This is a genomic window from Photobacterium marinum (assembly GCF_000331515.1).
Lineage (GTDB): Bacteria > Pseudomonadota > Gammaproteobacteria > Enterobacterales > Vibrionaceae > Photobacterium > Photobacterium marinum.
In genome coordinates this window covers 288,357-346,027 of record NZ_AMZO01000002.1, presented here as the reverse complement: position 1 = coordinate 346,027, position 57,671 = coordinate 288,357, and the positions used below count along the sequence as shown (strand labels likewise).

47 protein-coding genes (2 of these 47 cut by a window edge) are annotated in these 57,671 nt (G+C 47.6%); 16 read left to right on the top strand and 31 right to left on the bottom strand.

What is annotated here, in order from left to right; translation table 11 throughout:
* On the top strand, window positions 1–1,030 hold the 3' portion of the coding sequence (locus tag C942_RS02875; protein ID WP_007462214.1) for a leucine-rich repeat-containing protein kinase family protein. It extends 212 nt beyond the left edge of the window; the window shows 1,030 of its 1,242 coding nt (coding positions 213–1,242); its start codon lies off the left edge, out of view; its stop codon occupies window positions 1,028–1,030.
* A gap of 199 nt (window positions 1,031–1,229) precedes the next feature.
* Here the strand turns inward: C942_RS02875 and C942_RS02870 are convergent, their stop codons facing one another.
* Entirely contained in the window at window positions 1,230–2,585 is a 1,356-nt protein-coding gene (locus tag C942_RS02870) for an MFS transporter (protein ID WP_007462212.1), read from the bottom strand.
* 547 nt (window positions 2,586–3,132) lie between these two features.
* Here C942_RS02870 and C942_RS02865 point away from each other — a divergent pair.
* Window positions 3,133–4,323, top strand: coding sequence for an amino acid aminotransferase (locus C942_RS02865; RefSeq protein WP_007462211.1), 1,191 nt, complete (start codon window positions 3,133–3,135; stop codon window positions 4,321–4,323).
* 214 nt (window positions 4,324–4,537) lie between these two features.
* On the opposite strand, the gene C942_RS02860 is transcribed toward C942_RS02865, so the two are convergent.
* Together C942_RS02860 and C942_RS02855 are read right to left on the bottom strand one after the other, a co-directional pair.
* The gene (locus C942_RS02860) at window positions 4,538–4,843 is read right to left on the bottom strand and encodes a hypothetical protein (RefSeq protein WP_036798425.1); all 306 of its coding nucleotides are present in this window, start codon (window positions 4,841–4,843) and stop codon (window positions 4,538–4,540) included.
* A 350-nt stretch (window positions 4,844–5,193) separates the two neighbouring features.
* Window positions 5,194–5,604: a hypothetical protein gene (locus C942_RS02855; protein ID WP_007462204.1), complete on the bottom strand. Its 411-nt coding sequence runs from the start codon at window positions 5,602–5,604 to the stop codon at window positions 5,194–5,196.
* A gap of 454 nt (window positions 5,605–6,058) precedes the next feature.
* Between C942_RS02855 and C942_RS02850 the strand changes: the two genes are divergently transcribed.
* Window positions 6,059–6,721: a DUF2982 domain-containing protein gene (locus tag C942_RS02850; RefSeq protein WP_051035698.1), complete on the top strand. Its 663-nt coding sequence runs from the start codon at window positions 6,059–6,061 to the stop codon at window positions 6,719–6,721.
* A gap of 57 nt (window positions 6,722–6,778) precedes the next feature.
* Here C942_RS02850 and uhpC read toward each other — a convergent pair whose 3' ends face one another.
* The 7 genes from uhpC to C942_RS02815 form a co-directional block, all read right to left on the bottom strand.
* The gene (gene uhpC, locus C942_RS02845; protein WP_007462200.1) at window positions 6,779–8,122 is read right to left on the bottom strand and encodes an MFS transporter; all 1,344 of its coding nucleotides are present in this window, start codon (window positions 8,120–8,122) and stop codon (window positions 6,779–6,781) included.
* A 30-nt stretch (window positions 8,123–8,152) separates the two neighbouring features.
* Window positions 8,153–9,664: a signal transduction histidine-protein kinase/phosphatase UhpB gene (uhpB, locus tag C942_RS02840; RefSeq protein WP_007462198.1), complete on the bottom strand. Its 1,512-nt coding sequence runs from the start codon at window positions 9,662–9,664 to the stop codon at window positions 8,153–8,155.
* Window positions 9,664–10,272 carry a transcriptional regulator UhpA gene (gene uhpA / locus C942_RS02835; protein WP_007462197.1) on the bottom strand — a complete coding sequence of 203 codons (609 nt, stop codon included), beginning with the start codon at window positions 10,270–10,272 and terminating at the stop codon, window positions 9,664–9,666. The genes uhpB and uhpA overlap by 1 nt, the downstream gene beginning before the upstream one ends.
* 263 nt (window positions 10,273–10,535) lie before the next feature.
* Window positions 10,536–11,942 carry a hexose-6-phosphate:phosphate antiporter gene (gene uhpT / locus C942_RS02830; protein WP_007462195.1) on the bottom strand — a complete coding sequence of 469 codons (1,407 nt, stop codon included), beginning with the start codon at window positions 11,940–11,942 and terminating at the stop codon, window positions 10,536–10,538.
* A gap of 440 nt (window positions 11,943–12,382) precedes the next feature.
* The gene (locus C942_RS02825; protein ID WP_007462193.1) at window positions 12,383–13,036 is read right to left on the bottom strand and encodes an MBL fold metallo-hydrolase; all 654 of its coding nucleotides are present in this window, start codon (window positions 13,034–13,036) and stop codon (window positions 12,383–12,385) included.
* Window positions 13,037–13,271: 235 nt separating this feature from the next.
* Window positions 13,272–13,823 carry a YcbK family protein gene (locus C942_RS02820; RefSeq protein ID WP_007462191.1) on the bottom strand — a complete coding sequence of 184 codons (552 nt, stop codon included), beginning with the start codon at window positions 13,821–13,823 and terminating at the stop codon, window positions 13,272–13,274.
* Window positions 13,824–13,976: 153 nt separating this feature from the next.
* Window positions 13,977–15,668 carry a L,D-transpeptidase family protein gene (locus C942_RS02815; protein ID WP_007462188.1) on the bottom strand — a complete coding sequence of 564 codons (1,692 nt, stop codon included), beginning with the start codon at window positions 15,666–15,668 and terminating at the stop codon, window positions 13,977–13,979.
* Between the two features lie 433 nt (window positions 15,669–16,101).
* On the opposite strand from C942_RS02815, the gene C942_RS02810 reads away from it, so the two are divergent.
* Together C942_RS02810 and C942_RS02805 are read left to right on the top strand one after the other, a co-directional pair.
* A complete protein-coding gene (locus C942_RS02810) occupies window positions 16,102–16,578 on the top strand; it encodes a MarR family winged helix-turn-helix transcriptional regulator (protein ID WP_007462184.1) in 477 nt (158 codons plus the stop codon).
* Between the two features lie 132 nt (window positions 16,579–16,710).
* Window positions 16,711–17,556 (top strand): LysR family transcriptional regulator, encoded by an 846-nt coding sequence (locus tag C942_RS02805; protein ID WP_007462182.1) that lies wholly within the window; start codon window positions 16,711–16,713, stop codon window positions 17,554–17,556.
* Here the strand turns inward: C942_RS02805 and C942_RS02800 are convergent.
* Window positions 17,516–18,286 carry a TSUP family transporter gene (locus C942_RS02800; protein WP_007462180.1) on the bottom strand — a complete coding sequence of 257 codons (771 nt, stop codon included), beginning with the start codon at window positions 18,284–18,286 and terminating at the stop codon, window positions 17,516–17,518. The genes C942_RS02805 and C942_RS02800 overlap by 41 nt on opposite strands.
* 426 nt (window positions 18,287–18,712) lie before the next feature.
* Here C942_RS02800 and C942_RS02795 point away from each other — a divergent pair, with 426 nt between their 5' ends.
* A complete protein-coding gene (locus tag C942_RS02795) occupies window positions 18,713–20,014 on the top strand; it encodes an anaerobic C4-dicarboxylate transporter (protein WP_036798418.1) in 1,302 nt (433 codons plus the stop codon).
* Between the two features lie 110 nt (window positions 20,015–20,124).
* On the opposite strand, the gene C942_RS02790 is transcribed toward C942_RS02795, so the two are convergent.
* Window positions 20,125–21,003 (bottom strand): LysR substrate-binding domain-containing protein, encoded by an 879-nt coding sequence (locus C942_RS02790; RefSeq protein ID WP_007462175.1) that lies wholly within the window; start codon window positions 21,001–21,003, stop codon window positions 20,125–20,127.
* A gap of 189 nt (window positions 21,004–21,192) precedes the next feature.
* Here C942_RS02790 and cuyB point away from each other — a divergent pair, with 189 nt between their 5' ends.
* Window positions 21,193–21,903, top strand: a complete 711-nt coding sequence (gene cuyB, locus C942_RS02785; protein ID WP_007462173.1) for a cysteate racemase — start codon at window positions 21,193–21,195, stop codon at window positions 21,901–21,903.
* A 67-nt stretch (window positions 21,904–21,970) separates the two neighbouring features.
* Window positions 21,971–22,186 carry a hypothetical protein gene (locus C942_RS02780; RefSeq protein ID WP_036798415.1) on the top strand — a complete coding sequence of 72 codons (216 nt, stop codon included), beginning with the start codon at window positions 21,971–21,973 and terminating at the stop codon, window positions 22,184–22,186.
* A gap of 85 nt (window positions 22,187–22,271) precedes the next feature.
* Here the strand turns inward: C942_RS02780 and torA are convergent, their stop codons facing one another.
* The 9 genes from torA to cmoM form a co-directional block, all read right to left on the bottom strand.
* The gene (torA, locus tag C942_RS02775) at window positions 22,272–24,749 is read right to left on the bottom strand and encodes a trimethylamine-N-oxide reductase TorA (RefSeq protein ID WP_007462169.1); all 2,478 of its coding nucleotides are present in this window, start codon (window positions 24,747–24,749) and stop codon (window positions 22,272–22,274) included.
* Window positions 24,750–24,770: 21 nt separating this feature from the next.
* The gene (gene torC, locus C942_RS02770) at window positions 24,771–25,955 is read right to left on the bottom strand and encodes a pentaheme c-type cytochrome TorC (RefSeq protein ID WP_036798506.1); all 1,185 of its coding nucleotides are present in this window, start codon (window positions 25,953–25,955) and stop codon (window positions 24,771–24,773) included.
* 37 nt (window positions 25,956–25,992) lie between these two features.
* Window positions 25,993–26,166, bottom strand: a complete 174-nt coding sequence (locus C942_RS02765; protein ID WP_007462166.1) for a periplasmic nitrate reductase, NapE protein — start codon at window positions 26,164–26,166, stop codon at window positions 25,993–25,995.
* A 338-nt stretch (window positions 26,167–26,504) separates the two neighbouring features.
* Window positions 26,505–27,293 carry a tetratricopeptide repeat protein gene (locus C942_RS02760; protein ID WP_036798412.1) on the bottom strand — a complete coding sequence of 263 codons (789 nt, stop codon included), beginning with the start codon at window positions 27,291–27,293 and terminating at the stop codon, window positions 26,505–26,507.
* A 310-nt stretch (window positions 27,294–27,603) separates the two neighbouring features.
* Window positions 27,604–28,611 carry a hypothetical protein gene (locus tag C942_RS02755; protein ID WP_007462164.1) on the bottom strand — a complete coding sequence of 336 codons (1,008 nt, stop codon included), beginning with the start codon at window positions 28,609–28,611 and terminating at the stop codon, window positions 27,604–27,606.
* Window positions 28,612–28,906: 295 nt separating this feature from the next.
* A complete protein-coding gene (gene mukB, locus C942_RS02750) occupies window positions 28,907–33,367 on the bottom strand; it encodes a chromosome partition protein MukB (RefSeq protein ID WP_007462162.1) in 4,461 nt (1,486 codons plus the stop codon).
* On the bottom strand, window positions 33,367–34,104 hold the full coding sequence (gene mukE / locus C942_RS02745; RefSeq protein WP_007462159.1) for a chromosome partition protein MukE: 738 nt from the start codon (window positions 34,102–34,104) through the stop codon (window positions 33,367–33,369). Before mukE ends, mukB begins: the two co-directional genes overlap by 1 nt.
* Window positions 34,085–35,407: a chromosome partition protein MukF gene (mukF, locus tag C942_RS02740; RefSeq protein WP_007462156.1), complete on the bottom strand. Its 1,323-nt coding sequence runs from the start codon at window positions 35,405–35,407 to the stop codon at window positions 34,085–34,087. The genes mukE and mukF overlap by 20 nt, the downstream gene beginning before the upstream one ends.
* Window positions 35,404–36,240, bottom strand: a complete 837-nt coding sequence (cmoM, locus tag C942_RS02735; protein ID WP_007462153.1) for a tRNA uridine 5-oxyacetic acid(34) methyltransferase CmoM — start codon at window positions 36,238–36,240, stop codon at window positions 35,404–35,406. The genes mukF and cmoM overlap by 4 nt, the downstream gene beginning before the upstream one ends.
* A 120-nt stretch (window positions 36,241–36,360) precedes the next feature.
* On the opposite strand from cmoM, the gene elyC reads away from it, so the two are divergent.
* Window positions 36,361–37,215, top strand: coding sequence for an envelope biogenesis factor ElyC (gene elyC, locus C942_RS02730; protein WP_007462151.1), 855 nt, complete (start codon window positions 36,361–36,363; stop codon window positions 37,213–37,215).
* 343 nt (window positions 37,216–37,558) lie between these two features.
* Window positions 37,559–38,950, top strand: a complete 1,392-nt coding sequence (locus tag C942_RS02725; RefSeq protein ID WP_007462150.1) for an L-cystine transporter — start codon at window positions 37,559–37,561, stop codon at window positions 38,948–38,950.
* Between the two features lie 141 nt (window positions 38,951–39,091).
* Here C942_RS02725 and kdsB read toward each other — a convergent pair whose 3' ends face one another.
* The 5 genes from kdsB to C942_RS02700 all read right to left on the bottom strand — a co-directional run bounded on the left by kdsB (window position 39,092) and on the right by C942_RS02700 (window position 45,214).
* Window positions 39,092–39,838, bottom strand: a complete 747-nt coding sequence (kdsB, locus tag C942_RS02720; RefSeq protein WP_007462148.1) for a 3-deoxy-manno-octulosonate cytidylyltransferase — start codon at window positions 39,836–39,838, stop codon at window positions 39,092–39,094.
* Complete coding sequence (locus tag C942_RS02715) at window positions 39,838–40,017, bottom strand: Trm112 family protein (protein WP_007462146.1); 180 nt, start codon at window positions 40,015–40,017, stop codon at window positions 39,838–39,840. The genes kdsB and C942_RS02715 overlap by 1 nt, the downstream gene beginning before the upstream one ends.
* The gene (gene lpxK, locus C942_RS02710) at window positions 39,998–41,014 is read right to left on the bottom strand and encodes a tetraacyldisaccharide 4'-kinase (protein WP_007462143.1); all 1,017 of its coding nucleotides are present in this window, start codon (window positions 41,012–41,014) and stop codon (window positions 39,998–40,000) included. Before lpxK ends, C942_RS02715 begins: the two co-directional genes overlap by 20 nt.
* A 12-nt stretch (window positions 41,015–41,026) precedes the next feature.
* The gene (msbA, locus tag C942_RS02705) at window positions 41,027–42,784 is read right to left on the bottom strand and encodes a lipid A ABC transporter ATP-binding protein/permease MsbA (protein WP_036798409.1); all 1,758 of its coding nucleotides are present in this window, start codon (window positions 42,782–42,784) and stop codon (window positions 41,027–41,029) included.
* A 111-nt stretch (window positions 42,785–42,895) separates the two neighbouring features.
* Window positions 42,896–45,214: a DNA internalization-related competence protein ComEC/Rec2 gene (locus tag C942_RS02700; protein WP_007462139.1), complete on the bottom strand. Its 2,319-nt coding sequence runs from the start codon at window positions 45,212–45,214 to the stop codon at window positions 42,896–42,898.
* A gap of 32 nt (window positions 45,215–45,246) precedes the next feature.
* On the opposite strand from C942_RS02700, the gene C942_RS02695 reads away from it, so the two are divergent.
* Complete coding sequence (locus tag C942_RS02695; RefSeq protein WP_007462137.1) at window positions 45,247–45,756, top strand: DUF2062 domain-containing protein; 510 nt, start codon at window positions 45,247–45,249, stop codon at window positions 45,754–45,756.
* A 239-nt stretch (window positions 45,757–45,995) separates the two neighbouring features.
* On the opposite strand, the gene lolE is transcribed toward C942_RS02695, so the two are convergent.
* The 3 genes from lolE to lolC are packed head-to-tail and all read right to left on the bottom strand — an operon-like array spanning window position 45,996 to window position 49,130.
* On the bottom strand, window positions 45,996–47,240 hold the full coding sequence (gene lolE / locus C942_RS02690; RefSeq protein WP_007462135.1) for a lipoprotein-releasing ABC transporter permease subunit LolE: 1,245 nt from the start codon (window positions 47,238–47,240) through the stop codon (window positions 45,996–45,998).
* Window positions 47,240–47,929 (bottom strand): lipoprotein-releasing ABC transporter ATP-binding protein LolD, encoded by a 690-nt coding sequence (gene lolD / locus C942_RS02685; RefSeq protein ID WP_007462132.1) that lies wholly within the window; start codon window positions 47,927–47,929, stop codon window positions 47,240–47,242. The genes lolE and lolD overlap by 1 nt, the downstream gene beginning before the upstream one ends.
* Window positions 47,922–49,130 (bottom strand): lipoprotein-releasing ABC transporter permease subunit LolC, encoded by a 1,209-nt coding sequence (gene lolC, locus C942_RS02680; RefSeq protein ID WP_007462130.1) that lies wholly within the window; start codon window positions 49,128–49,130, stop codon window positions 47,922–47,924. The genes lolD and lolC overlap by 8 nt, the downstream gene beginning before the upstream one ends.
* A gap of 189 nt (window positions 49,131–49,319) precedes the next feature.
* On the opposite strand from lolC, the gene C942_RS02675 reads away from it, so the two are divergent.
* The 5 genes from C942_RS02675 (at window position 49,320) to C942_RS02655 (ending at window position 55,682) form a co-directional block, all read left to right on the top strand.
* A complete protein-coding gene (locus C942_RS02675) occupies window positions 49,320–49,892 on the top strand; it encodes a PilZ domain-containing protein (protein ID WP_007462128.1) in 573 nt (190 codons plus the stop codon).
* Window positions 49,893–49,898: 6 nt separating this feature from the next.
* Window positions 49,899–53,354 carry a transcription-repair coupling factor gene (gene mfd / locus C942_RS02670; RefSeq protein WP_007462126.1) on the top strand — a complete coding sequence of 1,152 codons (3,456 nt, stop codon included), beginning with the start codon at window positions 49,899–49,901 and terminating at the stop codon, window positions 53,352–53,354.
* Between the two features lie 29 nt (window positions 53,355–53,383).
* Window positions 53,384–54,244 (top strand): peptidoglycan binding protein CsiV, encoded by an 861-nt coding sequence (locus C942_RS02665; RefSeq protein ID WP_007462119.1) that lies wholly within the window; start codon window positions 53,384–53,386, stop codon window positions 54,242–54,244.
* A 256-nt stretch (window positions 54,245–54,500) separates the two neighbouring features.
* Complete coding sequence (locus C942_RS02660) at window positions 54,501–55,127, top strand: GNAT family N-acetyltransferase (RefSeq protein ID WP_007462116.1); 627 nt, start codon at window positions 54,501–54,503, stop codon at window positions 55,125–55,127.
* An 81-nt stretch (window positions 55,128–55,208) separates the two neighbouring features.
* Window positions 55,209–55,682 (top strand): FKBP-type peptidyl-prolyl cis-trans isomerase, encoded by a 474-nt coding sequence (locus tag C942_RS02655; RefSeq protein WP_007462114.1) that lies wholly within the window; start codon window positions 55,209–55,211, stop codon window positions 55,680–55,682.
* A 94-nt stretch (window positions 55,683–55,776) separates the two neighbouring features.
* Here C942_RS02655 and C942_RS02650 read toward each other — a convergent pair whose 3' ends face one another.
* Both C942_RS02650 and ycfP read right to left on the bottom strand, forming a co-directional pair.
* On the bottom strand, window positions 55,777–57,066 hold the full coding sequence (locus tag C942_RS02650; protein ID WP_007462112.1) for an NAD(P)/FAD-dependent oxidoreductase: 1,290 nt from the start codon (window positions 57,064–57,066) through the stop codon (window positions 55,777–55,779).
* Between the two features lie 208 nt (window positions 57,067–57,274).
* A protein-coding gene (gene ycfP, locus C942_RS02645; protein WP_007462111.1) for an alpha/beta hydrolase YcfP crosses the window boundary here: on the bottom strand, window positions 57,275–57,671 show its 3' portion. The gene runs 146 nt beyond the window's last position; only the last 397 of its 543 coding nucleotides appear in the window; the start codon falls outside the window, past its right edge; it ends in the stop codon at window positions 57,275–57,277.

The window sequence follows — 57,671 nt, the reverse complement described above, 5'->3', positions numbered from 1 at the left end:
TGAGACGCTACCTGAAGTACTTGGACAATGCCAAAACCTTGAAATGGTGGGATTTAAGTCTAATCAAATCAAGTACGTACCAAAAAACTCATTACCACCAAAATTACGCTGGCTAATTCTGACAGATAACCGCATTGAAACTTTACCTGACACATTAGGCGAGCGACCTCGCTTGCAAAAGTTGGCTTTAGCGGGCAATTGCCTGACACATCTACCGCAAACTTTATCTCAATCTACCAACCTTGAGTTAGTGCGTATTTCTGCCAACCAGCTAACTGAATGCCCGGATCAATTACTTGGCTTACCTAAGCTGGCCTGGCTATCTTTTTCTGGTAATCCATTCAGCCAGTCAGATATTAATATTAACTCTGTCCCTGAAGTCCCATCATCCAGTTTCTCTTTACAAAATGTTCTGGGGCAAGGTGCCTCTGGAGTTATTTCAAAAGCCAGCTGGAATACAGAGCAAACTGCTTTTCCTAGTGATATTGCCGTTAAAGTGTTTAAAGGTGAAGTAACCAGCGATGGTTATCCGGAAGATGAATTGCGGGCTTGTCTGAAGGTCGGTAATCACCCAAACCTGGTACAGTCATTAGCGCAAGTGAATGAAGAAAGGTATTCAGCTTTAATTATGAACTTGATTCCCTCTCACTATAAAAACTTAGGCCTACCACCGTGTTTTAATAGTTGCACCCGCGATACCTTCCCTGAGGGCTTTACGCTGTCCATTGAACAGATAGAAAAAATCATTGTACAAATGAAGCGGGTGTTTGAGCATATACACTCAAATCAAGTGTGTCACGGTGACTTATACGCGCACAACACTCTGTTTGATGAAAAAGCCAATATCATCTTTGGGGATTTTGGTGCTTCAACAATGTATCACATGCTGACAGAAGAGCAGCAAACCCGAATCAAGCAAATTGAGCAAAGAGCACTTGATCATTTCATAGATGATCTATTAAGCGTTTGCGCTGAAAAAGATCAACAGAGCGAAAAATATAACCACCTAAAGCAACAAATCGCTCATTAAAATCATGAAAATAACAGGTATAGCTCCCCCCTATACCTGTTGTTTTGCTTATAAATCTAGAACCACAAATTACAGGTAATATTTCTACGGCTCACCCATGCAATACACTTAAAGCAAACACATTCAATCTATTAACTGACAACAAAAAAAGCCGCCCGGTATGTTGGGCGGCTCTTAGGGGGATGAACTTATTCAGACGTTAAACAGTTGCGGTTTTTGCTGCACTGTGTGTATCGTCCTGGTCAACTTTATTTGGTTCATCTTCATCACGTACGGTACAAACCATCATACCGGCGAAAATCATAGAAACACCGCCCAGTACGATTGCCATCATAGTATTCCCTTCAAATGCCCAGCGAGTGAAGAAGCCAAGAATGCCTGCAGCCAGGATCTGAGGCAGAACGATGAAGAAGTTAAATACCCCCATGTAGAAGCCCATTTTCTTCACAGGCAGAGCGCCAGCCAGAATAGCGTAAGGCATACACAGGATACTCGCCCACGCAAGGCCAATGCCGACCATATTCAGCATTAGCATTGCCGGGTTATCGATAAGGGCAATCGAAGCAAGGCTAGCACCACCTATAACCAAGCTCAGACTATGCACAAATTTACGGCTGGTGCGCTGCGCCAGCCATGGAAGCGCAAATGCAGCCAAGGCCGAAATACCGTTATACGCGGCAAAGCATAAGCCAACCCAATCAGCACCTTCGTTATAAAGTGCAGAGCTGGTATCTGATGTACCAAAGATGTACGTGGTTACTGCTGATGTGGTGTAAATCCACATTGCGAAAAGAGCAAACCACGAGAAGAACTGGACTACAGCCAGCTGTACCATGGTTTTTGGCATCGCTTTAATGTCAGTGAAGATTTCACGTAAATCAGCTTTTTGTTCTTCCGGCTTAAATTGTTCGTTATGAAATTTAGCCAACTCCTGTGGGCTGTATTCTTTGGTGCGTAGCACTGTCCACACAATAGAACCGATAAATACGATAGCACCACAGATGAACGAGATTTTCACAGATGATGGAACTTCACCGGCAGGCGCGGTATTCGCTACTTCAAACACATTGCTTAGCAGGTAAGGCATGGCTGAAGCAACAACAGAGCCAACACCGATGAAAAATGTCTGAACAGCAAAACCTTGTGTACGCTGCTCGGAAGGCAGGTTATCTGCAACCAAGGCACGGAAAGGTTCCATAGAGATGTTAATCGAGGCATCAAGGATCCACAGCATCCCTGCAGCCACCCAAAGATATGGGGAGAACGGCATGATGATTAATGCCAGGGATGATGCAATAGCACCGAATAAAAAGTAAGGACGACGACGACCCAGAACAGTCCAGGTGCGGTCACTGAAGTAGCCGATAATTGGCTGTACCAATAAACCGGTAAGCGGCGCAGCGATCCATAAGATAGGGATTTGATCGATACTTGCACCGAGTGTTTCAAAAATCCGACTCACATTGGCATTCTGCAGGCCGAAACCAAACTGAATACCCATAAAGCCGAAGCTCATATTCCATATTTGCCAAAACGTCAGACGTGGCTTTTCCATTGAGAATTCCCCGATAATCACCACGACAGCTGTTATTTTTATTCTGCCGCAGCCAGTTTCCAACCTCGGTCAAATATGATGGATAGAGAAATAATTATGATTTGGCATGTTTAACGCACGGAGACCGCTAAAGCAGGATTTTTATGTCCTTAAGGGTCAAAAACAGACCGTTTTCATCATATTTGACCAAATTCCTTCGGGTTGTAATCCTATGTGAAGGCCACCCCTACCATCCGTGATCAGTTTCACATCAATTAATTGATAAGCCAATAAATCTAGTAAATTTACCTCTTTGACTGAAATTCAAACAAAATCAAAGCCTAAAAGCTGGTTATACCGCCTAGTTGGGTAACTTTTTGTCGTAAGTTTCTTGCAGAATAATGCTATTGTTTATAGGCAGATATGCCGGAGGTTACGCAAAAGCTATAACTATGAGCCACTCTGCAAAAATAATTAATGAAATTGTTGCAATATGTTGTCAATGTTTGCTGACAAGAGGTATAAATAGAGGTATGACCGTTTGTATTTAACTGCATGGATGACCACAATGTTTGAAAAAATTACCGCCGCACCTGCCGACCCCATTCTTGGCCTTACTGAAGAGTTCAAAAAAGATACCCGTGCTGAAAAAATCAACCTTGGTGTTGGTATCTATAAAGACGAGTCTAGCAATACTCCTGTTCTGGCAACGGTAAAGAAAGCAGAAGCAATCCTGCTGGAAAAAGAAACCACCAAATCTTACCTAGCGATCCCTGGTACGCCAGAGTATGGTCTGGCAGTTCAGCGCCTGCTGTTCGGTGCTGATTCTTCAATTATTTCAGACAAGCGCGCTCAAACTGCACAGGCTCCGGGTGGTACAGGTGCCCTGCGTCTGGCTGCGGAATTCATTAAGCGCCAGCTAGGTGATGTAAAGGTATGGCTGAGCAATCCGACCTGGGCTAACCACAAGGGTGTGTTCTCTGCTGCCGGTTTGGAAATTGCCGAGTACACCTACTATGACGCTGAAACCAAAGACATGGATTTCGATGCTGCAATTGCTGATCTGGCAAATGCTGCACCTGGCGATGTTGTTCTGCTGCACGGCTGCTGTCACAACCCTACCGGTATCGACCCAGATGCAGCACAGTGGCAAAAACTGGCAGAGCTTTGTGTTGAAAAACAGCTGCTGCCAATGTTTGACTTTGCTTACCAGGGTTTTGCAAACGGTGTTGAAGAAGACGCTCAGGGCCTGCGTATTTTTGCCGCTAAATGTGAAGAGCTGCTGATTGCAAGCTCGTTCTCAAAGAACTTTGGCCTGTATAACGAGCGTGTCGGTGCCTTTACTCTGGTTGCCAAAGATGCAGAGCAATCAACAACAGCATTCAGCCAGGTGAAAACCATTGCCCGCGTTATTTACTCAAACCCACCAGCACACGGTGCGGCAGTAGTTACTGAAATCCTGAACGACGACGCACTACGTACTGATTGGGAGCAGGAACTGGCAGAGATGCGCGACCGTATCCAGGAAATGCGTGTTCTGTTCGTTCAAACCCTGAAAGAGCAAGGTGTTGAGGCAGACTTCAGCTTCATTGAACGTCAGAATGGTATGTTCTCTTTCTCTGGCCTAAACAAAGATCAGGTTAACCGCCTGAAAGAAGAATTCGGTATCTACATCGTAGGTTCTGGCCGTATCAGTGTTGCCGGTATGACTAAATCTAACATGCTGCCACTGTGTAAAGGTATTGCTGCTGTAATTTAAGTTATCACTTTCCGTTTAAAGTAAGCAGAACAAAGGGCGCATAATGCGCCCTTTTTTAATTCATCTCCTACAGTCAGAACAAACACGTACTAAAATCGCTTATTGATTCTGTCTGCTGGAAGACTATTTATCTCCGCCGTTCGGTTTATTTCTGACTCCGTTGATCTCATCATTATCAGATGCTTTTTCACGCTCACGGCTTTTCCTTACTTCCTCAGCCAGATTTATCGAGGGGTAAGACGTTACAAAAAAGCTCCCTCTCATATTGATCTTCTAACCTTTCCCGCCATGACTTGTCAGAGATCGGCACCAGATAAAACATCTCTCTGGAGGTATCAGTTACAAATGCCATACCATGTTGCATCAACTCATAATGGATATCGTGGACAAAACCCAGCGTAAAGCTCTGTCTGCCTGTCAGCTGATTAATGTCTTCCCGGGTCAGGCAAACTCCTCGTTCTTCATCAGCGAAGCGATGTCGAAGCCAGTCTGCAAATTCCCTAGCACTTATCATCGTCATACCTACTGCCTCCGAGCTCAGGCCTCATGAGAAATTTTAGTGTCATAGCTAAGTTATAGCAGAGACCCGAAATAACGACAGTTGTCAGCAAAATGAAAGGAAGTCTAAACAATCAGACAAATTAGCCAATCCATCTCGTATTTAATACTTAATTAACGAAGAATTGTCGAAGCTGTTAGGCAAAGTGAACAAGCAGAGATTTTGAGTATCAAAAATGATAACGGGATGAATTCGAAGATTCAGTAAGAATAACGAAGGGTCGGTAAAAGATAGCCAGAGGCTGAGAAGCCGGTAAAATAAATGGGAAGGGACACCCGTTCCTGTTGCCACAGGAACGGGCTCGGCAGTCATTAAAGTGCTTTGTAAAGAACTTTGTTACCTGCCAATTGGATGCGCTCAACCAGACCTTCTTCAGTCAGTTTTTTCAGCGCACCGGTTGCCCAAGAAGCTGCTTTTGAGTCTTCCTGGCCAGCCTCAAGACCGATACCTTTAGGGTTAATGCCTTCAGCATTCTTAACCACGATATCAAGCACTGCCTGCTGTTTTGGAGTCAGAGACACTTGAGCTGCAACAGGTGCTGCCGCTTCAACTGGCTTTTTCTCTTCAACAGGTTTTGCCGCTGGAGCAGCTTTTACTGTTTCTGCAGTTGGTGCTTTTTTCACAGCATCTTTTTTAGCTGCTGCCGGCTTTGCTACCGCTACGGTTGCTTTGAAACGCTTTTGTAGCTTTAGCTGAACTTTACGTTTGTGAGAGATTCTCATTAAATTTCCTACTCCGTTGCACTACTTTCAGTCACCACCATATACCGCTCAAGAAATAACTCGAACAGGTATGTCCAGCGGGAAAAAGTAAGCGCGTGTTATACCAAGGATGTCAGAGAAATGCCAGCAAACGGTCATTTAACCCGCAACAAAACATGATTTTACTCAAAAACAGGTGGCAAGGTCTCATTTTCGACAAAAAGTAAAGCCCCAAATTTATGTTTAAATACCCCTAATAATCAGCAATCAAAAGGCAAACTGCATCAATCACAACGAAATTTGGCGACTTCAGCTAAATCAAGCAACATGATGCGCATAAGTATTCATAGCAACATCACGCTTCCATCCATATGTTCTTCCTCAGCCCGCTTATCTTTCCCATCAAAAGATCCAATCGTGGCTCTTAACTATCATCAGCCATAATAGAACTATGATAGAGAGCAAAAGCGACCATTTGAAAACCCTGTATATCAAGCCCCCGAATCCAAGATCCGGGACGTGGCAACTGGTGTTCTGCGCAATCGTACTTATTGTACTTTGCGGAGCGGTTTACTTTTATCCGACAGCTAATGCAGCCGCTATCGCCATTATCTTTATCATGGCGCTGGCGATGTTGATTATCGCCTATAAGCAAAGCAAAGAGCCAGCGCTGTCATTTACCCTTACTTTCATGCATATCCAATTTCACAGCTCTTATGGTGGCTGGCTGGCGCGTTGGAAAAACATAGCCGAAATTGGCCCGGCCACTATTTGTTACCAAGGCTGGTGCGAGCCGGTTCCCTGGGTTGGCGTTCGCCTCAAAAACTATGATGAGTTCCTGGAATCGATCTGCCCACGAACTGCCAGCAAAATCCTGTTGGAGCAGCGAATACTACTGATCCTTGCCTATAAACGCAGTGACGACCCGCCCCATGAAATCGAAGATATGCTGTTTGATGACACCCACTACCTCACCAGCAACGGTAGAGTGCTTAAGGGCCTGCTGGCAATGCTGGCAAACCGAATGCGATACAACCGGGAATTGCTCGGCTATGATTTTTTTATCTCGGAAGATTTGCTCGACCGCCCGACCGACGACTTTGTCGGCCTGGCGAGGCGTTACTTAGCTGCTTCATAAATCCCAACAGCGTCATAAATCAAAAGCAGAGTAATCAAAGCCAGCTTAATAAGCCTGTCAGCTGTTCTGAGATACAACCGTCACACCTTCATCTATGGACTGCGCCTTAAGGAACGGCAGCAGCAGAAGACCGACAACAGCCGCAGCGGATGAAATAACGGTAAAAAAGCCTGCCCAGTGGTAATGCTCCATAATCACCGCCAACGGATAGCCAGCCAATGCCGCCCCCATATAGGCAAACAAGCCGACAAACCCGGTAGCCGCTCCGGCAGAATCTTTATGGGAGCATTCTGCCGCAGCCATTCCTATCAGCATCTGCGGACCAAAAACAAAGAAACCAATGGCAAAAAAACAACCAGCCTGCAGCACAAAACCGGTCATCGGCATTAGCCAGAGTGCCGCAACAGACAAGAAAATTCCGATTGAAAAAATCAAATTCATCGGGCCCCGGTTACCGCCGAACAATTTATCCGAGCCCCATCCCGCGACAAGCGATCCGATAAAACCACCGACTTCAAACAACGACAAGGCCGTATTGGCAGTAATAAGTCCGTAACCGTGCTGCTCAGTCAGGTACAAATTCCCCCAGTCATTAATCGCGGTTCGAACGATGTAAACCAGCACATAACTGAAAGCCAACAGCCAAATATACTTATTACTCAGAACATATTTTCTCAGGATTTCACCATGGCTAAGCCCCTGACCTTCCTGCTCCTGTGCTAGTTCAAGCTGATCATTACGCCAGCGACCGACCGTAGGGAGGCCTAGAGTGACCGGCTTGTCACGCAGGCGCCAGCAAAGCACCAATCCCACCAGCACAGCGATAATACCCGGTATAATGAAGCCGTATCGCCAGCTAAAATGCAGGGTCAGATAACCAGCCAGTAAAGGGATCAACGCACCACCAACATTATGAGCAGTATTCCACAGCGACCACCACAGTCCGCGCTCTGAGCGCGAGTACCAGGTTGTCATCAGTTTCGAACAAGGCGGCCAGCCCCAGCCCTGGAACCAGGCATTGAGCACCCACAGGCCGCTTAACACCAACAATGAGCTAGAGAAGCCAAACAGGATATTAACGATGCCGGTAGCAATCAGGCCGAGCCCCATGAAATACCGCGGATTTGAACGGTCAGAAATAATCCCCGAAAGGAACTTAGAGCAGCCATAGGTAATGTAGAACAGGGTGCCCATCATCCCAATATCAGCTTTATCCAGCCCCAGATCAGCCAGCATGGCTGGCATGGCATAGTTGAAGTTTTTACGGGTCAGATAGAAAACTGCATAGCCAAGATACATGGTCAGCATGATGTGGAACCGCCAGTAGCGGTAAAGCTGGTTGACCTGTTGCGGGTCGGTGACCGTCGCTGCTGGTTGCGGAGATTTAAACTCACCAAACATCAATCAATACTCTTCTTCGTCTTGAACCTGTTACAGTGCAGGAAGGATAACCCTGAGCACAGTGCCCTGATCTTCGCCTTCGGTACGGCTGCTCAATAGGAAAGTTCCGCCCAGAGCCTGTACACGCTCCCGCATTCCTCGCAGGCCGAAACCTTGCAATGTCTGCTCCTGTTTAAAACCGACGCCGTTATCGCGAATTACCAGCTCAACATCATCCCGGATACAGAAACAAATACTCACTTCAGAAGCCGAGGCATACTTCACCACATTATTCAGCGCTTCCTGACAAATACGGTACAAGGTGACACTCATGGCATCACTCAGCTCTGTCACCTGCAACTCGTCCTGCTGCCAGTCAATACGAGTCACAATGCCCTGACTTTCACATTCCATTTCACGAACTAGCTGATGCACCGCCTCTTCCAAACCGAGATCATCAAGAGTTTTCGGTCTCAGTCTCGTCAGCAGTCCTTTGGTCGTGTCGTAAATATTCAGCGACAAAGATTCAATCATCGAAGCGCAGTTCTGCCCCATCGGCGTATTTTCAACCCGCTGGATAATAGTTGCCTGGGTACGAATCGCGGTAATGTTCTGACCTATCTCGTCATGGAGTTCACGTGCCACTTCTCGGCGAACTGATTCTTCCGCCTTAACCAACTGACGAGAAAGATTGTGGTTACGTGCCAGCTCCTGACGCAGCTTATCGTTAAGTTCTCGCTGACGTTGGATGCCCATTCCCAGCAGAATACCTGTCAGGCTCTGAGCAGAGAGTGAAAGCAGTAAATCAGTAATTTCCAGGTTACTGCTGCCGGTTCGGGCTGCAATCAGTGCCACACTATTGAGCAAGGTGCCAAGCAAAGCGCCCTGCCAGCCGTAGCGAAATGCCAAAAGAATAATCGGAATAGCTAAACAGAAAGGGGCAAATCGACGCATCTCATCCGGCAGTCCCAGCTGAATGGCAATACTGATAATAAACAGAGCCGCATAGAGGACGACATGACGGCTTCTCAGCTCCACCGGACGTGAAACCAGATTTACCGTCAACGGAATCCATGCCTTCTGGAACAGGTAACTCCAAATCAGATAACAACTCGGAACCAGCATCAGACCGCCGGTAATACTGACCAGCAGTACCATCATGCCATGACCACTGAGCAAACCGACCACCAGCATATTTATCAGCGCCGTGGCTCCAATCACTGTTGCCATCACGCACAACTTGCGCCACTGGGAACCGAAATAGAGATCATGAGCCAGCCACAAAACAGGCAAACTCAACAAACTGGCCGCCATCACTGAAACCCACTGCGGCTGATCAAGCAGCACTGCCAGCGATATCATCAACCACCATTCGGCACCATAAACCGCAGGCCAGTATGCTTTGGGGGAGTGAAGGGTTACGCCCAGACGCATCGCAAACGGGAAAAAGAGCACAGCAAGTTCGGGATCCAGCGTAAAGTACGAGGCAATGATCCACAAACAAAACCAGCAGCAAGAAAGCAGTAACCAACTACACAGCGAAGTCAGGACGTAATTGCGCATCAGAGCGTCTCAGAGGCAAAGCATTTGGCAAGTTCAACATTATTCTTTACACCGAGCTTATCCATGGCATTGGCACGATGAACATGCACGGTTTTCGGACTAAGGCCCAACTCAGCCGCAACACTTTTAACATCCATACCCGATGCCAGCATTTCTCCGATTTGACGCTCGCGTTTGGTCAGTTGAGTTAATACCTTGGTACTGCGATCCGGTGATGCCAGCTTCAGCGCAATATCCGGGGTCAGATAACATCCTCCAGTAGCGGCAGTACGAACAGCAGCTACCAGTTCATCGGGGCTGCAACGCTTGCTCAGATAACCGCGGGCTCCGGCTTCCAACGCCTTCTCGACAATTGCAACCGAGTCATGAACACTAAGCATGATGCAGGCAATGCCGTCCGGCAAATCTTCCAGCAAAGACAAACCACTTTCATCCGGCATCGAAATATCAAGGATACAAACATTGGCTTGGCTGCCAGGCATCCCCTTTCGCGCTTCCTGTGCTGAACCGAATTCGCCGGCAACCTCGATATCTTCTTCGAGGGATAACAGTTGGGCGAAGCCCGAACGAACAATGATGTGATCATCAACCAATACGACTTTGATCATCTTAAAATACCCAGCCAGAGCCAAAAGAAAGATAAACTACATTCATATTCCCGGTCAGGCAAGCGCGAAAAATAAATTACTCATATTCACTTTTCTGCATTTTTCCTGCATCAGGGAATAAGTTCATCGTGTGGTAGATTCAAAGCAAAAAGTACTCTCTGCAACAACCTGTTCTGGCTGCCTGAATCGCTTTTTGATTTAAATTCGCCCACCTTAAAAAAAGAAAAGCCACCCAAACGGGTGGCCTTTTCATCAATTCAAGCTTAAGCCATTTCAACTTGCGCTTCTTGTTCTTTCAGCAGGCGCTTCTCGCGGCGAATTTTTCTTTCTTCCGCAATCGCAACAAACAGTAGAAGACCAATACATATCGCAGCTGAAGTATCCAGTGCTGCGAAGGTACCTTTCCAGCCTGTCAGGCCGAAGATTGGCGTACCGTCGGCAATCATACCCAGACCCAATTTCGCAAAACTGTCACCAATAAGGTAAGCAAATGTACCTTTGATGCCATCAGCAACACTGATTGCTTTCTTAGGAACGAAGCCAACAGCTGCTACACCAATCAGAAGCTGAGGACCGAATACCAGGAAGCCAAGAATAAACAGCGAGCCAAGGTACATGAATTCTGTTGTCGCTGTCTGGTAGATTTCCAGAGAGAAGATAATCAGAGTCAGAGACACACAGGCAACCAGAGCACGGCGACCGTTTGCAAGGTCAGACAGGTAACCCCACATCAGCGTACCAACCAGTGCACCTACTTCGAACAGTGTGAAACCCTGAATAGCCGTTTCTTTCGAGAAGCCCAGTTCCTGGTAAGCGTATACAGTTGACCACTGGTCGATACCGATACGTACGATATACAGGAAGATGTTTGCAAAGCAAAGCAGCCAAATGATCTTGTTCTTCAGCACGTATTCCATGAAGATTTCGCGCTTACTCATTTCATTCTCTTCGGCGTTAACGTCTTCTTCACTGACTTCTTCACCGAACAGTTCTTCAGCTTTACCCAAGCCGTAAGCTTCTGGAGAATCACTACCGAAACGCAGACCGATGAAACCAACAACCAGTGCAATGATTGACGGGAAGACAAACATACCCACTACGTGACCGTCGAACAGGAAGTTCGCACCAAACAGAGCAACACCTGCAGCACCTGCACCACCCACGTTGTGTGACATGTTCCAGAAGCCAAGGTAAGTACCGCGCTTCTTACGTGGCGTCCATTTAGTAATGGTTGAGTAACTTGAAGGACCACCGGTACTCTGGAAGAAACCGCTCAATGCATAGAAAGCGATCATAAAGAACAGGCTAACGCTGGTGCCGCCCATACTGGCACTGAAGCCCAGCATAGCAATCGCTGACAGGATCAACATGAAAGGAAGAAACTGTTTGGTATTTTTTCCGTCAGCGTAATAAGAAACAACGGTTTTACCGATACCGTAAGTAATCGAGAAACCAAGACCAATCATACCCAGTTGAGTCATCGACAGATCATAAGTCGTGATCATGTCGTTCTGAGCAACGTTGAAGTTTTTACGGATCAGGTACATGGTCAAGTAGCCGATAAATACAACCAGGTAAGATTGCATAAATGGCTTGAACCACATTTTACGACGCTCTTCTACAGGCAGATCCAGTGTTGGTTTTCTAACCTGTTCCAGTAGTTTAAACATGTGAAACCCTCAAGATAATCACTCTACAAAATCGACAGAGCACAGCCCTGCGCAATCACGCTGGCCACCATCAGGAGGCGTTGTTATCTATCTCAACTACAGAGAAGCGCGACATCCATATCAGAAACCAGGTCAGGAAAGCGCCGGAATACCCTGAAGTCAACGAATGATGATTGACCAGATATAGGAGCGATTTTAATGAGGCTATCAGTAAGAGGCTTGAGAAGGCGGCCTAAAACAATTAGGAAAGATTCTTAGTTTTGAATAAGTGGCAGGAAAAGCGTGAAAGCAATCACAAAATAAATAAGGTTATTAATAAGGTTTGAGAAATAAACATAAAAAGCGTGAATTGTTAACTAGTTGCGGACAGACAGTAACAAATTCACGCTTTTTAAAGCTACTGACTTAAAAATAAGTCAGTCTGATTTTAGAGCGCCGGATTAATACAGCGGCATCTCATCAGCAACAAACGGGTTAGAGGCACGCTCATTACCGAAAGTTGACAATGGGCCATGACCCGGTACAAAAGTCACATCGTTACCCAGAGGCCATAATTTGTTCTTGATGGAATCAATCAGAGTCTGGTAATCGCCTTTCGGGAAATCAGTCCGGCCAATGCCACCGCGGAACAGCACGTCACCAACAAAAGCAATTTTCGCATCTTCATTGTGCAGAGTGATGTGGCCCGGTGTATGACCCGGTGTGAGCAGTACATTAAGCTTCTGATTACCGACAGTCACCACATCACCTTCTTCCAGCCACTGGTCCGGATCAAAAGCTTCTGTCAGCGGGAAACCAAACATCTCACTCTGACGAGGCAAGCCCTGAAGCCAGAAAGCATCTTCTTTGTGCGGACCGATAACCGGCACATTCAGCTCTGCCGCCAGTGGTGCTGTACCACCAACATGATCAAGATGACCATGAGTCAGAATCAGCTTAGTTACTGTCAGGCCTAACTGCTGGACTTTTTCTTTTAGCAGGTGAATGTCACCGCCCGGATCGACCATCGCCGCTTCCTTGGTTTCATCACACCAAATGATCGAGCAATTTTGCTGAAACGGAGTAACTGGAACAATTTCAAACTGAAGACTCATAGCCCTTTCCTAACTCAAAATAATCTTGGCAAAGGATAACATGGCCCTGTCGATTACAACAAAAGCCTGTCACAACCTTTTCCGGTAAAAAATAGTTGATACAGCAAGTATCACTCGGATAGATAACGGGAGACAGAAACAGCAAAGCCGGAAACCATCAAGAGAGGAGGACGGTAACCGGCTTTGTAATTATTCAGAGAAATGGTTGTTGTTTTTTATATTAAATTCAGAATGCTTACCAGCGACGAACCGGACCAGTATCAATATGGACGAAACCATCCTTCGGATAATAGCCCACACCACCTAAACGCAGTTCCAGAGCAGCATCCCTTACCCGCTTTAGCGAGACACCTTCAAGGTTAAAATCAATCGCCTGCCCTTTCATATGGTAGCTCTTTTTTGCGACCTTGCGGCTTTTGCTTTGCAGGGCTTTGTTAGTTTCAGGTGAACGGTAACCCGAAATAATGCGCACCTGACCTTTATGGCCTAGGCCCGCTTGAATTTGTGCAATGGCATCGATCAGGCGGCGGTCCATGTTTGCAACTTCATTACGGCGGAAGTCACGACAGATATGGTTTATGCGTTTCAGCTCTTGTTTTATATAGTCCTGACCATCGAAGTACAGGGTTTCAAGATCTTCATTAGTATGAATATTACACAGCGAAATTTTACGAGGATTAGAACCTTTAAATGGGCTGGAAAATGCCACTCCTGGCAATAAACATGCGCCTAGTGCAAAACCTCCAGCTACCAATAGTTGACGGCGCTTGTAATTAATTTCTGACATCCTGAACAAAACCACTTTCTTGCTAAACACGAAATATAAGCTAAACAACGAGCAGCAAGATAACGTTCAGTTTTTGTTCAGTCAAACATCGATATACTAATAAAACGACTCTTTTTTATGTCAAAACCGTCTAGTTATTGAGCTGTAAGAGAATTATTCATTAAAATTATTTGTTAGTTTTTCTTCCTTTTGTGACATGCGACCGAATTGGTCGTATCTATAGATATCGTCACGGAAGTGCACTTCCCCCTGACCATCCACCCACGCTGTCTGATAAATCACATGCACCTTAACCCGGTTGCTAAGACCAACAGTCTTAGTATTCGCACGCGCTTTAAGCTGGTTAACCCTATCTTCCGAAACCCCTGAGTGATTCAGCAGAATCATTGCCAGTTCATCAGCGTGCTCAACCCGAACACATCCGGAGCTGAACGCCCGGGTTTCTTTATTGAATAAACTTTTCGTTGGTGTGTCGTGAAGGTAGATGGAATTGTCATTAGGAATATTAAACTTAAATTTACCCAATGCATTCTTATTGCCCGGCTTCTGACGCAACCGGTACGGGAACGACTTGGAGTTTACAATGCGCCAGTCGATAGTATGAATAGGGATCTGCTCATTGCTGGTCCAGCTGCGGATCACCCTGAAATCATTTCGGTACAAATAGCCCCGGTCATATTGCGCTTTTGGCAAAATATCCTTGCGCATAATAGAGATAGGAACATTCCAGTAAGGGTTAAAAACCACAGATGAAATTGAGGAAGTCATCAAAGGTGTTCTTCGGCTTGGACGCCCTACAATCACTTTACTGTTCAGCACGTGCTCATTGTCCAGCCAAAGGCTCATGCCGAAATCAGGAATATTGACGACTAATAATGAAGGATGTTCAGCTGGCCACAATCTCATACGCTGTGCATTTAACGCCAAGACCCTAATTCGTTCTTTAGGTGCGGTTGACAACCAGTAACGAGTTTTCGGTCCAATCACCCCATCAACTTTAAGACCATGCCTTTCCTGGAAACTCTTCACCGCTTCAACAAGTTCGACATTGTACTTTTTCACCTGATCCACTCTAAGTTGGTCGGCCTGATAAGATGGTAAATCCCCGAGGTTTTCAAGAATAGTAATCAAACGCTCAGGGTTCGCCAATCTGGCTCCATAACGGATAATGCCGGACTGATAAAAGCCCGGCCAGTACTGACTCGCAGCAGTCTGTTCCAGTTGAGCAATAGCCTCGGTAATTTGGTTATATCTTTCATCAACAGGTTTGAGTGCGGCGACAAAAAAGTTCAGCCGATCAGTTTCAATCGCACTGTTCAAAAGTGATTGCTGCATCTCTGAAGGCAGCGGCAAATCCGGATCGACCCCGGCACCGAAAAACCATCCCCGACCGAACTCTGGCACTGTTTCTACATAGCTCATGTAAGCAAGAAGGGTATCTGTTGCCAACAAATCATACTGACGCCAGTCATTAGATAATTTGAAATGTTTAAGCAGTGAATAGCGACTGGAAAAGTCGGAGCTGACATTTGCATGAGACAGCACCCTCAACTGACGCTCGAATTCATCAGCAGCCCGAGTGTCTTGCCATAACGGAGTGTAGCCAATATCACGATAAATCTGCGCCAGCTTATTTATGTAGCGAATCACAGAGATATCACCGGCAATCTCATTTACCCACATCTCTGCTTTTTGTTGCTGAACAGCATCTTCAACAAACTGCGATGACACAGTATTGAGGAGAGGCTGAGACGGAAGTGTTTCAGCCGTAACAATGTGCGCCTGAGAAAGTAACCCGGCGATGACTAAGTTAAGTCCGAAAATTCGAGGCTTTGACGTTGCCATTTAGGCTCCTTCTCTTCCCGCTAACACAATACCAATCAGCATAAGTATTTAATCACTTACTCCCGGCTGGTATAACAAGTATGGCAAATTCCTGAGTCTACTGATTTAAATTTAGTCACAGGGGAAAAGTCGGCCGTGTATCAAATTTTAAACACCTCCTGATTTGCGGTGTACAGGTAAGGTTTCAAACAGATAGCTATCCCGCCATCCATTACAGAACAAACAAATAGCCCAAAATAAGCAACAAGCAGCACATAAAAAGTACTTTTCATACGGTTAACTAAAGCCAGCAGATAAAACTATATTGCCGAATTGACTCCGTATAACGATAATTTTCATTAAGATTCGAAGTTTTATCGTCTTTATTGAAACTAACCCTTTCATGATCGTTGATATTGATGTACCTTCCCGGCAACTAATTTGGGAGAGTTAAATGGACAAGCACGAAGAAGTCCTCATTGCCCTTCGACAAATTATTCGGGCGATTGATTTACATTCGAGAAAACTTAATAAAGTCGCAGGGTTAACGGGGCCTCAATTAGTTTTAATGCGCGCGATTCGTGACTCAGGTGAAGTCACAATCCGTCAGCTTTCTAACAACACAAACATGAGCCAGGCCACGGCTACAACTATCCTCGACCGTCTCGAAAAACGGGGACTGGTTATCCGCGAAAGAAGCAAGCTGGATAAGCGTAAAGTGCATGCCCACCTTACCGAGTCAGGTAGGGAAACACTGGAGAAAGCTCCGCTGCCGCTTCAAGAAGATTTCGTTGCCCGTTTCCAGGAACTGGAAGACTGGGAGCAAACCTTGCTTTTATCATCAGTTCAGCGCATTTCGTCCATGATGAATGCCGAACACCTTGATGTCGCTCCTGTACTGGAAGTCGGAAGCATCACCAAGCAGGAATAGCAATTCCTTTCTCTATAACCAAAGCTGCAACTGCGGCTTTGGTTTCCCCGTATCTCTTCACTCTCTTTCCTGCTCGCTACTCGCCACTGGTTGAGTATAATCATTCCATTATTTCATCAATGGCTATAACACGTGTTACTTGAAGGATTAGAGACATTGCTGGTGCTGGCAAAAGAAGGCACCATGAGCAAGGCAGGCAGCCAGCTGTATATCAGCCAGAGTGCGGTGAGCAAGCGGATCGCCCGATTAGAAAAGCAATTAGGAAAAAAGCTGATTGAACCATCCGGACGGCGTATCAAACTAACACCGGATGCGCAGGCTCTGATTGATAATGTCGGCCCCGGCTACCGGGAACTCAAAGGGCTAATTTTCGATCAACGAAACTATCAGGACAAAACGGTAATAACCCTGGTCTGCTCAGAAACCCTGGTTGCCGGCTACCTCGGTGAACTGATGGGCAATTACATCACGCACGATCGCTACATTTCTATATCAACCCGTCACACTCCGGTCATTGTTGAACAGGTTCAATCAGGGGATGCCTGTATTGGCTTTTGTGCCGGACACCTGCCTGCACAGCACGGTCTGACAGCCCGCCATCTTTTTGATGAGCCATTTACAGTTATCAGCCAGCAACCTCTGGCTGAACCACCGCCAGGCTTGCTGGTCAACGATTTAAAAAACCCGGCCAATATCAACCAAGCCAGTGTGCTGCAAAAAGCCGGTATTAAACCTTTAATGGAAATGGATTCTTACACCGCTGCCGCCCAGCTGGCACTAGGCGGTGTAGCATCAGCACTGGTGCCGGCATCAATCGTCAAAATCCTGAAAATCGATCCAGTTCACTGCCATCATTTTGATGTATTAAGTGAGCTGACCCGGCCGGTTCACCTGTGTTACCGCCAAAGCAGTTACCAGTCTGAACGTATTCGACGACTTATTGAAGCCATTGCGGGTTCTGTTCCAACAGCAGCTTAACTGCCATTATCATTGAGATAATCACAACCATCGGGCGGATCAGTTTTCGTCCTTTGGTGACCACCACTTTAGCCCCGAGACGTGCACCGAGAAAACCACCAACCGCCATTACTAAACCGATTTCCCAAACCGGCAATCCGGCAAAAATAAAAAACAGCAGCGCGGCAAAATTAGAAGTAAAGTTGAGCACTTTTGTTCTGGCTGTGGCTTCAACTAACCCAAGCTGAGCGACAGCAACGAAACAAATAGTAAATAACGAACCAGCCCCCGGACCAAAAAAGCCATCATAGAAACCAATACCAGTTCCTACACTCAGGGCAAACGCATTCTCCGATAGCTTTGGTTCACCTCCGCCTTTTCCTGCCTTGGGTGACAACAAAAAGTAAAATGAAATACCCAGCAATAACACCGGAATTAAATTGGTCAGCACACCGGCATCAATCCGTTGTACTAATTCAGCACCTAACGCTGCACCAATAAATGTACAGATGATCGCATTACGCATGGTTTTCAGGCTTACTAAACCGTTGCGAACAAAATACAGCGAGGCCGAAAAGCTGCCGAATGAGCCCTGCAGCTTGTTGGTTGCCAACGCTTGTGCCGGAGGCATACCAACAGCAAGTAACGCTGGCACTGTCAGCAACCCACCACCACCTGCAATAGCATCAATAAACCCGGCCAGACTGGCGACAAAGAAAAGCAGAGCAAGGATTTCGAACGACAACTCCATTCACTAAATACTCAATAAATAAACAGGGACGGAAAAATTACCACTGTCTTTTCACCACGAACAGCGAAAGATTGGACAACATTCTATTCCTGTTTGGAATTGGTCTGAATATTTTGTTCAGATCTCGTTTATGCCATTGCCAGCCAATATGCAACCAAGAGAAATAATCTGGCAGTTTTCATAGCTTATTTACTTAAACATTGCCTTTTAACCACCTAAACCTGTTGATTCTATTAAGCCCATCACGAATGCATCATTATGCTCATGCTTATTTTTTATCACGATACAAATCTTGGCATTTAACAGCCCCCTCCAGTTTTTGCACCATAAAAAACAAATAAGACAGGGTTTATATCCACAAGATTCGATGTTGATGCCAGGCCATCAGCACAAATGAATGACTCACTCCACACGGACAGGAAAAATATGTTAATTGCGATTCAACTTATTGTGGTCTTGGGCTGCATATACTGGGGGCTCAAAATGGGCGGGTTAGGCGTCGGACTGGCAGGTGGCTTAGGGCTGGCTATTCTGACGCTGGGATTTGGACTGGAACCAAGTGCGCCGGCGGTCAATGTTATTTTGATCATCATGTCGGTCGTCACTGCGGCTTCAACGATGCAGGCCGCCGGTGGCATGGACTGGCTGGTTCACCATGCCGGAAACCTAATGCGCCGTAACCCACGCTATATCTGCTTTCTAGCACCAATGCTGACCTGGCTGATGACCATTATGGCCGGAACGGGGTATACGGTTTTCTCAACGCTACCGGTAATTTCTGAAGTTGCCAAAGAGATTAGTGTTCGCCCTTCCCGCCCACTCGCCGGGGCCGTCGTCGCTTCACAAGTGGCAATTTCAGGTTCACCAATCTCTGCAGCTATGGCTGCGATGATTTCTATTATGGAACCAATCGGTGTCAGCTTCCTTGAGATCATGGCAGTCTGTCTGCCAGCCTCATTCATTGCAGCTATGGTCGGTGCATTTATCGCATCCCGACAAGGTTGTGAGCTGAAAGATGATCCGGTGTACCTAGAAAAATTGCAGGAAAAACATACGCAAAAAACACATCAGGCCATCACAATTGATCCGAAAGCGAAGTACTCCGTTATCTTGTTCTTGCTGGCAACCATCGCCATTGTTATCTATGCCGCTTTCCCTGTTCTGCGCCCGCACTTTGCCGACGGCACCATGATGTCGACCCGCGATATCATCATCGTCAGCATGTTTGCAGTTGCCTGTATGATGGTACCAATATGTCAGGTTAACCCAGATAAAATTATCCGAACCACCACCTTTCGCTCCGGCATGAGTTCTGTCGCTGTCATTCTGGGCATTGTGACCATGGGCTCGACCATGGTGAACGCTTATCTTCCGGAGATTAAAGAGTTCGCAGGTTCACTTCTGCAGGCTTACCCGATGCTGCTGTCGCTGGTTCTGTTCGGCACCTGTACTTTATTGCTTTCCCAAGGGGCAACAACTCCGTTGATCATTCCACTGGCTCTGAGCCTACAAGTTCCGCACTGGGCAATTCTGGCTTCATTTGTTGCCGTTACAGGTGTTTTTGTTCTGCCGACCTATCCGACGTCACTGGCTGCTATCGAATTTGATTCCACTGGTTCCACCCGAATGGGTAAAAACATCTTTGACCATCCGTTCCTGATGCCTGGCCTGGTCGGTGTTGCTATCTCAACCCTGTGCGGCTTTATGCTTGCGCCCATGGTCTTGTGATATTTTAACGTTGTGACACCTGCATAAACAAAACGACGCAATAACATCACTGTTATTGCGTCGTTGTCATTTAGTCACTATAAGTACGCTACATTTCTAAACCAGATTCTCTAAACCAAATTCCTTAGCGCCTGCCAGACCTGTTCCCCTGCGGGATGCAGACGGGCCTGATAACGGTAAGCATAATAGGTAATTGGCAAACGTAAATGGGACTCCCCAATCACAGCCACTTTGCCACTTGCCAGCTCATCGACGATCGCATAGTCCGGCAACCAGGCAACGCCCTGTCCCTGCATAGCCAGTGTCTTGAGCAAGTCTGTCATTGATGACAGAAACACGGCTTTGAGATTGACCTGATCCCGAACCGCTTCAACCTGACGTCCCATATAGGATGTCGGGCTGTAAGCAAGCCAGGGAACTTCCTGATCTTTATCGATGGAGTAAAGCGGATTCCCCTCACTATCACAGGCACAAACAGGCAACAGCTCTGCCTGCCCGATCTGCAGTGACTGATACGGTGGCAGACGCAGCTGGGCGTCATCAAAAGCCAGCAGCAAATCACAGCCCCCTTCCTGAAGCACTTCAATAGCCTGATCGACATCGACAGCTTCCACACTCAACAGCGGATTATGCTTTCCGGCAGAAAGCTGTGGTTGAATCGTCGGAACCAGGCTGGTTGCCAGTGAGTGCGCCGCCGCTACACGCACCATGTTTCCGCCAAGTTTTGACAAATCCGACAGCTGCCCGATCCCTTCCATCATCTGGTTCATCAGGGTACGCGCAGTGATCCGGAACATCCTGCCACTGGGTGTCAGCTCAACCGGCGTTTTACTGCGATCCACCAACTCAGCACCGACAGTCTGCTCTAAGGCTTTAATTCGGCGACTGAATGCAGGCTGGGTCACATTCCGCATTTCTGCTGCAACAGAAAAATTTCGCACTTCGGCAAGTGCAAGAAAATCTTCCAGCCACTTACTTTCAATATTCATAGTGTTTCAAATGACAAAAAGACAGTATAACTAATGACTTAGCAAATAACAGAGAAATCAAGAGACTTAAATCACAGATTTAAAACAGGGTAATGCCGATTATGCATGACATCGCCAGCAACGGCATTTCTCAAGTGATACCAGCCATCCTATAGTGATTGCAGTTGAAAATACTGTAGGAACAAGCACATGAGCAGAAAATTAGGAATTCTGGGCGGAATGGGCCCGTTGGCAACGGTTGAATTCATGCAGAAAATCATTGCCCGTACTCCTGCTCATAATGATCAGCAGCATATCCCTATGCTTGTTAGTAATAATCCACAGATCCCGGATCGCACTGCTTATATTCTGGGTGAAGGTCAGGATCCGTTTCCGGTGCTTAAACAAGGCATGGAACAACTGCAAAATGCCGGTGCTGAGTGCATTGTCATTCCCTGCAATACTGCTCACTACTGGTACCCGCGTCTGACTCGCTGCAGCAAGGTACATATGATCAGCATTATCGACAGTGTTGTTGACGAAGCCAGACAACGTCAATACCGCAAGGTTGGTGTAATGGCGACTTCTGCAACCATGATGACAAGAATGTATCAGACCAAACTAGCGCAAAAGCAAATTGATGCGATTGAGCCGGATGAAGGTGCGCAACTTGCCGTTATGGAAGGCATTTACGCGGTGAAAGCCGGTGAGGTTGAGCGCGGCAAACAACTGATGCTGCCGGTTTTCCGAAACCTGCTGGAACAAGGCGCTGAAGCGGTAATTTTTGGCTGTACCGAAATTCCGGTCGCACTGGCAGAACAAGCGATTGAGCAACCTGAAGCCTGTCTGGATTCGCTTGATATCCTGGCTCAACAGTGTATTGAGTGGGCACAGGCTGATGCACCAGAAATGGTTGCCTGACAGTTCAGACAAGCCCCGCTAATCTTATTGTTGGAGAAACGAAAATTTCAGAAGACGGAGGCACAATATGATTCGCCATATTCTCCTCTTCATCCGGCGACATCACCGTGATTCTGACCGCCTCCAATGTGGCCAAAAGCAAGACCACCAACGAGGACAACCTTTTGACTGGCAGGAATTGGTTGAGAAAGCCATCGAAGCTATCGATGAATTCTTCCGCCGCCAGTGGGATCGGATTCTGATATTCACCGGTAAACAAAAACCGGATAAAAGGCGCAGGTAACCAGAAACAATAAGACAAAAACTAATAAGGTGGAACCTTGGGCTCCACCTTATTTCATTTCTGCAGGCATCCATTTACATGCAACTCAGCTTTCGTAAATCGGCCCGCCGAATGAGGTCACCGGCGGCACTTCTCCACGGAATTTTTCGATTTCCACCACCACGGTATTAGCACTGGTTGCCTGTGCCAGCTCTGAAGAGCCAACATCCATAGTCAAGGTATTAGGATCACCGTAAGTATCAAGTGAACCAACCTTTTCATTCATCGGCCCATACCAGGCTCCCTCATGAATTCGTACAACACCGGACGGATAATTATCAGAAACTCTGGCACCGGCCAGCAACTGCCCCCGATCATTGAAGACCCTGACTATATCGCCATCCTTGATCCCCCGCTTCTTGGCATCTTCCGGACTGATATAAATCGGCTCTCGGCCCTGCACACTATAAGTCGCCCGATACTCTTCCGACTCACACATTTGTGAATGCAGGCGCTGATCCGGGTGACAGGATTGCAGCCAGAGCGGGTATTTATCTGACATAGGCCCGCCATGGGAGCGCTCGGCTTTTTCGAACCACATCGGGTGCCCCTGACAGTGTTCATAGCCAAAGCGGTCAATCTTACGGCTGAAGATTTCAATAAAGCCGGAAGGTGTACCCAATGGATTAATTTCCGGATCCAGCCTGAAATCGGCATGGCGAACAAAGCTCTTACCTTCGCCGAAATCAATCACACCGTCAGCCCAAAACTGATCGAACTCCGGCATTTCGAAGTTAGCTTTATTGGCATCGCGGCAATCTTTGTACAGCATCCGCACCCATTCCATTTCATCCATGCCACGGGTAAATTCTTTATGGCGACCAAAGCGACGACAAAGCTCAGTAAATATTTCGAAGTCTGTTTTGGACTGATAAAGCGGATCCACCAGCTTATGCATAGCCAGAATGCCAGATGCTGAATATGCTCCGTACAAGTCGATATCATTACGTTCGAACTGAGTACAGGCAGGCAGAACAATATCTGAAAAACGGCAGGTCGCTGTCCAGGCAAAATCAATAGTGACAACAGTCTGTAGTTTTTGGAATGCTTTCTTCATCCTGTTGCGATCCTGATGGTGGTGCCACGGATTACATCCGCTGACCACCAGCATCTTGGTATCAGGAAGCTTCACTTTACTGCCGTTATAATTGATTTCCTTACCGGGCTCTAAGATAGCATCAACCCAACGGGCTACCGGAATTGTCTTGCTGTAGCCTTTGAAGTCATTGTTATCCCACTTCGGCTTTTTACCCTCGTCCACATTACGAGGAAAGCCCCCCGGACCAGCGGCTCCTGTAGACGGAATCCCCACTCCACTGTAGTGGTGAGCATAAGAAATCCCGCCCCCCGGCAAACCAATCTGACCCAGCATCGCTGCCAGAACCGCGCCCATCCAATAAGGCTGTTCACCGTGCTGTTGCCGCTGGATCGCCCAGCCAAATATAAGCTGCGTTCTGTCCGCGGCCAGCAGACGGGCAAACTCACGAATCTGATCTGCCTTCACTCCACAAATCGGCTCTGCCCATTCCGGTGTTTTTTCGACTTTATCTTTGGTTTTCCCTAACAAGTAAGGTACAAACTCATCGAAGCCAAGGGCATAAGTTTCAAGGAACTTCTTGGCATAGAGTTCTTCTTTGTAGAGAGTATGTGCGATAGCCAGCATGAATGGCACATCGGTTTGTGGGTTCACGTACAGCTGCTCACAACCAAGGTAATTCTGAGTTTTCGACCGCACCGGATCGACAGAGATCACTTTGATCTGGCCTTTGGCAATTTTATCTTTCAACTGCTCATAGTAGGCATAAGAATCATGTGTCTCGCACTGCCAACCAACCTGGGTATTCTTCATCGGATCATTGGCCCACAGGATGATCGTCTTACTGTTGGATAAAATATCCGGCCAGGACGTCCCCTGAGCATACACTTCCGTTGAACCGAGAACGTAAGGCAGAATTGTCTGACCGGCACCGGTTGAATAATCCCCGACCTTGGTCATAAAATTCCCGTGCATCCCTACGGCTCGCTGCATATGGCTGGTACAGCTGTGGAACTGGCCAGTTGCCCTCCATCCGGTCATCCCGGCATGCAGAGCCCAGGGGCCATAATCTTTCTGGATCCGCTCCAACTCCTGATAAAACAGATCCAAGGCTTCATCCCAGGTGACCCGGACAAAGCGGTTGTTGCCCCGGGTATCACCGCTGAATTTATGTTTCTTCAACCAATTCAGGCGTACAACCGGGTAACGAACACGGGACGGATTGTAGATAATCCCTTTTATCCCTTTTATCATATCCGTCGGGTATTTATCTCGCTCCAGTGGCTTGATTTCGACCACTTTACCGTTATATATCCGGGCACGAAATGCGCCCCAGTGAGAGCCAGAAACCTTCCATACTCCGTCAGCGGAATAAGGCGAGCCTTCTTCCGCCGCTTTTGCAACCTGCATTAATAAACTCGGGCCAATCACAGACGCAGCAGAGGTCGTTGCGAGGCCTTTTAAGAATTTACGTCGACTTAATGACATAGTTATTCCCTCATTTGCACCTTAATGACTGCCTTCAGAAAAATCTGATGAGTGTTTTTGCAGGTACTTCAGCACCAACGCTTCACTGTCGGAATCCAGATTCACGAAAGCTGACATACCGTTGAACATACCCGGCCAGGTATTGGCATCAAAATGGTCTTCTGCCGGTTGGGTATGACAGACACTACAGTTGGTCTTATAAGCCGGACCTGCCGCTGCCCAGATATCTTCAACATCATCCATCAGCGACTCTTTTGCCATCCAGAGCTTAACGGTAACCCGCTGCCAACCAAGACCGGTCAGATCATCTTCTTTCTCTTCGAATTTTTCTACCAAGGCATCATTTAGCGCGACCTCTTTACTCAGCGCCGCTGTTGGAATGTTCAGGCCGAAATCTTCGTTAATCACCCGGCCAAAACCTTTAGTTTTACGCCAGCCAGCTATCTCAATCTGAATCGCGTTATCTTTAACCTGTACCACTGTAATTTCAGAAGCTGGATTGAGCTGACCACCGTCTTTAGTCAGTGCTTCATCTTCATACATAGGCAGGTAGCGAACACTGAAGTAGTTTTCACCCTCGCTGAAACTGGTGTTGTTGGCCTTCTGAACCAACTCGGACACCATACCGCCGGATGTATCCATATCTCCCGGTAGCTCATGAGCGATACCTTTGTGGCAATCAAGGCAACTTTGATCACGCTCAGCCGCCTGCTTCATCTGGGTGCGAGCCAAATCCGACATCAGATCCCAATTCATACTGTCGTAGTTATGACAGTTCTTACACTCCAAAGAGCCATTTGCAGCAAAACGTTTCCATTCATGGCTGGCCAGTTCCAACCGCTTATCAAGAAATTTTTCGCGAGTATTGATGGTGCCAAAAATTGCCCCGAACACTTCCTTACTGGCCTGCATCTTACGGGCGATTTTATCGGTCCAATTATGAGGAACATGGCAATCGGGACAGGTTGCCCTGACACCGGAATGATTGGTCCAGTGAACCGTTCCCTGTAATTCTTCGTATACATTGTCACGCATCTCATGACAGCCGATGCAGAACTTTTCGGTATTGGTAATTTCAAGGGCGGTGTTAAAGCCCCCCCAGAACATAATACCGGCAATAAAACCGCCGAGGGTCAGTACCCCAAGGCTAATATGGACTGCCGGACGCCATAAGGTCGCCCACAGTTTCTTTAGCAGATTCATAATCAAACTTTCCTTTTATCTAATGAATGACAGGGACAACTTATCCATGGCCGGGAGGACCGATGAAAAAAACCTGCATTGCCCAAACAAGGAAACCGTAGCCACCAACAAAGGCCACAGAGAGGATGGGGAAAAGAAAAATGATAATGAAGAGAAACAATTGCCACTCGCGTTTAGCTCTGTCTTGATTATCAACAGGATCTGACTTATTCATTGCTCTCACCTTATTCGTTGTTATTACTTCCACCACTTACCAGCACCATTTAATACTTAGTAAGTAGAAGAGAATGATGAAAGTATAGTTAACGATGACAGGCACATATCTTCGAATGTGGTCAGCAAAGAAAAACGTGATTTTCAGAAAGCGATTTTAAACAGAAGGTAGTGCTTTCCGAGATCATTCTGAAGCAACCTTTTTCCTGTTTTAGGAGCAAGCAATCTATTCTACCAATTAATACAAATGATAGAGTCGCACAGGGTTTTGAATATAACGAAAAGGCCTACCGCAATGGCAGGCCTTTGACATAGATATTGTGTTTGTTGATTAGTGGATTACAGCGAAGCCATGTAAACAGTCTGGTTACGCTGGTACATCTTTAGTCGGTTTTCAAACTTGGCATATCGTTGAGTGTTATTCTCCTCCAGTTTTTCAATCGCTACTTCCTGTGCTTCAATTGCCTGGCGGAACTGTCCGCATGCTGCGTAAGCTGCTGCCAGGTTGTCATAATCGCCCGCATCCCCGGTGCCCTGACGGTGCAGAACCTGCTTCGCCAGTTTCAGTGCTCGCTGACCGTCACGAAGACGTGAGTCTTCACATGTTGCATACAGCCATACCAGGTTACGTTTTGAATCCAGCGAACCACCGTTTGATGCTTCATTGAACCATTTAATCGCATTTTCACAATCCACTGAGCCAGTCGCACCTGATGCATAATAAGCACCCAGCTCAATCATTGCAGATACATCGCCCGCTTTTGCACCTTCTGTATACCAGTGGATTGCCAGGTCATAATCGCGTGGAAGTAATTCCCCCAGCTTATACAGGTCACCAATCATGGTTTTTACTTCTGGCATATCAACCGATGCCTTTTCCAGCCAGTACAGTCCTTTCATCGGATCTGCTCTCAGGCCATTTGTTCCTTCCAGGTAAGCTCGTCCCAGAAACAACTGCATGTTCTTGTCACCCTGCTCTGCTTCCAGTTCAACATAGTTCAGTGTTGATAGCAGGTGATTCTCCGGCGAGGTCGTTACAGAGGCATGTGCTGAAGCACCGTAGCCAATTACAGCAAGGCCAAACATTGCGCCAAAAACAACTTTTTTAAGGGTCATTACTGCAGGCATATCAAACTCTCTTTCAATCAGGCTTCGTCGTGTTGATTAGAAATTTATATAAGCACTGATTAAAAAACAATCAATACAATACAGGCATTGCTGCATAGTAATGCTGACATTTTATGGGGTTTCTGAATGGCATCAGAAAGTTAACGAAAGGAGCGAAAAGATCGCCTTATGTTGATAATGAGAGATGGATCCTGTTATACGTGTACAAATAGTAACAGGTAACCCTTAATCGAAACTGAATCAGAACAGAATATACTGCCGGATTTTGGTTCCCGGAAGCGCCATCGGCCCCCGGGAAAACCATTGAAAGCTACATTGACAGGTATTTATCCTCATCATGACTGAGGTACTGATTGGTATATTTAGGCGCATCACCATCAAGATCGATATCCAGATCAATCAGGTTCGGCAGATCCAGTAGCCCTTCACAAACAAGGATGACATCGTACTCACCTTCAGGTACATGAGGCATTGAATAAGTATTATTTTCGGTTACCTTAGCCGTCATCATAGGTTCATGATCCGAGCCTAAATCACCATATTGCTCACTGTCAGACTCATACATATATACATAGGCATTATCCATAATCGGGCAAGAAGATGGATCAACATCCCCCCAGATACTTCCGGACAATGCATTATCAATAAGTTTCAAGCCTTTACTTTTCAGATAGTAAACATTCTCAACCATCTGAATCATACTTCTGATATCAAATGTCATTGTGAAAGTCTTAGGCGCATCAATATTGATGTTAAGGCCTTCAAATTTAAGGTCCTCAACAATCTCCATCTTCTTCTTATCGACCAAACTTCCGACATAAGAATATGGCGTATCTAAGAAATCACCATAACTTCCCTGAAGTACAGACAAGCTCATACTGACATACTCACCAACAGGTACCAATTGTTCAGCAATCAGATTAACCAAATCAATACCGGCGACATCATAGAGATCGATCACAATAAATTGAGGATAACCATCACTATCTACAGGTATATCAGAATCAGCAGGAATACATTGTGGTGAACTGAGTTCCTCCGGATTATTCATACTCTTTGTTGTCAATTCGACAATATGACCGGAAAGGTCTGTCAATTTAACAGAATTGATTGCAACACAGGCCTGCAGCTCATCACCATCTGATGGCACTTCAGTTGGTGGCTTGGAAACATCAACTGAAATTGGTGCAGAGCCAGAACCTGAACCAGCATCTGCATTTGGATCGCCTACAGATCCCAAACTAGGACCAGGACCGTCATCGGAACCACAACCAGCCACCACAACCGTGGTGAGAATTGCTAACATTATTTTTTTCATGTCTTCACCCCTACGACAATGTGTGTATCGGCCGTTCCCAAACCAATCTGCCGGCTACTGCTCAGTTCGGTTATTTATTCTTTATGGCCTTATCCAACATTTGAAATTTTAGGAGTAATTAGCGGGACAAAAAATTTATCACCAGCGTTATTAAGTAATGAGAAAGGGATCTTACAAACAAGACATTTAGCATCATGAAAAGCACTGAAATCATTGAAAAAAGACAAAAAAATCACATAAAAAAGGCCGGATTTATCCGGCCTTTTCGGTTAATTTTTTTCAAGCTTTCAAATGCCTAAGCGAGGTCTAACTCCAACATTTCCGGCACTCCCGGCTGTGATTTAGGCTCATTACCAAAACCACGCAGACCAACCACATGAACGTGTTCACGATCTTTAAAGATCTTACGCACCAGCTTATAGGTCGTACCTTTTTCAGGACTGATATTTTCAGGAGCCGCTATCAGCAACTGCATATCCAGACGTTCACAGAGCTCGAACAGCGTCGCAATCGACTTGGCATCCAAACGGGCTGCCTCATCAAGGAACAACAAGCGACAAGGAATGATATCTTTACCGCGCAGGCGACGAGCTTCTTCTTCCCAGCTCTGAACAACCATTAGCAAAATCGCCTGACCAGTACCAATCGCTTCACCGGTAGACAGTGCACCGGATTCTGCCTGCAACCAGCCGTCGGTACCACGATTAACTTCAATGCTCAGCTCAAGGTAATTACGGTAATCAAGCAGCTCTTCACCCAGTACCTGTGGTGAACGCTGACCCATATCAATATGCGGGTTCAAACGCTGGAACAACTTGGCAATCGCTTCAGAGAACGACAGACGGTGGTTACCGAACAGATCCTGATGCTGGTCCTGCTGCTCTGCCAGACCACTCAACAGTGATTCGTGGGTATCACGCACCTTCACATTTAGACGCACACCTTTAACCTGGCCGAAACCAATATTCTGCAACCCTTGGTTCAGCATACGGATACGGTTCTGCTCACGCTGGATAGTCTTGCGAATAATGTTGGCAACCGAGTCTGAGCTGATAGCCAGACGCTGTTCGCGCGCGGTCAGTTCTTCACTCAGTCGAGCCAGCTCAACTTCCATTTCTTCAATCGCTTCTACCGGATCATCTGTGCGGATAATATCCTGACGGATACGTTCACGCAGATGCTGGTACACAGCGATGTAGAACAGAACTTTACGCTCTGGACGAGATACATCTTCCGATGCACGCAGTGCATCACGAAGTTCTTCGTTATCAGCTACAGCCAGACGCAGCGCGCCCAGTGATTTATCTGACAGTGAACGCAGTTCATCAGCAGACATGTAAGCCATTTCACGGCGGTGCAGGCGGCGCTCAACATCACTTTCACGAGCCAGACGCAGAACAGCACACCAGCCCGCTTTCGCGGTTACCACCAGCTTGCGGATTTCATGGTAATCCTTAACAAGTTTACGCAGGCGCTTCACTGTGCCCTTCATTTCCAACTCAATCGACGTGATCGATTTTTCAAGCTGGCTACGACGGGTACGGGAGCTGTGCAGACGTTCATTCAGCTCATCACGACGCAGACGGGCACGCTCTTCAGCTTCAACATCAGCACGAACACCCAGCTCCTGAAGTTCACGTTCAAATTCCTGAACCGTTTCCAGTTTCGCCTGATGTGAACTCTTCAGAGACGCCAGCAGCTGGTTGTATTGGTTAGACTGAGCACGAGCTTGTTTCAGTGCTTCACGACCACGACCACGCTCACGCTCAGCGGCAACCAATTTTGCTTTCAGCTGTTCGTTCAACTCTGAACTCTTGTTCAGGAGCTCGACCGAATCGGCGTAACTAAAGTGGTGACGACGCTCAACCAGATCAGCTATTACAAAAATCTTGGTCTTAAGTGCCTGCAACGTCTGGTCAGCTTTTTCGTATTCAGCCTGCAAAGCTTCAAACTGTTCGGGGTCGGCGTCCAACGTAGAAACCAAACCTTCCAGTTCAGTGATGGCTTTACCGTGGCGATCCAGGTAGTGACGCGCTTCATCCAATTGAGCCAGCTGTTGTTCAACTTCTTCAAAACGAGCCTGAAGCGTGTCGTCTTCCAACAGGTTAACAAGTGGGTTCAGTTTACCCAGCAGAGACAGACCTTCACGCGCAGCTGTCAACTGGCTACGCTGCTGTTGTTCCTGGCTGTCTGATTCAGACATGCTGCGGGAAACCTGGTTACGCTTGTCACGGGCTACCTTCAGTGCCGCTTCCGGATCTTCATTGAAAGCAACGACCATGTGAGTAGCCACAAAGCTGTTAAAGCTCTGATACAGACGCTGTAGCTTCTGCGAATCAAACGATGCTTTCGCGTGATCTTCTACTACCTGCTCTCGCTCTTCACGCAGTTGCTCCAAACGTTGCTCACGCGCAGCACGACCAAACAGCGGAACTTTCGGGAAACGAGAGTAACGTAACTGGCGATCGTTCAGATGAACGCAAACAGCATCTTCCAGTTCATCAACATCAAAACCACTGTCGTCAAACGAATCAGCATCACCTTCAATGATATACAGGTCATCAGGACAGTCATCCAGCGCGACCAGCTTTTCTTTGATACCTTTCAGATCCGGTACCACAATCGCATGACGAGCAGGGCCGTACATTGCACTGAAATACGGCGCATCAGCAATCGTGATGTCATCGTAAATTTCAGAAAGCAGGCTACCGCCAAGGGTATCTGCCAGTGAACGAAGACGAGAATCATCACTACCGCCCGGCTGTGCCAGACGCTCGATATCTAATTCAAGTTGCTGCTTGCGGGCTGCCAGCTGATCACGAGCCGCTGATGCTTCACGCTCTTTATCCAGCGTTGCCTGCATCGCGCTCATTACATCTTGACTGTCAGCCAGCTCGCGCTCAGATTGTTCTGCCAGTTTTTCCAGTGCTTCTGAAGCAGCAATCCAAGCCGGAGCCTGTGCTTCCAGCGATGAAATCTGTGCTGACAACTGCTGTTCCTGACGACGCAACTCACTGCGCTGTTCAACCAGTACTTCCTGTTGCTGTTCCAGATTTTCCAAAGTCGCTTCATGGCGAGCCTGCTCTTCAGCCAGCGCCAGTTCACTGTCGATAGCCGTCGCAAATCGCTTGCTGTAGGCTTCTGCCAGTTCGGTTGCCTGGCGTTGGTTGCGCACACTGCGCTCCAAGTCGCGGTATTGTGCTTTCAGCTGCTCACTACGTTCTGTCACGCTACGCAACTGGCGTGCATGGGCAATCAGCTCACGAGCTTTCTCACCGGCTGTTGCACGATCAACGGCACCGGCAATCGTAGTTACGATCTGAAGACCTTTTTCGAACTGCTTCGCAGCCGCCGAAGACATGTCCAGTTTGTGTTTCAGTGCAAGCAGCGCTGTTGTCTGAACATCCTGCTCCTGCTTCAGTTGAGCAAGATAAGGAACCGCCTGATCGGCTAGCAGCTGATGGTCACCGGAAAGCTCGCGGGCTTTTTCCAGCGCCTGAACAGCCTGCTGATATTGCAGAGCACGAGTCTGCTGCATATCCAGCGCCTGCTGGTAATCGGCAAGCTGAGTCTTCAGGCTATCTACTTCTTCTTCGCTTAGCAGAGCCTGCTCTTCTGCCATTGCAAGTTGTTCAGCGGCTTCTTCAACCACCATAACCTGCTCTTCCAGACGCTCAGTCAGCTCTTCAAGATCTTCACGGTAACGTTCGATCTTTTCCTGCTGACGCACAGCCGTCTGAACCAGTTGCAGGTGATCCGATGCCGCCTGATGATCCTGCTCCAGCGCACTCTCGCGCTCGGTCAATTCATCCAGCTCTACCGACATGTTTTTCAGCGACGTCTGGTTATCTTCAAGCGACTTGCGCGACCCCATCATCTCACCACGCAAGCTCAGAGTTTTCTCAAGCTTGTTGCGACGTTCATTCGCATGGCGCATGTAATCTGCTGCTACATAGTTAGTCGCTTCTGTGATCAAGTGCTTGAACAGGTCACGATCGCTCTGAGTCAGCTTAATTGCTTCCAGTGTCATGCGGTTTTCGCGCAATGCCGCTTCCATATCCTGGAAAGCCTTCTTAACACCGGTATTGTGCGGCAGAAGATAGTCACGTAGTGAGCGGGTGATGGCGCTGGAAATACCACCGTAGAGTGATGCTTCGATCAAACGATAGAACTTAGAACGGTCGGTACTGTTACGCAGTTTCTTCGGCAGCACACCAAATTCAAACATCTGAACGTGGTAATCAGTAACTGAGTTGAATGCCTTGAACTGAACGCCTTCGTACTGAGAAACGATCTCTTTAACTTCGTTGATCTGGCGAACACGTGCCTGATTATCAGACAGTGACTCCACCAGCACTTCAGTCGGCTTCACGTCCGCAGGCAGGCCTTGGATAATAAATGGTTTGATATCCACCTTCTTATCACGGCCAGCAACCTGTTGTAGCTTAACGGCAAAAATAACGCGCTGATTTTTAGAGTTCACCACATCCAGCGCCGAGTAACAGGTACCCGGTTTCAGCTTACCGTGCAGACCTTTATCGCGGGATGCGTTTGAACTGCCGGCCTCTGTGGTATTACGGAAGTGCAGCAAGCTCTGATCCGGGATCAGTGCGGTAATAAACGCTGCCATAGTGGTAGATTTACCGGCACCGTTACCACCAGACAGAGTAGTGACTAGGTTGTCGATGTCAAAAGTACGGGCAAAGAAGCCGTTCCAGTTGACCATTGTGAGCGATTGATACTTACCGCGTTCCATCAGGCTTCACCCTCCTGTCCGGCATAATCTGTTTCTGTTGCTGATTCTTCAGCATTTTCTTGCTCGTCAAGCAGGCTTGACTGACTTGGCTCCTGCTGGTGAACAACAACGGCTTCACCATCACGGATCAGACGCAGCTGTGCTTCACGCACATCATCACCAGCACGCACGTCAGCACCGAAGCGGAATACCGCCTCGCTGATGCGGAATTTACCGTTTTCGCCAACCGGGATAATCATGCCGATACGGCGCAGACGACGCAGGGATGTTTTTACCTTGTCGTACAGTTTTTCACGGTCAAGATCTGAACCGCTGGCACGGTTAGTCACCAACTTCAGCAGTTTTTTCTCGTCCGCCAGAGCCACCAGCTCTTCAAACAGTTCCTGGTTGGTAAAAATCCCTTCGTGAGCAAGACGTTCCGGGCTCAGGTAAAGGAAACACAATACTTTACCGACCAGCATATCCAGTTCGGCCAGTACTGAACGGTTAATCAGGGAGGTTGAACGCGGGCGCAGGTAGAAAAAACCTTCCGGCGCACGTACAAGTTCAGCGTTGTAGCGCTTGTAGAACATTGCCAGTTCCAGTTCGAACTCAATCAGCAATGCGTGATTATCCAAATCTTCGCTGGCGATATGACGGCCAGAACGCAGCGCATTATCCAGTGCCGGGAAAAGCGGGTTGGCAATCGCCTTGGCCAGCTTTTCAGGCATAAATTCTTCAATATTTATCGATGACATTAGCTTGTACCTTGGCTCCGTAGTCATTAATTGCTTCCCAATCAGGCTGAATCGCACTGAAATCGGCCTCGGAGTAACCGAGTCTGACAGCCTGATCAATCACAATACGCGACAAATCAAAGTGTTGCGCATGTGGATGCTGAGCCAGATAATCTTTAAGAAGCATACTCAGGTTAATTGCAGCGCCCGTTGCTTTGTGGGCCTGCAGCATTACTGCAACTTGGTCAGCCAGCTGGTCGTTCACCAGGCTGAGCTCTTCAAATTCCATCTCCTCCGGTACGATACCGGTGACTTCATCGTCACGCAGAACCAGAGCCTCATCACGCATGTCGAGCAGACGCTCGGCATCAGCGTAAGTCAGGAGCCACGGGTCGTCGAAATAGTCGGCAACCGACTGGCGCAGACGCTGGCTGAATGCCCGGTTCTTATCCATATCGATCGCAGTACGGATAAACTTATGAACGTGGCGGTCATAACCGATCCACAGGTCAATCGCCTGCTGGCCCCAGTTGATGATGCGGTCTAGTTTCGCCTGGAGGATAAATATCATCGCATCGACAAAATCCAGATCAGGATTGCCCTGAATTTCTTCCTGGATTGTCAGTAGCTGACTCTGCAACTGATCACCAGCCGCCTGTAGCGTATCCTGCAGTTCACGCAGCGTGCTGGAGGTTTCGTTAAGCAGACTTTCACAATTAGTGATTGCAGCTCGCCAGTCCTGGTTCAGCAGCTCAGCAATATCTTGCTTCACCTGCTGTTGCTGCTCATCCATAGTGCGCTGGTTGAGGTCAATACGATCAAAAATTTCGGCAACTGAGTATTTCAGTACCGCGTATACCTGCTGACGCCAGTGCCTCTCATCACCGTCTTCTTTCGCCGCTTCAGCAGCCTTATTAATTTCATCGGCTACCATCGCCAGCTGAATTGACAGCTTAAGCGATGAGTATTCACGGTGACGGGCATAATAATCGGTAATACCCAGCGCTAGCGGGCTGAGTCGATAGATACTGGCGCCATCTGTTACCTCACTGGTAAAGCGGGTAATCAAACGTTGGCGAACCAACTCGTTAATCGCGTTATTGGCACGAAAAGCCAGCGTTTCCTGCGACTGGTCAAACATATCGCTGACAATGCGAAACGCATCAACCAGCTCGCCTTCCCCTAATTCTTCATCAAAGCGATCGCCGCTCAGTACAGCAATCGCCAACAAGAACGCCAGCCGCTCCGTTGGCAGGTTAAGCGAAAACTCATGTTGCTTAACCCAACTGACCAACTCGGGAACGGTCTGGGAAACATCACTCATCCGTTGTCCTTATTGCTGTTATCAATGTCTGTCTCTTTACCACTCTTATCATCAGACGCCAGCGGCTTTTGAGCGTATACGTGAATATAACGCCCTAAGGACAAATACGGTTCCTGACGACAAAGCTTCTGCTCCATCTCAAGAACTTGTTCAAATGTATAATCCCCTACCATGTTGCTTTGCATGTAATCATGGAAGGTACGAACCCCGGTTTTACCGAGGATGTTAAATCCTGCATCAGTTAACCAGCTATATACGTCTTCAGGCTTTATGCCTTTCTGCGGTTGGAGCTTGAAGCGCTTACGATGCGGCATGCCCTGCTCAATGTGAGTCAAATTCCCGCAAATCAAGTTCTTAAATAGCAAGCCATTGTAGTTATAGAACATGACCGAAATAATACCGCCTGGTTTTACCTGCTCTAGCAAACGCTCAAGCGCATCTTTCGGATCTGACAACCATTCCATTACCGCATGGAACAGTACCAAATCAACAGAGCCATCTAAGTGTTCACCAACCTGCTGGACTGGGCTATGAACCAGACGATATTGCTCAAGAAGGCCATTTTTGGCAATTTCCTGCTCAGCCAATTTCAGCATTTCGCCAGAGAGATCACATAATGTGACATTGTGCCCCAGCTCTGCAATCTTTTGCGACAACTGGCCTAAACCGCCGCCAGCGTCCAGAATATGCAACGGCTTTGCCTGTTCCAGCATAGCAAGTACCTGCTCCAGATCCTGCCAGACAACAGTCTGCCTGATCTGGCCTTTTGCCGTGCCATATATGTTTTTCGCAAATTTTTGCGCCAGGTCGTCAAAATTTCGATCTTCGATCACGTCAGCTTTACGTTATGATAGCGGTTGAAAAAATGTGGCTTATTTTCTCACAAGCGTTATAGGAATAAAGGCTTGTGGTGCTTTTTCGAGCTCAATTGATGATTTTTCGGACTACATTGCATGTTTGAATTAAAAAAAATAGTTTCTGCATTACTGATGCCCTTGCCGGCTCTGCTCATTTTAGGGTTCATCGGCTTGCTGATCCTCTGGTTCACACGTAGAAAGGGACTGGCCTCCACTTTCATTACCTTTTCTCTGCTGGGTATTTTCCTCGTGTCGTTCCAGCCAATTGCGACCAGCTTGCTGAGACCAATAGAACGTGAAAACGAGCCATTTGTACCTAGCGGTGAAGCTATTCAGTATGTAATGGTGTTGGGTAGCGGCCATGTAATTGATCATGCGATGCCTATGACATCAGAACTTTCACGTACATCTTTGATGCGTCTTTCCGAAGGGATACGAATCCAGCGAATGTACCCTGAATCCAGATTAATCCTTTCCGGCTATGATGGCGGAACAGGTGTTAGTCACGCAAGAATGATGGCTAAAGTCGCACTGGCTCTGGGTGTAAACAAAAATAATATCCTGTTACTGGAGACGGCAAAAGATACCTGGGAAGAGGCATTTCAGGCAGCTTCTGTTGTCGGCAAACAAAAAATGGTTCTGGTTACCTCTGCAAGTCATATGACCCGTGCGTTGTATGAATTCGATCAGGCAGGTCTGGCTCCGTTGCCTGCTCCAACCAACTTCCTGGCGAGCAATAAAATCAAGCAGCCATGGGCCCGCTACAGCCCTAAGGCTCAGTACCTAGAGCAAACTGAACGCTACTGGTATGAAACACTTGGTCGTTGGTGGCAACTACTGCGTGATGCTCTTGCAGGCTCAGAACCGGTAACTGAAGAGCCTGCAACATCTGGCACTAACAATCAGATATCGCTTGAGCTCAATCAGCAAAAGGTGAGTAACCCGGTTTAAAACTCTCTTCAATTTATCTGTCTGGCTGGCCGACAACCGCTCGGCCTGTCACCTCACCTGTTTATAATCCCACCATTCAGAAACGCATTCGACAACCATTCCAACCCGCAAACCATCTGCCACCTATACTCTAAGCACTTAAAGGCTGAGTAAAACATCATCGCAATGAACAATCCTCAAGCCTTATTCTTAATCGTTTTATCATGTTCGATTTTCGTATAGTTGTCGGGAGTGAAAACCATTTCCATTCCATTTGTCTGACTTTATTATCAGCTACTCATAACCAAACACGTCAAAAACGGATTTTTCTGGCTACAAAACATACAGTTATCGGTTGCTCAACATGATGTATCTAATAATAAATCTCGCGCTATTCACCCTTCTTATAGGTTTTCTATTCAAACAACAAAAAGCAGAACTCACACTGTCCAAAAGAGTCTTTACCAGTCTTGGATTAGGTGTCATCTTTGGTGCTGGGCTGCAATTTTTCTATGGTGGCGGAAGCAAGGCAATTGCTGACACCTTGGAATACGTCAACGTTGTTGGTGCAGGTTATGTCAGCCTGCTGAAAATGATCATAATGCCGCTTATTACCGTTTCGATCATAGGCGCCATAATTAAAGTGAAGGGCTCCGGTTCATTGGGTAAAATTTCCGGTCTGAGCATTGGCATCCTGCTGGCCACAACTGCGGCTTCAGCTCTGATTGGTATTCTAATCAGTAACCTGTTTGCCCTGTCTGCAGACGGCATCGTTCAGGGTGCCCGTGAAATCGCCCGTGGTGAAGTACTGGAGACTCGCCTTGTCAGTGTTGAAAGCCTTTCTTTCGCCGACATGATCATCTCTTTCTTCCCTGGTAACCCGTTTGCTGATCTGGCTGGCAGTCGTCCGACATCCACTATTGCTGTAGTCATCTTCTCCGCATTTATCGGTGTGGCAGGCCTGACTGTTATCCGCACTCAACCTGAGCTTGGCCAGAGTTTCGAGAAATTCATAACTGTTGCCCAGGAAGTCGTCCGTACCTTGGTACGCATGGTACTGGGCCTAACACCTTATGGTGTACTGGCTCTGATGACTAAAGTAGTGGCAGGTTCCAATTATGACGACATCCTTGATCTGATTAACTTTGTTGTCGCTTCTTATGTAGGCCTTGGCTTAATCCTGCTGATGCATCTGGTATTAGTAGCATTCGTTGGTGTGAACCCGTTGCGCTACCTGAACAAGATCCTGCCGGTACTGACATTTGCGTTCACCTCACGCTCGAGTGCAGGAACAATTCCGCTGAATATCGAAACTCAGGTGAAAAAACTGGGTAACAGTGAAGGTGTATCCAACTTCTCTGCTTCCTTTGGTGCGACCATGGGACAAAATGGTTGTGCTGGTTTGTATCCGGCAATGCTTGCAGTAATGATTGCGCCGACCGTCGGCATTAACTCTCTAGATCCGGGCTTCATGGCGACACTGATTGCTGTCGTTACTATCAGCTCATTCGGTATCGCTGGCGTCGGTGGCGGTGCAACCTTCGCAGCCCTGATTGTTCTGTCGGCACTGGATATGCCTGTTGCACTTGCTGGTTTGCTGATTTCTATCGAGCCATTGATTGATATGGGTCGTACAGCGATTAATGTCAGCGGCGCAATGACAGCCGGTACTATCACTTCCCGTCTGCTAGGCGAAGCTGATAAAGGTATCTTTGACTCTGAGCAGGATGTCGAAAGCAAAAACGCCAACGCATAACCAACATCAGCAGGCAGTTATAGAAACGAAAAGCCACCAAATCATCATGGTGGCTTTTTAGTTGACTCATAAAGCTTTTAACTAACAAAGGGGCTGATATCGCTATCAGCCCCTTTATGAATTTAATATCCGAAACTTAGCTTAGCCGATAAGTTCGCGAACTTTTTCCAGGTCTTCCGGCGTATCAACACCGGCAGGCGGTGCATCAATCGCAACTTCAACATGAATTTTCTCGCCATACCAAAGTACACGTAGCTGCTCCAGCGCTTCGATTTTCTCCAGCGCACTCGGTTCCCAATTAATATAGGTATTAATAAAACCGGCACGATAAGCATAAATACCTATATGGCGCATCAGGTTATGATGAATTTCCTGAGGTCGCTTGGCAAAGTTATCACGATCCCAAGGAATTGATGCACGACTGAAGTACAAGGCATAACCGTTTTTGTCGGTAACAACTTTTACGGCATTGGGGTTAAACACTTCATCAGCGTGATCAATTTCAACCGCCAGTGTCGCCATTGGCGCATCATTGTGAGCCAGGTTATCGGCAACCTGACGAATAATTGTATCAGGGATCAACGGCTCGTCACCCTGAACGTTAACCACGATCTGATCGTCTGCTAACTGGTACTTTTCAACCACTTCAGCCAGACGCTCTGTGCCCGACTCATGGTCATCACGGGTCATGCAGACTTCACCACCAAAGCTCTTCACCGCATCAGCAATACGCTGGTCATCAGTCGCTACAATCACCTGTTCAGCACCGGCTTTACTCGCCTGCTCATAAACCCATTGAATCATCGGCTTTCCGCCGATATCCGCCAAAGGTTTACCCGGCAGACGCGAAGACTGGTAGCGTGCAGGGATGATAACCGTAAATGACATTATTTCACCTCGTCACAACTTAGTGTGCGTGCTTCTGGTTCAAGCAAAACCGGAATGCCATCCTTGATCGGATAAGCCAAACGGTCAAATTTGCACACCAGTTCACCTTTGTCTTTATCGTAGTTCAGCTTACCTTTACAAACCGGGCAAGCCACGATTTCAAGCAGACGATGATCCATATTCTTCCTTTACCTCAATAATCCGATTAATAATGGCTTCAGCTTCAGGTTGTGGTAACGCGGCATCAACCGGCAGATACCACCAGTCAGACTGAGCGAAAGTGTGGCATTTCACCGCATCTTTCTCTGTCATTACTAAATTCTGCCCTTTAAGGGCCAATTGTTTTAGTTCTTGCTCGGAGAATGCCTGATGATCAGCAAACGGCTGACAGACCACAGGGGTAACTCCCAACGATTTAAGAGTGTTGAAAAAGCGAGGCGGATGACCGATGCCTGCCATCGCGACCACATCTTTTAGTTCAGAGGCCGCTTTTCGTTCTCCGGTAACCAAATTAATAAGCGGTGACGGCTGAAGCTGCATTCGGGCTTCGCCCTTTTGAGCCTCGCCACCGTTACAGATCAGAAAATCCACGTCTAACAAACGATCACAGGATTCACGAAGCGGCCCCATTGGAATAAGCTGTTGGTTACCAAAACGGCGCTGGCCGTCAATGACCACGATTTCAATATCGCGCTCCAACGCGTAATGTTGCAAGCCATCGTCGGTGATGATGACATCAACATCCTGCTCTAAAAGCAGCTTTACGGCTTCAGCCCGTTTCGGTGATACTGCAACCGGTGCACCAGTTCGTCGGCGGATCAGCACTGGCTCATCACCAGCTTCAGCAGTGGAGGTATCGTCATTTACAGGGAAAGGGTAGTAAGGTGCCTTGCCCCCATAACCACGGGATACCACCCCCGGTTTAAGCCCTTTTACCTGCAACTGCTCTACCAGCCAGACCACAACTGGGGTCTTACCATTACCGCCAGCCGTAATATTTCCGACAACAACAACCGGAACCGGTGCTCGATAAGCTGTTTTCTTACCGCTCTGATATTGCTGACGACGACTACGGCTGATCAAACCAAACAGCTTGCTCAGCGGCCACAAAACAGGATTCAACACCACCCCAGCCGGATGACGCTCAAACCAGATTTTTTCAATAAGCGAAGCCATCATTCACCAATCTTATTCGCCGAACTGAATACGATGCAGCTGTGCGTAAGCACCGTCAAGAGCCAACAGATCAGAGTGAGTACCACGCTCGATGATTTCACCTTCATCAACAACCAAAATCTGATCTGCGTTTTCAATTGTCGACAAACGGTGAGCAATCACCAACACAGTACGATCTTTTTGCAGTTCATCCAACGCCGACTGAATCGCACGTTCAGATTCCGTATCCAATGCAGATGTTGCCTCATCCAGAATCAGGATTGGCGCATCCCGCAGCAGGGCTCGGGCGATAGCAATACGCTGTCGCTGACCACCGGACAAGCTGACACCATTTTCACCGATCATGGTATCAAGACCATGTTCCATGTTCTCGATAAAGTCCATTGCATAAGCAAGCTCTGCCGCCTTTTCAATTTCAGCACGACTGTATTTTTCACCACTCGCATACGCAATATTATTGGCAATCGTATCGTTAAACAGATGGACGTTCTGAGACACAACAGCCACCTGCTCACGCAAACTCGACAACTTATAGTCATAGAGTTCATGGCCATCAATAGTGATTTGGCCAGAATCAATGTCATAGAAACGGGTTAGCAGGCTGGCGATGGTACTCTTACCGGATCCTGAACGCCCTACCAAAGCAAAGGTTTTACCTGCCGGCAGTGACAGGTTGACATTACGCAACGCAGGTGCATCTTTCGTCGGATAAGTGAAGGTTACATCTTTCACCTCAACATCACCACGAACACGCTCAACGACAAGAGTACCGTGATCTTTTTCCGTTTCCAGCTCCATCAGGCCAAATAGAGTCTGACAGGCAGCCATACCACGCTGGAACTGAGATGTTACGCTGGTTAGCGCTTTAAGCGGGCGCATCAAACCGAACATAGAGCCGAAAATCAAAGCAAAAGTCCCCGGTGTCAACTCGTTACGCAGTGTGTCGGTATTCGCCAACACCAACACCACAACCAGCGCCAGTGAAGCAATAACCTGAATCACAGGGTTAGCAATAGCCTGAGCAGATACCAGCTTCATCGTCTGCTGGCGCATACTGTTACTCACCTGGTCAAAACGCTCTTTCTCAACACGCTGGCCACCATAGCTCAGAACTACCTTATGGCCTTTTAGCATTTGCTCTGCGGAAGAAGTAACAGACCCCATGGCATCTTGCATGTTTTTCGAGATTTTACGAAAACGCTTCGATACAACACGAATGGAAACCGCAACAACAGGCGCAATGATCAGCAAAATTGCAGACAGCTGCCAGCTGTTCCAAAACATAATGGCCATCAGAGCAATAATGCTGGCACCTTCACGAACAAGGCTAACCAACGCACCACTGGTTGCTGATGCAACCTGCTCTGAATCATAGGTGATGCGAGACAGCAACTTACCTGAGGATTCTTTATCGAAGAAGCTGACCGGCATTTTCATGAAGTGATTGAACATCTGGCGACGCAATGTCATTACAACATTACCAGATACCCAAGACAGGCAGTAAGCAGATACAAAGCTACTTATACCGCGTACGATCATCAGGATAAGCAAGTAAATTGGCATCATTGCCAAGAAATTGGACTCAAGCGCATCCAATCCCCCGAAACTTTCATCCATCAATGGCTTAATCATCGACAGCATGAGTGCGTCACTAGCGGCGTTAATGACTAGTGCCACCACTGCAACGCCAAGGCCTGCTTTATACAAGCTGATTGAAGGCCACAATCGTTTAAACGTTTCCCAAGTGGATTGATCTGTAGGTTGTGTCATGGAAACCAGTTTTTCTGAAAGACAATTTTGCACATTCTACTCGCATAGTGCCGATGCACCAAATAAGTTACGGCATCGATTTTTCGAGCAGCCTAATAATTAAGCAATTTCTCAATTTTTCTGACTGAACAGCTCTCTGTACCAACTGTTTTTTATATCCTGACGATACCGTAACACCTCCAGCTTTCCCGGTTTAACATCAATCCTAACCTGCCCAGTTTCTGACGTTGCCAGCCATATCGCCTGCTTATCAAGGTAGCGCTGACGAATATCCGGTGACGGCAAATGCCAAGGGTTATAGCGCGCAACAGACACTAAGGCATAGCGAGGAGACATCCCTTTAAGCCAGGTCGCTGTAGACGATGTTCGGCTGCCATGGTGAGGAACAAATAAAATATCGGGATTGAGTTCAGGCTCCAACTGAGCCAGCAGTAGTTCAGAAATGGCATCAATATCGCCGGTAAGCAATGCGAGCGTTGGAGCTGCCGGATTGATAAGCCTGTCACTGACTTCGATAACACAAGAATGCGGATTAGCTGCTCGCGAAACCAGTCTCGGCGGCCATAACACACGAAAATCAAGTTGCTGCCATTGCCAGCGCTCACCTCTGATACAGGGCAAAAAACCGTCACGACGGTCACTGCTTCGCTTCCATTCCGGGCGCATTCTTTCAATGATATCCTGAGTACCTCCGGCATGATCGCTATCGGCATGACTGAGAATCAAACCATCAAGCCGAGTAATACCATAGCTTAACAAAACCGGTTCAATTACCGCTGTGGCAATGCTGCCCTGTTGCCAGCGGTTACCTGTATCGTAAAGTACGGCAGTCCCGTTACGCCGAATTATTACGGCAAGACCATGACCAACATCTAGCATTTCCAGCTGCCAGCCCTCTTCACCGACAGGCTTCTTATGCCCCGAACCCGGCCATCCTTGCCAGCACACCACTGTGAGTATCAAAACAAAGTGCAAAGCACAGAAACGGCGCAATGGCAAAAACCACAGCAAGACCAAACATCCGGTTGCGCCTAAAAGAAAAGTTCCCAACGTTGACGAAATACTCCACCACGCTCCCGAGGCCTGTTCAGCTAATGACATGACTGGTGTGAGGGAATAATCCGCCAAAGTCCAGAAGAAAACAGAAACAGATGACAGCCCTGATCCGACTATTGCCGCTAGAACGAAGGGAACAGTCAAAATACTAACCAAAGGAACAGCAAAGAAATTAATCAACGGGGCCAATAACGAGATCCCACCGAACCATTGCCACTGCAAAGGCAACATCAGCAGTAACAGCACTAACTGCACTTGCATCAGCAAAAGCAGTCTGGCCAGCCACATCTGACTAAAAGAGAGGCTATATAGGTGATTAACACGCATACCGCTAGCACTGGCGAAATAAAGAATGAAGACAGCTGAAAATGACAACCAAAAACCGGCCGAATAAGAAGCCAACGGATCAATACATAGACAAATTACCAGTGCTAACAACCAAATTTGCCAGCCGGGCCATAGCACCTTTATTCGTAATAGCCCCATCACTATTGCGCTCATCAACAGCGCTCGCAGGGTCGGTAAACTGAATCCCGCCAACCAGACATACCCCAAAGTGAACAACAAACCGATCCATAACGGTAACCAATTTATGATTCGCCATTCCGGCATCGTTCCACGGAATACGCATCCCAGCCACCAGCCGCACAATAAGGCAAGTCCTATATGCAGTCCGGATATCGCCATTAGGTGGGCAAGCCCGCTGTCACGAAGTCGAAGCCAGTCTTGGTTACCTAACCCGTCGCGATAACCAAATCCTAAAGCTAATAGATAAGACTGATACTGCAATCCACCAGTTAACTGAACCGCCTGATCAAATATCTTCTGCCGGAAAGACGGCTGTGATCTATCATTCAGCCTGAATCCGGATATCACAACGCCTTTGCCATGAATTCCGTTACCGACATAGTACTGCTCAGCATCAAATCCCGCCTGATTAACCCTGCCATACGGACGTCTCAACCTTACACTTAATTGCCATGTTTCACCCTGTTTCATGACAGTAGCATCGGACCATTCAAGGCGTACTTTAATAGGAAGGCTGCTCGAAGAAGAACTGTGTTCAATTGACAACACATTAAAATTAAAAGAAGTCGTTGGAATGTCAGCATTTAATAGGCTGCTAACTTTACCAACTATGGTAATATTTCCGCGCTCATTTGGTATAGCCTGAACAGCATGGGTGTAACAGCTTGCTCCAATCTTCGCCACAAGGGTTCCTAAGACGACCCAGATCAAGACGTTGAAACGGAAAAAATACGAAACTACACCACCTATCATTAAGGCTGTAATGAACCAAATATAATCTGGAATAAACTGCCAGAAATGAAGCGATAAGATCCCTAATGCAATACTGGCTGCGGCTCTGTTCATTGTCGCCATGCCATTACATAAAAGAAACAACAATGCCAAGACATGTAATTAAACGCTTCCTGCCCAGTCATGAAGTCATCAAGCGCCAGAAAGCGCTGAAGATTTTCGGCAACGTGCTTTATAACCCCAACCTGTGGTGCCTTAACCGCCGTTCGGCTTCGGGCGCGTTCGCAGTGGGCCTTTTTATGGCATTTGTTCCATTGCCCAGCCAGATGATTATGGCAGCAGGCCTTGCTATTTTGTTCAGCGTTAACCTGCCTTTGTCGGTTTGTCTGGTATGGGTGAGTAACCCGGTAACCATGCCGGTACTGTTTTACGGCGCCTATAAAATCGGGGCCTGGCTGATGCATACTCCCCACCAACCTTTTCACTTTGAACTTTCCTGGGAGTTTTTGCTGCATCAGATGAGCCAAATCGGTCCTCCTTTCCTTCTTGGCTGTGCAGTATGTGCGGTAACTTGTGGCCTGGTTGGTTACTTCGGTATTCGCGGGCTCTGGCGATACTCAGTAGTAAGAAGCTGGAACAAAAGAAAATTCCGCTAAACAGGATCAAAAAAACCTCGCTTATGCGAGGTTTTTTTATTGCCTTTCAACCAGCATATCAATCGTCAGAATAACTCTGAATCAAAGAGTGGAAGTCAGCTAACAAGCTAAAGATGGGATGTAGAACCAAAACTCCACTTTACTGGAAACCACATCACATCCCTAACAGAGCCGACACTGAACAGCAGCTTCATGCAACCACTACTTCCACATAACCTTCACTGGTTATCCCAGATTGATTATTTAGCACTGAGGACTTGAGCAGGTTGCAGAGCACTTGCCCGTCTTGCCGGATACCAGGTTGCCAACAGGCTCAACACAACCGCTGTTGCCGTCACGATTGCAACGTCATGAACAGCCAGCTCTGTCGGCAAAAAGTCCACGAAGTAAATATCGCCAGAAAGGAACTGGTGACCGATAAGGTTTTCCAGCCCTTTAATCAACCCCGTCAGGTTTATCGCCACTAACGAGCCTAACACTGAACCCAGAACGCTGCCGACAACCCCGGACAAAATGCCGTGCCAGATGAAGATCGCTTTCACTAACCCATCACCGGCTCCCATCGTACGTAAAATGGCGATATCAGCAGCACGGTCTTTCACCGCCATCATCAGCGTCGAGACGATGTTAAAACACGCCACACCAATCACCAGCACCATCACCAGGTACATAATGGTTCGTACCATCTGGATATCACGGTAAAGGTAACCGTATTTCTGAGTCCAACTTTTCAGATAAACATAGACAGGAAGGGTAAAACCGACTTCTCTTACGATCGCCGGCGCTTCAAGGACATTATCAACATTAATTGAAATCCCGGAGATACCTTGCCCTATCGACAGATACTGCTGCGCATCAGCCATCGGAATAAGAGCAAAGTTATGGTCAATCTGGCCACCCAAAGCCAGCAAACCGGCGACCTGCAGTCGAATACGGTGCGGAGCCTTTAGTTTCAGGCTCGGATCCGGATTAGGGATCATTGCCGTAATCCAATCACCTTCAGTAATACCCAGCTTGTCGGCCACACCTTTACCCAAAATAATCTGTTTACTTCCTGCAGAAAACTGCTGCCAGGCATCACCCTGAATATAATCAGGCAAGGCACTGACTTTTCGCTCCTGTTCAGGATTTACTCCTCGCACCTCAACGGCTTTCAGGCTGCTTCCCTTTTCCAACAGAGCCGTAAATCGAACATAAGGAGCCGCAGCTTTCACTCTAGGGTGTAACTGTACAGTTTCCAGCACCGGCTCCCAATCAGTAAACGGCGGTTTTACCGCTTCAAGTTCACCATGCGGGATCACCGACAATACCCGATTCTGCAACTCACGCTCAAAACCGTTCATAGCCGATAAACCGATAATGATCACCGCCACTCCGACGGCAATCCCCAGCGTCGATGAAATCGAGATAAACGACACCATCCGGTTGCGCTGTCTGGCCCGGCTGAAACGACTGCCGATAAACAGAGACAGAGGTCGGAACATCAGGCTACCTCCACCTGCTCAAGTACACCATCCTGCATGTGCATACAACGATCCAGCTTACCCGCCAGTTCATTGTCATGAGTCACCACCAAAAATGCAGTTCCGGACTCACGATTAAGCTTGCGCATCAAATCATAGATCTCATGTGCTGTTTTATGGTCTAGGTTACCTGTCGGCTCATCCGCCAACACCAGCGCTGGTTTGTTTACCAGTGCTCGGGCAATAGCAACACGTTGTCGTTCACCGCCACTCAGCTCTGACGGACGATGTTCGAAACGATGGCTCAGGCCCACCTGCTCAAGCATACTCTGCGCTTGTGAGCGAGCTTTATCCGTAGCCACACCACCGATCAGCAACGGCATAGCCACATTTTCCACTGCACTGAAATCAGCCAACAGGTGATGGAACTGATATACAAAGCCAATATCCTTATTACGGATTTTGGCCTGCTTGTTAGCACTCATCGCATTCAGCTTCTGCCCTTTAAAGAACACTTCACCATCAGTCGGTGTATCCAGTGCGCCAAGCAAATGCAGCAAAGTACTCTTACCGGAACCGGAAGCCCCGACAATGCCAACCAGCTCACCGTCATTAATACTGAAACCAACCTCTTTCAACACCTCTGTTTCAAGCTGAGCTTCGCGATATACCTTACGAAGACCATGACAAACTAATAACGAATTATTCATAACGAAGTGCCTCAGCAGGACGAACAGATGCCGCGCGATAAGAAGGAAAAACAGTTGCCAGCAAACTCAATAAAATTGCACCGGCAATCACAAAGAAAACTTGCAGAGGTTCAACAACAACAGGCAGTGAACCACCAATCATCAGCAGTTGCACTCCCAGCACTGACAGAATGGAATTAAGGTTAAAGGCGACAAGTGTACCCAGCAGGCCGCCGGCTAATGCACCAATGACGCCACTACTGGCCCCCTGGACCATAAAGACCATCAGCACCTGCCCTCGGGTCATTCCCTGAGTTTTTAGGATGGCAACTTCGGCCTGCTTCTCCATTACCACCATAATCAGGGCGGAAATGATATTAAAAGCAGCTACACCGATGATTAGCCCCAGCATCAGCCCCATCATGTTCTTTTCCATTTTCACAGCCTGGAACAGTTCACCGCGTTGCTCTCGCCAGTCAGACCATACCCAACCACCATCAAGCGGCTGATTTGCCAGCTCAGTGACCACAAAAGGATCATCGACAAACAAGCGCCAACCGGAAATCTCGCCCGACTTGTAACGTAACAGTCTGCCTGCATCGGTAATATTAGTGAGGATCAATTGCTTATCGACATCCGAGCCGGTATTGAACATGCCTTCAACCACAAAATTACGCTGGCTCGGCATCCGTCCCAACGGAGTATACTGACTGGCACTGGTCACCATCAGTCGGATTTTGTCGCCAACGTTAACGCCTAACTGAGCAGCTAACGACTGCCCCAAAATTACGCGATAGCTACCTGGAGTCAGGTTAGCCAGTTCACCACGGGTAATGTGATAACCAACTGGCTCAAAACCGTCAGGATCAACACCTAACAACATACCCGCTGATAATGATGAGGCACTCTGTAATACCGTTTCACTGCGTGTTAATGGTGTTACCGCCAGCACATATGGTAATTGAGTAAGAGAAGCGGGCGGCTCAGATTCAAATGCCACCCGCCCGTCCGGCTGTGACACTACGGCCTGTGGCAATACGCCGAGAATCCGCTCCTTTAGCTGCTGTTCAAAGCCGTTCATTACCGAAAGCACAGTCACTAACGACAGTACACCGATAGTGATACCCGCCGTAGACATATAAGAGACAAACCGACTGAAGCGATCCCCTGAGCGGCCCCGTAAATAGCGCAGGCCGATAAAAAATGAGACTGGATGAAACATAAACGAGGTCGAAACCATCCTATTCAAAACTGCTCGCAAGAATACCCGTTGCCGCTCTTAATTACCATCCGATGGCGTAAAACTAATGTAAAAACAGAGGGTAAAATAAGCACAGTTTCCGTGCTGCGCTTGCTCGAAGGCGATGGGTAAGTGATAATCGAAGAATAGTTAATTTATGAAGAGTATGACATGGAACAGGATGAGTATTTTTCAGTCCAGTATGGGCTAACCATCAATGTGGAACTGCTCGGCAAAAATGAACAGCTACCTGATGACCTGGCGTTTAACCAGGAGATTCCGCCTCTGTTCCGTGTCGCCCGCGAGTGCTCCAGCCTGGATGACAACGTTGATCAGTCGCTTAGCAAGCTGACTAAAGAAGAAAGCAAACCACTACTCAACTACCTGACGGCTCAGAACAATAAGATTAACTTATTGCTGTCGTATGTGTTATCGCAACAGAATGATCCGACGAAACGTTACATTACCCGTACATTTGGTGCCAGCCGCCTGAGCTTTTTATCTAAAGCTGCTTTTCCGGTCGGCAGTATTGTCCGGGTTAAGCTATTTTTGGATAAGCCGTCAGCAGCCGTTTACTGTTATGCAGCCGTAACGGGTTGCCAGGTTCGGGGCAAATACTATGAAGTGGCACTCTCATACAAACGCCTGCTGGAAGATGACAGGGATCTGCTGATTCGTGCAGCCCTGTATGTACAACAGAAATTACTGCGCCAACGCGCCCAGCAGCGAACTGATACTCAATAAATTCTCATGAAATCAAATCTTCTACTTTCTCTGCCATTACCGAATAAACAGGGAGAAAACCGCTTTATCGGTAATGTGTCAGGTGCAGCCCTGGCCTTATCTGTCGCGGAGCTTTCACAATCCCATCAGGGCCCAGTGCTGGCTGTTGTTCCCGACACCCAGACAGCACTTCGCCTGCAGCCGGAAATCACCCAGTTTACTGATGTCGAAGTTAATGTATTCCCGGATTGGGAAACCCTGCCTTACGACAGTTTTTCTCCGCACCAGGACATTATTTCTGAGCGACTGTCTCGACTTTACCGTCTTCCGACACAAAAAGACGGCATCATTCTGGTTCCGATCAGCACCCTGTTACAGCGTCTGACACCACGTGAGTTTATCCATCAGCATGCACTGATTGTCTCCAACGGTGATCGCCTGTCACTGGACAAGCTGCGCCTACAGTTGGAAGCATCCGGTTATCGTCACGTGGATCAGGTAATGGAGCATGGTGAATACGCCAGCCGAGGCTCACTGCTTGACCTGTTCCCTATGGGCAGCGACCAGCCATACCGCATTGATTTCTTTGATGATGAAGTTGATTCAATTCGCCAGTTTGAACCGGAAACCCAGCGTTCGACCGGAGAGATTGACAACATCCACCTGCTGCCGGCTCATGAATTCCCGACAAATGAAATGGCAGTAGAAAGCTTCCGTATGCGCTGGCGCGAACGATTCGAGGCTCGTCGTGAACCGGAATCCATCTACCAGCAGGTCAGCAAACGAACCTGGCCGGCTGGTATCGAGTACTGGCAGCCGCTGTTTTTTGACCAGACAGAAACCCTGTTTGACTATCTGCCGGATACCAGCCTGCTGGTAACTATCGGCGAGTTGGAGCCGGCAGTTGATCACTTCCTGACCGATGCTGAATACCGTTATGACCAACGCCGGGTCGATCCGCTGCGCCCACTGCTCCCACCTCGGGATTTATGGCTGACTAAAGAAGAGATGTTTGCCGGCTTCAAAACCCTGCCACAGGTACGGATCCGCCGAGATGCTGAGCCGGAAAAAGCCGGTCGCTACAACCCTGAGCTTGAGCCGGTTCCGACGCTGGCCATCAATCATCAGCTAAAAGAACCTCTGGCTGAACTTCGCCGTTTTTCTGAACAGTTCAACGGCCAGATCATTTTCTCGGTTGCCTCTGAAGGCCGCCGTGAAGCAATGCTGGATTTGCTGGCTCGAATCAAGCTGCGCCCGATGGTCTGCGACAACCTTTATGACGCTGCAAACAATCCGTCCAAATTTACGCTGGTAATCGGTGCAGCAGAACAGGGCTTCATTCTGGAAAGTCCTGCTGTCGCCTTTATCTGTGAAAGCGATCTGTTAGGTGAGCGTATTGTTCAGCGCCGCCGTCGCGACGACAAAAAAAACGTCAATACCGACACCATCATTCGTAACCTGGCAGAGCTGCAAATTGGTCAGCCAGTGGTACATATTGATCACGGTATCGGCCGTTATCAAGGGCTACAAACGCTGGAAGCCGGCGGCATCAAAACAGAATATGTGACCCTTGAATATCAGAACGGCGCCAAACTATATGTACCGGTAGCCTCGCTGCACCTGATTAGCCGCTATTCCGGCGGTGCAGAAGAAACAGCCCCAATCCATAAGCTTGGTGGTGAAGCCTGGGCTAAAACACGCAGAAAAGCGGCGGAGAAAGTTCGTGATGTCGCGGCTGAACTGCTGGATGTCTACGCTAAGCGCGAGATGAAACCGGGCCACAAATTTAAATTAGATCGTGAAGCCTATGCTGACTTCTGTACCAGCTTCCCGTTCGAAGAAACCCATGACCAGGCCCTGGCCATCAATGCTGTGCTATCTGATATGTGCCAGGCTAAGGCCATGGACCGACTGGTATGTGGTGACGTTGGCTTCGGTAAAACAGAAGTGGCGATGCGCGCAGCCTTTGTGACCGTCGATAACAGCAAGCAGGTAACAGTACTTGTTCCTACAACCCTGCTGGCACAACAGCACTTTGAGAACTTCCGTGATCGCTTTGCCAATACGCCAGTCCGGGTTGAAGTACTTTCCCGATTCAAGACAGCCAAAGAGCAAAAGCAGATCCTTGCTGATGTAGCCGAAGGTAAAATCGATATCCTTATCGGTACTCATAAGCTGCTCAATGCTTCAGTCAATTACCATGATCTTGGTTTACTCATCGTCGATGAAGAGCACCGCTTCGGTGTACGTCAGAAAGAGAAAATCAAAGCTATTCGTGCTGACGTCGATATCCTGACCCTGACCGCAACTCCTATCCCGCGTACGTTGAATATGGCTATGAGCGGAATGCGCGATCTGTCGATTATTGCGACACCGCCAGCCCGCCGTCTAGCAATCAAAACTTTCGTCCGAGAAAAAGACGACATGCTGGTACGCGAAGCTGCTCTGCGTGAAATCATGCGTGGCGGTCAGGTGTACTTCCTTCACAATGATGTCGAAACCATTGAGAAAACAGCCGAAGATTTAGCCAAACTGGTCCCGGAAGCCCGGGTCACCTTTGCCCACGGGCAAATGCGTGAGCGCGAGCTGGAAAAAATCATGGGTGATTTCTACCACCAGCGCTACAACCTGCTGGTTTGTACCACCATTATTGAAACCGGTATCGATGTTCCGACAGCCAACACCATTATCATCAACCGTGCAGATAACCTCGGCCTGGCCCAGCTGCACCAACTTCGTGGCCGGGTTGGCCGCTCACACCATCAGGCATATGCGTACCTGCTAACACCGCATCCTAAGCGAATGACAAAAGATGCGGTTAAGCGCCTTGAAGCTATTGCCTCGCTCGAAGATCTGGGTGCAGGTTTCACTCTGGCGACCCACGACCTTGAGATCCGGGGCGCAGGTGAGCTGCTTGGTGATGAACAAAGTGGACAGATTCAGTCAGTTGGCTTTACCCTGTTTATGGAAATGCTTGAACAGGCTGTTGAAGCATTGAAAGAAGGCAAAGAACCGTCTCTGGATGATCTGCTGCGCCAGCAGACTGAAATAGAATTGCGAATGCCGGCATTGCTGCCAGATTCTTATATTCCAGATATCAGCACTCGCCTGTCACTTTATAAGCGCATTGCCAGCGCAAATAATGAAGATGCGCTTAATGAGCTAAAAGTCGAGCTTATTGACCGCTTCGGCCTGCTGCCGGAGGCAACAACCAATCTTCTGACAGTCAATAAACTAAAAATGAAAGCAGCCGGTCTTGGTATTCGCCGTATTGAAGCCGGCGAAAAAGGCGGTTATGTTGAATTTACACAGAACGCAGCAATCGACCCTGGTTTTCTGGTCAACCTGCTGCAAACACAACCGCAGCATTACCGGATGGATGGCCCGACCAAGCTGAAACTGATGGCACCCATGAGTGATCGCAAGCAGCGAGTTAAGTATGTTGACGGCCTTTTAACAAATCTGACAGAAAACACTCTATAATTGATGGCACCAAAGTGCGGAGTATTATCTTGAAAAAACTGATTTATTTGCTGCTCTTAGCCATTAGCTGGCCAAGCCTGGCAGCACGACAATTCGATATCGAAGTGATCCTGTTCAAACGTAACATTGAACCTGCGCAGATCAGCGAGTCGTGGCCGGATCAACCGAAGCCTATCAATATGAAAGGCACAATTTCATTTGGCGACGAGCAAACACTGGCAGCAAAAGGGATCACACTGATGCCGCCTTCGCAGTACCAGTTAACGCCGCAATACAACAATCTGCGCAACCACGCCGGATTTACACCGCTGGCGCATTTTGGCTGGCGACAGGGCGACTTGAGCAAAGCAGTCGCACCTAAGTTTTACATTTCGGCGGGTAAGGATTTCTCTGCGCAATATTTGCCTGATGGCAGCTCTAAGGCGTCAATGATTCAAAGTCCAGCCTCTATTGAAGCTCCAGTATCTGAAGTAGCAGAAATGACAGAGGAAAGCGGCATTGTTGTTACCACTGACAACCAAACAGAAGCGCCAGCTGTTGCTGAAAAAACTCAGATTACACCGGAATCACCATTGTACGAACTGGAAGGAAAGATTCGAGTTTATGTCCAGCACTACCTGTTTACCGAAGCTGAGCTGGATCTGCGTGAACCAGGTCGTCGTGAAGTGATTGTTGGAGCTGAACCGCTTGATATGGAAACTGACCTACTCTCCGACAGCAGCAATGTTCAGATCGGCCATCTTCAGGAAGTGAAGAAAAAGGTTGAGGTCGAAGAATTTCTTAAATCCTACCGCCTTGATCAGAAACGTCGTATGCGCAGTGGCGAAACCCATTACTTCGATCACCCACTGATGGGCATGGTTGTCCAAATCCGACGTATCGACGGCTAATCACCGCTTTTATCGTTACGACAAAGGCTGCCACCCGGCAGCCTTTGTTTTATTTATCTGTGCCCCGTCACATACTCTCTTCACAAATGCATCAGACGCCTGTTGTTGACACATCGGTGACACACTAAGCTGTATATACTCAACTCAGAGCCAGCTTCATCCAAAATCGAAATAAGAGCAATCAGAATAAGTAAATTATGCCGATTGATACCAGACATATAACCCGGCAAACATTCAGGGATTGATATTACGCCGTATGAAATCTGACTTTGAATTTACTACCACCCGACTACTCTTTCGCCCCTTTAAGAGGGTTGACTTACATGCCCTCTACGAGGCAATTACCTCATCAGCCCCCGAACTCAGCCCATGGTTAGTCTGGTGTAAAGACAATTACCATCCCGATGATGCCTACGACTGGATCAACGCCAGCCGTCAAAACTGGTTAAACGACATAGGTTATGAACTAGCGATTTTTGACCGACATAACTTAGAGTTTATCGGGGCTATATCCCTAAACAACGTCTCACAACAGCTCAATTCAGCCGAACTGGGTTACTGGATAAAGACAAGCTGCCATCAACAGGGCTTTGCAACAGAAGCCTGCCGTGCCATGGCCGCCTTTGCCTTCAATGCTTTAGGATTGACTCGGCTGGAAATTGTTGTACATACCGGCAACCTTGCCAGCCAGCGAACAGCCCTCGCCTGCCAGGCAAAATTCGAATGTACTGCAAGAAACAGGATTTACGCTCAGGACAAAGCTTGTGACGGGCTGGTATTTTCACTGATCCCTGAAGATTTGGCTTCAGACTCCCTCTTTGACGAAAAAAGCGGAGAAGCAGTACAAGTTAATTCAGCTGACAGACTTCAAAGAAAACAATAGATCCAGTTACTTAACAATTGGTAGGAATGCAAAGCATCAGGTAGTATTAAAACCAATATCAAAAACAAACAGGTATTTATCGTGTTTAAAATCATCATGGCCATTGTGATTATCGGCCTTGTCATCTTCTTTATGCAGCGCACATTTGTTAACAAACAGGCGGCTGAAGACAATATCAAAGTTGGCGCGGAATTCCTGGCTGAAAACCTGAAACAAGAAGGTGTCCAGGTGACTGATTCCGGCCTGCAATACCTAGTTCTGCAACCTGGAACAGGTACTGTTCATCCAAAGGCAACTGATAAGGTGACCGTTCACTATCACGGCACCCTGATTGACGGCACAGTATTTGACAGCTCAGTAGAACGAGGTGAGCCTATTCAGTTTGGTCTGAACCAGGTAATCAAAGGCTGGACTGAAGGCCTGCAACTGATGGTTGAAGGGGAGAAGACGCGTTTGTTTATCCCATCAGAGCTAGCTTACGGCAACCGTGCAATTGGCTCAATCCCACCGGGATCCGTACTGATCTTTGATGTTGAGCTAATTAAGGTTAACTAAGCTTTCGAGCTAGTATAACGTTCAATCACATTGCTCCAGAATCGAAAAAACCGCCATCAGGCGGTTTTTTCTTTATCCAGATACCATTACATAATTAATGCAGTTTCAGATTCGGACGCAATACACGGTTAATACGACCAACCAACATCATCAGACCGGTCTTAAACAAACCATGAAGGGCGATTTGGTGCATGCGGTAAAGCGAAATATACACCACACGTGCGATACGACCTTCAACCATCATCGAGCCTTTAGTCAGATTACCCATCAGGCTACCGACAGTAGAAAAACGGCTCAGGGATACCAAAGAACCATGATCATTATAGATATAAGGCTTCTGCTCACGACCAGTCATCTTAGCGACGATGTTTGAAAAACAACGACTTGCCATCTGGTGTGCAGCCTGGGCACGTGGCGGTACGAAGCTACCGTCTTCCTGTACGCAAGATGCCAGATCACCGATAACATAAATATCATCATCTCGGGTTGTCTGTAGCGTTGGTTTCACAACTAACTGGTTAATACGATTCGTTTCCAGACCAGCAATCTCTTTAATAAAATCAGGAGCCTTGATACCTGCAGCCCAAACCATGATCTGAGCCGGAATATGATCACCGTCTTTGGTTGTCAGGCCAGTTTCATCAGCCTGAGTAACCATAGTCGCCGTGCGAACATTGACACCCAGCTTAGTCAGCTCGCTGTGTGCTGCACTTGAAATACGCGGCGGCAATGCCGGAAGAATACGCTCACCAGCTTCAACCAGGTTAACGTTAAGACGAGAGCTGTCCAGATCACCGAAACCGTAATTGCGCAGCTCTTTCACCGCATTGTGCAGCTCAGCCGACAGTTCAACACCGGTTGCACCACCGCCGACAATCGCGATGTCGACAGTCTTCTGATCTTTATTCGCGTGTAGCTTGAGGAACTGGTTGTTCATTTCCGTACGGAAACGGTGCGCCTGCTCCGGGCTGTCCAGGAAGATACAGTGCTCACGAACACCCGGCGTATTAAAATCATTAGAGGTTGAACCGATCGCCATAACCAGAATGTCATACTCCAGTTCACGTTCAGGCATCAGCAGTTCATCCTGCTCGTCATAGATAGCAGCCAACTGAATAGTTTTACGTTCACGATCAATAGACTGCAAACTTCCTAGCTGGAAATCAAAATAATGGTTTTTGGCATGGGCACGGTAGCTGAGTGCATCCACACCGGCATCCATAGAGCCTGTTGCCACTTCATGCAACAGCGGCTTCCACAAGTGGCTCGACTTACGATCGACCAAGGTTACAGACGCGCGTCGCTTGCGCCCCAAGGTTCGACCTAGTTTTGTAGCAAGCTCCAAACCGCCTGCACCACCACCGACTACGATAATACGTGTCACGATAACTTCCTCTTACTTTCTAATTTTTTGCTCAGGCTTTATATCGATTATTCATCCATAAATTACAGATAATAATGCTCTGGCAGACTGACTTAATACCAAACTGAACAATGCTCTGGGCACAGAGAAAACCGACTCAGAAGTCACTGTTCAATTTGGTATTTTTGCAGACGGATCTACTCCGTCTGCGGAGGGTGTAGGAGGCTTTTTACATTGTTTCTTTAAAGGCTTTTATTGTTTGCAGATGCTGCGAGATCTTTTTAAATTTATGGGTTTGTGTCTCGTCCCAGATGATATCGTAATAATCATCCAAAGCATCCTTTGTGCTGCGATTATCTAACACTTCATCATGAGTTGAAAGTATGCAGAGACAATTCCCGGCATTTTTTTTACGAAAATCTGTTACACATTTTGTCGCAATGTCGAGATATTCCTCAGGCCGGTCAATTTTTCCTTCCATATTGGATTCAGGGTGCAGATTAGGGTTAAAAATAACCTGTTTCAAACCACACAGAAAGCCAATACGCTCTGACCAGTAACCGCCTAATCCCACCCCGCAGATAAGCGGATGAGGATCACTGGATTCAGCCTTCAGTTTATGAACT

Coding starts and splice junctions, on each gene's coding strand:
- uhpC (WP_007462200.1), bottom strand. CDS start 8,122: ATGTTTGGTGAGTTTAAATCTCCGCAACCAGCAGCGACGGTCACCGAC.
- C942_RS02825 (WP_007462193.1), bottom strand. CDS start 13,036: ATGAGTCTTCAGTTTGAAATTGTTCCAGTTACTCCGTTTCAGCAAAAT.
- kdsB (WP_007462148.1), bottom strand. CDS start 39,838: ATGTCATTTACGGTTATCATCCCTGCACGCTACCAGTCTTCGCGTCTG.
- C942_RS02820 (WP_007462191.1), bottom strand. CDS start 13,823: ATGTCAGAAATTAATTACAAGCGCCGTCAACTATTGGTAGCTGGAGGT.
- C942_RS02765 (WP_007462166.1), bottom strand. CDS start 26,166: ATGAATAAGTCAGATCCTGTTGATAATCAAGACAGAGCTAAACGCGAG.
- mukB (WP_007462162.1), bottom strand. CDS start 33,367: ATGGAACGCGGTAAGTATCAATCGCTCACAATGGTCAACTGGAACGGC.
- C942_RS02675 (WP_007462128.1), top strand. CDS start 49,320: ATGGAACAGGATGAGTATTTTTCAGTCCAGTATGGGCTAACCATCAAT.
- C942_RS02755 (WP_007462164.1), bottom strand. CDS start 28,611: ATGAAAAAAATAATGTTAGCAATTCTCACCACGGTTGTGGTGGCTGGT.
- C942_RS02700 (WP_007462139.1), bottom strand. CDS start 45,214: ATGAACAGAGCCGCAGCCAGTATTGCATTAGGGATCTTATCGCTTCAT.
- C942_RS02800 (WP_007462180.1), bottom strand. CDS start 18,286: ATGGAGTTGTCGTTCGAAATCCTTGCTCTGCTTTTCTTTGTCGCCAGT.
- C942_RS02760 (WP_036798412.1), bottom strand. CDS start 27,293: ATGCCTGCAGTAATGACCCTTAAAAAAGTTGTTTTTGGCGCAATGTTT.
- C942_RS02860 (WP_036798425.1), bottom strand. CDS start 4,843: ATGACGATGATAAGTGCTAGGGAATTTGCAGACTGGCTTCGACATCGC.
- C942_RS02855 (WP_007462204.1), bottom strand. CDS start 5,604: ATGAGAATCTCTCACAAACGTAAAGTTCAGCTAAAGCTACAAAAGCGT.
- lolC (WP_007462130.1), bottom strand. CDS start 49,130: ATGTTTCATCCAGTCTCATTTTTTATCGGCCTGCGCTATTTACGGGGC.
- C942_RS02865 (WP_007462211.1), top strand. CDS start 3,133: ATGTTTGAAAAAATTACCGCCGCACCTGCCGACCCCATTCTTGGCCTT.
- C942_RS02725 (WP_007462150.1), top strand. CDS start 37,559: ATGATGTATCTAATAATAAATCTCGCGCTATTCACCCTTCTTATAGGT.
- mfd (WP_007462126.1), top strand. CDS start 49,899: ATGAAATCAAATCTTCTACTTTCTCTGCCATTACCGAATAAACAGGGA.
- C942_RS02715 (WP_007462146.1), bottom strand. CDS start 40,017: ATGGATCATCGTCTGCTTGAAATCGTGGCTTGCCCGGTTTGTAAAGGT.
- C942_RS02795 (WP_036798418.1), top strand. CDS start 18,713: ATGTTAATTGCGATTCAACTTATTGTGGTCTTGGGCTGCATATACTGG.
- C942_RS02780 (WP_036798415.1), top strand. CDS start 21,971: ATGATTCGCCATATTCTCCTCTTCATCCGGCGACATCACCGTGATTCT.
- lpxK (WP_007462143.1), bottom strand. CDS start 41,014: ATGGCTTCGCTTATTGAAAAAATCTGGTTTGAGCGTCATCCGGCTGGG.
- uhpA (WP_007462197.1), bottom strand. CDS start 10,272: ATGATCAAAGTCGTATTGGTTGATGATCACATCATTGTTCGTTCGGGC.
- torA (WP_007462169.1), bottom strand. CDS start 24,749: ATGTCATTAAGTCGACGTAAATTCTTAAAAGGCCTCGCAACGACCTCT.
- mukE (WP_007462159.1), bottom strand. CDS start 34,104: ATGTCATCGATAAATATTGAAGAATTTATGCCTGAAAAGCTGGCCAAG.
- lolE (WP_007462135.1), bottom strand. CDS start 47,240: ATGTTCCGACCTCTGTCTCTGTTTATCGGCAGTCGTTTCAGCCGGGCC.
- C942_RS02660 (WP_007462116.1), top strand. CDS start 54,501: ATGAAATCTGACTTTGAATTTACTACCACCCGACTACTCTTTCGCCCC.
- mukF (WP_007462156.1), bottom strand. CDS start 35,407: ATGAGTGATGTTTCCCAGACCGTTCCCGAGTTGGTCAGTTGGGTTAAG.
- uhpT (WP_007462195.1), bottom strand. CDS start 11,942: ATGTTTAAACTACTGGAACAGGTTAGAAAACCAACACTGGATCTGCCT.
- lolD (WP_007462132.1), bottom strand. CDS start 47,929: ATGAATAATTCGTTATTAGTTTGTCATGGTCTTCGTAAGGTATATCGC.
- C942_RS02790 (WP_007462175.1), bottom strand. CDS start 21,003: ATGAATATTGAAAGTAAGTGGCTGGAAGATTTTCTTGCACTTGCCGAA.
- C942_RS02810 (WP_007462184.1), top strand. CDS start 16,102: ATGGACAAGCACGAAGAAGTCCTCATTGCCCTTCGACAAATTATTCGG.
- cuyB (WP_007462173.1), top strand. CDS start 21,193: ATGAGCAGAAAATTAGGAATTCTGGGCGGAATGGGCCCGTTGGCAACG.
- C942_RS02870 (WP_007462212.1), bottom strand. CDS start 2,585: ATGGAAAAGCCACGTCTGACGTTTTGGCAAATATGGAATATGAGCTTC.
- elyC (WP_007462151.1), top strand. CDS start 36,361: ATGTTTGAATTAAAAAAAATAGTTTCTGCATTACTGATGCCCTTGCCG.
- msbA (WP_036798409.1), bottom strand. CDS start 42,784: ATGACACAACCTACAGATCAATCCACTTGGGAAACGTTTAAACGATTG.
- uhpB (WP_007462198.1), bottom strand. CDS start 9,664: ATGCGCAATTACGTCCTGACTTCGCTGTGTAGTTGGTTACTGCTTTCT.
- C942_RS02695 (WP_007462137.1), top strand. CDS start 45,247: ATGCCAAGACATGTAATTAAACGCTTCCTGCCCAGTCATGAAGTCATC.
- C942_RS02815 (WP_007462188.1), bottom strand. CDS start 15,668: ATGGCAACGTCAAAGCCTCGAATTTTCGGACTTAACTTAGTCATCGCC.